This window comes from Microvirga soli (genome assembly GCF_016734765.1).
Classification (GTDB): domain Bacteria; phylum Pseudomonadota; class Alphaproteobacteria; order Rhizobiales; family Beijerinckiaceae; genus Microvirga; species Microvirga soli.
In genome coordinates this window covers 1-56751 of sequence record NZ_JAERQE010000029.1, presented here as the reverse complement: position 1 = coordinate 56751, position 56751 = coordinate 1, and the positions used below count along the sequence as shown (strand labels likewise).

The window sequence follows — 56751 nt, the reverse complement described above, 5'->3', positions numbered from 1 at the left end:
TCGAGTGGACGGCGACGCCAAACGAGAGCTGGGGAGTCCCCATTGTCGAGGCTGTCATTCCGATGCTCGAGAAGGTCGGGATCAAGGCGAAGATCAAGCCTGTGGAAGGATCCGTTCTTGCCGGCATCGTCAGCAAGGGCGAGTATCAGGCCTACATCTGGTCGAATACGTCTGGCCCCGATCCGCTTGGGTCGCTGAAGTGCTTCCACTCGGCTACTCCCCAGTCGGCCTGTAATTACACCGCGTTCAAGAACGCAGAAGTCGACAAGTTGCTGGACCAGGCGGGAGACGAGCGCGATCCAGGCAAGAGGATCGAGTACCTGAAGAAAGCAAATACGATTATTCAGGAAGAGGCTCCGATGTGGTTCTTCAACTACAACAAGGCCGTCATGGCTTATCAGCCTTGGCTCAAAGGCTTGCAGCCGAACTCAACGGAGCTTGCGTTCCAGAACTATGAGGATCTGTGGGTGGACGAAACCTCACCCGCTGCCAAATAACGGCGGCAGTCCAGCACGGTTGAACTGACTTTCGTCCCGGCATCTTCCAGAGGTGCCGGGATGATTTTCTTGGGGACAGCGCATGACTGAGCAGGTGGGCCGGTCAGTTACCATCCCACCGCATAGGAGGCTCGCCTAGGGTCCGCGGCTCCAGCATGAACTCCGGTAGATACATCTGTCAACGCAGCGCAGACTGCTCCCGCGAGCCATGTCCAGTCCGGCCAGGAATGAACATCGTGCCCCTTGCCCCGCAGATCGCTTCCGACCGTGGTGGAAAAACGCCCCTCGAGAGCCAACCGGGCCGGGAAGTAATCGTGCGGATCAAACGAGTTCGGAAAACTGTATGTGGCAAAGCGCGGTGCCTCGACGGCAACCTGGAGATCGTGCCCGAAGATTACGCGGTTGAGGAAGACCTGCAGCATGGCCTGGCACTGCACGTCACCGCCCGGTGTTCCGAACGGCATGATCCACTCACCTGCCTTGATCGCAAGAGCCGGATTGCAGGTGAGGCGCGGGCGTCGACCGGGGTTGATATACCCGGAGTGGGCCGGATCCGTGTATCCTTGAGAGCCGCGCGAGGAAGGGCACAGCCCGGTGCCGGGCACCATGACGGAATCATAGGATGTATCGCTGGGTGTCGCGGCAAATGCGTTGCCATGACGATCCACGACACAGACGAACGACGTATCACCTGGGGGTCCCGGCTGTCCGGATGCGGCAGCCAAATCAGGCAAATTTGCACCGGAGCCTGACGGGACCGGCAGGCCGGGAGCGGCGCGGTCGGGGTCGATCATCGAACGCCGAGCCATTCGGTTTTCGTCCGAGAGTAGCATCTCGAGAGGCACTTGGATCGCCTTTGGATCCCCGTAATAGCGCTCTCGGTCCGCAAAGGACAGCTTGAGCGCCTCCACCACAGTATGGATGTACTGCGGGGAATTGTGCTCAAGCCGACGAAGATCACTCGGATCAAGCAGGCCAAGTGCCTGCAAGAGCACCGGCCCCTGCGTCCACGGTCCGCAGACATGCAGATCGACGCCCGCAAAGGAGCGCATGACGGCAGGCTCGACTGGAGCAGTGAACTCCTCCAAATCGTTGGCCTGCAGCCAGCCTCCCTCCTGCCGGAAAAAACGATCTATCGCAGCCGCGATATCACCCCGGTAGAATGCTGCATGCGCGGCCTCCAATCCCGCATCGCGACCGCGCGATGAAGCTGAGCGCTCTTCATCGGCGAGATACTGAAGCGTTCTTGCGAGGTCTCGCTGGACGAAAATCTCCCCTGTCCGGGGAGGACGCCCCTGCGGCAAGAAGACGGACGCATTCGACGGCCAGCGCATGTAGTCTTTCTCATGAAGGGCAATCATATCGGCGAGCAATGGGTACATCGGGAAACCGTTGCCGGCGAACTTAATGGCCGCAGATGCAACTTCTCCGAAGCTCATGGTTCCGAAGCGCCGCAGAGCCGTGATCCAGGCTGACGGCGCTCCGGGAACGATGCTGCGGAGGATCCCGTGCGGGATTCTGCCGCCGTACTCGCGTCGAAACACCTGCACATCCGTGCGCCGAGGCCATGGCCCCAGTCCTGCTATCGTGTGAACCGATGCAGTGTTGCTGTCATACAGGATGATCGGCGCGACACCGGCAAAGTTGACCAGATCGCACTGAACCACAGCCAGAACAATGCCAGCAGCCACCCCAGCATCCACAGCATTGCCGCCGGCTTCGAGAACTGCAAACGCGGCATGTGAGGCTGCATAATGCCCGGACACGGCCATATGCCGGGTACCCAGCAACGTTGGACGGTGAGCGCCTGTGGACCCGAGACTGAGACCTGGATTGGGAGGCTGAGCATTCATGAAGGCACTCGTTGAAATGGCTGCGCGCAGAGCTTGCAGCGTAAAACTGTTTCCATTTTGATGGAAACAGCCCTCTTCTATTCCTCGTCGCTTTATTAATGGCGAACCGGATCCTCTTCGTCGCAACATGCTCCAAGATTAGTCCTGCGGCTCCGGAAGTGATCTGCCGCTCAGCCTATGGCTGTTGCCAATCCGTCCGGGATGGCAATCTCGTCGACTCTCCGGCACCGGACGTGGTGCTCCCCTCCCCGATTTTCGAGCGCTGGCGCTGGGGGCGTCCGGCAGATGTCCCGCGCTTCCGGGCATCGGGGGTGAAATCCGCAGCCTGTCGGCGGACTGAGCGGGTTCGGGATCTCGCCGGTGATCTTGGTGCCGCTGCTTCGTTTGAACGGATCGGGAATCGCCGCGATGAGCGCCCGTGTGTAGGGATGCCCGGGCTGCGTGAAAATCGTGTTCCATGGGCCGCTCTCGACGATGCGGCCGAGATACATAACGGCGACCCGGTCGCTCATGTGCTCGACCACACCGAGATCGTGGCTGATCATGATGTATGAGAGATCGAGCGTCTCCTTGAGTTCGAGAAGCAGGTTGATGATCTGGGCTCGGATGGAGACATCCAGTGCAGAAACCGGCTCATCCAGAACGACGATCTTCGGCTCGAGGATCAGGGCGCGCGCAATTCCGATCCGCTGTCGCTGTCCGCCGGAAAACTCATGCGGATAGCGCTCTGCAGCCTCTGGCCGCAGGCCGACGCGCGCCAGCATGTCGCCGATCCTCCCGTCGATCTCGCTCTTTGCTGTCATGCCGTGCAGGCGCAGAGGAGTCTCGAGCGTCTTCCGCACCGTCTGACGCGGGTTGAGCGAGGAATATGGGTCCTGGAACACCATCTGCGTGATCCGCGCCCTTGTCTTCCGGTCCCTCCCAGCCGTGCCGACCTCGTGCCCATCAATAACCACACGGCCACGTGTCGGCGCCTGCAGGCCCAGGATGGAGAGTGCCAAAGTCGACTTGCCGCAGCCCGACTCGCCGACGAGACCAAGGCATTCGCCTCGCTTCAATTCCAGGTCTACCCCGTCCACCGCATGCACGAACCGCCGCAATCCTCCGAGGAGCCCTCGCCCAATCGGAAAATGAACCGCGAGGTTTTCGACTTTCAGGATCGTGTCGCTGGAAGTATCAGTCATGATAATGGCACCGTACGAGACCGCTGTCGGGCAGCGACGTCACAACAGGATCTTCGGCTCGACAGAGGTCGGTCGCGGCATGGCAGCGGGGGTTGAACCTGCAGCCGGTTGGAAAAGCCACGACAGGGGGCACCACGCCTTCGATCTCCTTAAGCTTTTTGCGGCCAAACTTGGAGCGGGCTCCTAGGAGCGGGAGCGCGGCGAGGAGCCCCTGCGTATAGGGATGCCTCGGAGCTAGAAAGATGTTATCGGCGGCGCGCTGCTCGACCAGGCGACCGGCATACATAACTCCGACGTTCTGGCACATGTTGGCAATAAGCCCGAGATCGTGGCTGATCATGAGAACCGCGGTCCCCTGCGCTGCGGAAAGCTCCCGGATCAGGTCGAGGATCTCGGCCTGGACCGTCACGTCGAGCGCCGTCGTCGGCTCGTCAGCCAATAGAAGATCGGGCCCGCAAGCCAGCGCCATGGCGATCATGACACGCTGCCGCATGCCGCCCGAGAGCTGATGCGGGTAATCTTTCACGCGCCGCTCCGGTGCGGGCACCCGCACCCTTGCGAGGGCTTCCACCGCCTGGCGCTCTGCCTCCCTCCAGTTCGCACCCTTGTGAAGCGCGAACATCTCGGCAATCTGTCGCCCGACCGGCGACAGCGGATTGAGGGCCGTCATCGGCTCCTGAAAGATCATCGAGATCCGGCTGCCCCGCAGCTTGCGTATGCCGTCCGGCGACAGATCCCGCAGCTCCTGCCCATCGAAACGGATGCTGCCGCCTCCAATGCTGAGGGGATTTCTCAGCAGACCGATCAGGGCAAGAGCGGTGATGCTCTTCCCGCATCCGGACTCACCTACCAGACCGAACGTCTCTCCGCGCCTGATACTGAACGAGACATCCTGCACCGCCGGATACCTCCGGCCGTTGACGGACAGATCGATTCGGAGATCCTCGACCTCAAGAAGCGCTTGTCCTGTCATGCCCGTCGGCTCCGCGACTGAGGATCGAGAATGTCGCGAAGGCCGTCGCCGAGCAGGTTCAAGCCAAGAACCGTGACGAAGATTGCAACGCCGGGGAAGATCGAAATCCAGGGCGCCGTGGTGATCTGATCCCGCGCATCGGACAGCATGCTGCCCCAGCTTGGGAACGGCGGGCGGATGCCGAGACCAAGAAAGGAGAGAGCAGCCTCGGCAAGAACCGCACCGCCCATGCCGAGGGTGCCGATAACGATGATGGGGCCGAGCATATTGGGCAGAAGCTGCGTCAGCATGATGCGCACGTCGCTGTAGCCCAGGACCTTCGCCGCCTGGACGTATCCCTGGCTCTTAAGCGACAGGGTCGAGGCGCGGGCAAGGCGGCAGGTGAAAGACCAGTTGGTGAGGCCGAGCGCAATCAGCAGACTGCTCAGTCCCGGATTGAGGATCGCCATGATCGCGAGGGCAAAGACGAGAGAGGGAATGGCCAGCATCATGTTGGTCAAGCCACTCACGAAATCATCCCACCAACCGCCCCAATATCCGGCGGACACACCGAGGCAGACTCCGATCACTGTGTTGATGAGCTGCGAAATGATCCCGACGGTGAGCGAAATCCGCGCCCCGTAGAGCACCCGGCTGTAGATATCGCGTCCCTGCGCGTCCGTGCCAAACCAGAACGCGGCTCCCGGCGGCTCCTCCGCATAGAGCAGGTCCGCATCCATGACCGGATCGGTATGAGCAAGCCAGGGCGCAAGGGTTCCTGCGATCACCACGGCTGCAAAGAGAAGTCCTCCGATCAGGAGATTGGCTCCGATCTTCATATCGTCCCCTCAGGTGTACTTGATGCGCGGGTCGATAATCGCGCAGACGACATCGACGAGGGTGTTGATCAGGAGAAAGAAGAGGACGATCACCAGGATTGCCCCCTGCACGACAGGGATGTCCCTCAATGTGACGCTGTCAACGAGCAGGGATCCCAGTCCTGGCCAGGCGAAGAGTTTCTCGACGACGACGGCCTGCCCGATGACGGTGCCGAATTGCAAGCCGATGGTGGTGAGCACGATGACAAGAGCGTTCCGCGTCAGGTGCCATTGCACCACGCGAGCCTCGCTCATTCCCTTGGCTCGGGCGGTTCGTACGAAATCAGCATCCATAATTTCGAGCACCGTGGCCCGTGTCGTGCGCGCCAGAAGCGCCATTGGTGCAACGCCGAGGGCAATTGACGGCAGGATCAGGTAGCGTATGCCGCCGTCCCCGTAGCCAAAGCTTGGCAGCCAGCCGAGCACAAGGGCAAAGATGTACATTAGCATCAGGCCGAGCCAGAATTTTGGGAGCGACAGACCCGACACGGCGCTGATCATTGAAATCGTATCGATCCAGCTTCCCTGTCGCAGAGCGGCGATAAAACCGAGCGGGACACCGAAGACGATGGCAAACAGCATGGAAGCGAGGGCAAGCTGCGCGGTCGGCCACATTCGGTCCGCCAAGACCGTCGTGACCGGTTGGCGCGTCCGGAACGAGGTTCCGAGATCGAGTGTCGCAAGCTGGCCTACATACTTGCCGAATCGGATGTAAACAGGATCGTCCAGCCCAAACTCTTTGTTAATTCGAGCCGCAACTTCGGCGTCCATGACGCTGCGGCCGTCGTCGTTCATGCTCGATACGAAAGTGCCTGGAATCACGCTGAACATCAGAAAGATGACGGCGGCAATAGACAGGACAATCGGAACCATTTGCAGCAGGCGCCGCAGGACGAAAGAAATCATTCAAGACTCCAACCTGGCGCTCGCAACACAGGGTTCGCGAACATCAGGACTTGCGGTGCATCCTGAGGCTTGGCCCAGTTGCCATATAGCAATCATCTCAACCACACCCGATAGAACCGTTCTGCGAGACAATATCCACTATTGGCAACACAATAATTTCTCCGATCGAGGAGGTTGATGCGCTTGCTAAGGAAAATCCCCATTCCGCTCATATTCTTAATCAGACAATTAAATTGCATCTAGAGGCCAAATCGGGCGTCTGATCTTGCGATAAGGCCGTTCCTTGAAGTTCCTCGTTGATAGAGCTCCCGTATCGACCTCAATAACCTCTCGGGCAATCGGCTCAAACGCAGCCCGGAAGTGTTGCATCGACTTCACGATCAGAGTGGACTTTCGCGTCGGGTCGATACCTAGTGACGTGAACTGTCCGAGATCATTGGCCTGCCCGTTGTGGCTGATCACGATAATCTCGACTCCGCCAACACGCAGGAGAAGGCTCAGGCCGTAATTGCGCCGCGCTCCGCCGCCCATAGGTCCATAGGCGATGAAGCTGCCATCAGTAATGGCCGCAACATGGCCTGTGACCTCAATCGGTCCGCCACCCATAGTCGGATCGGTTTTGCCACCGAGCAACAATGTCACGCGATTGCCCACACCTGCAGCCTGTGCCTGTAGAACAGCTTCGGGATCGTGGATGGCATGAAAGCCAGCGTTCTGCAGATTGGCATCAAGTACGGCCTTGAGCAGATTGGTGGCGTCTCCATAGGCTCCCGATCCCGGATTGTCGGAATAGTCGGAAATGACGAGAGGCTCGCCCGCACCGGTGTCGGCTTTCGCCTTTGCAATGGCCTCGTCCAGCGGCGTGAAATGAATGGACGAGAACGTCCGCTGCTCCCACACATAGTCCATGAGTTGTTCGGCAATGGCCTGCGCCGCAGGCAGGTCATTGGCCGTCACGGCGATGGAAGGGCCGATGTCATGGACGTCGGCAGACGAGAAACCGGCCTGAATGCTGACCACGAGAGCCTGCCCGGCGGCTTCGATCTCATCACCGCGGCGCAGCAGCTCCATCATGGGCGGCGAGGTCGTGCGACCTCCGTCCAGGGCGTACAGGATCGGCCGCCGGGCCAGTGCCACCTTCGGTGTCACCTCTCCTGTCATTACCCTTTCCAGGAGTTCGGCAGCCTGCCACGTGCGCTCGTACTGATCAATGTGAGGATAAGTCCGGTAAGAAATAAGCGCAGTGGAATTGTCGGCCATGCGCTGCGTGACGGTCGCATGCAGGTCGAGAACCGCGACAATCGGGACGCGGGCGCCGGCCCGTGAGCGGATGCGGGCCAGCAACTCGCCCTCCCCATCATCATGGCTCTGCGTGGACATGGACCCATGGAGGTGAAGCAGGATCCCGTCGACGTCATCACAGGCATCAAGGATGAGCTTCGTGATCGTTTCGAAACAGTCATCGGTGACGCGACCGGACGGATTGGCAGAAGCGGCGATGGGATGAACGAGCTTCCATCGTAACTTTTCGGCGGCTTCGAACACGGCACCGATCGACGTACGCGTTCCTCGAAAGGCGGGGATGATGTCTTCATCCTGATAGTAGCTGCAGTTCCTAAATGCGCTCTCATCGGTTAGCTGAACACTGAACGTGTTCGTCTCGTGCATAAACTCTGCGACAAGAACGCATTTCACCATTTTCTCTATTCCCCCTCATATCTTAGGGCCGCAGGAGCGCTGGCTCGCCGACACCCGATCGATATGTCATGTCCCTCAAGCCTCTAAGGGCGCAGTTTACTGATGTTGGCAAAGGCTGGAATATTCTTCAACCCGGAACTTTAGGACGAGCCATCCTTCCGCGGGTTGTCTTAGCATCGAAGATAGATACGGTCTGTCTGCTCTCCGGGAAGGCCTTCGTGAGGCATCGGAGGTTTCCGCCGTCGTGACCGGAAGGAAAAGAGGTCATGGAGGCTCAGAGCAAGCAAACAGAATAACCATCCATTGCTAGCCTGCAAAGGCCCGACCACTGGGAGCTTTCCCGTTTCTCGCCTCATTCCCGAGGCGACCTCATGAGCAGTGCCTCTAGGGCCGCCATGGGTCCAGGCTGTGTGGAAACGCCTTTATCTGCTAAGCTGGTGCTGATCAGCGGAGGGCAGCATGAAGCGTTTCGTTGAAGGGGAAGACCGCCGGCAGGCCACCCTGCTTCCTGAGTGCCTGGACGACTATGTGGCGCCCGACAATCCTGTGCGCACTGTCGAAGCTTTTGTCGAGGAGCTCGACCTGCACGCTCTGGGGTTCGACGGCGTTCTCCCGCACGCCACAGGCCGCCCGGCCTATCATCCGGCGGCCCTGCTCAAGATCTACATCTACGGCTATCTCAATCGCCTCCCGTCGAGCCGCCGCCTCGAGCAGGAGACCGGCCGCAACCTCGAGCTGATGTGGCTCACCGGTCAGCTCCAGCCGGATCACAAGATCATCGCCCGCTTCCGCAAGGACAACGGACCGGCCATCCGGGCGGTGTGCCGGCAGTTCGTCGGGCTGTGCCGCCAGCTCAACCTGTTCACCCGGGCGGTGGTGGCCCTCGACGGCTCCAAGTTCAAGGCCGTCAACACCGGCGACAGGCTGTCATGGGCACGCCGGACTTGGAGGCTTTGGCTGACAGGGGCTACTACAAGGGCGAGGATATCCTGGCCTGCGAGAGAGCTGCGATCACGCCCTATGTGCCCAAGACCCTCAACTCGAGCGCCAAGGCTGACGGACGCTTCGGCAAGCAGGACTTTGTCTATCATCCCGAGGATGACACCTATCGCTGTCCCGCTGGAGAGCGCCTGACGCGACGATGCTCCACCATCGAGCATGGGATGCTGCTGCATCTCTACTGGACCACCTGCTGCCAAACCTGTGCGCTCAAAGATCAGTGTACGCCCGGCAAGGAGCGCCGGGTCAGACGCTGGGAGCATGAGGATGTGCTCGATGCGATGCAGGAGCGGCTCGATCGGGCACCGGAGATGCCGCGTCTGCGCCGGCAGACGGTGGAGCATCCGTTCGGGACGATCAAGGCCTGGATGGGCGCCACGCACTTCCTGACTCGAACCTTGGAGCGGGTGCGCACCGAGATGAGCCTGCACGTGCTCGCCTACAACCTGAAGCGGGTTCTGGCGATCCTCGGGCCGGGACCGCTGCTGGCAGCAATTCAATCCTGATGAAAGGCCTCAGAGGCGCCCAAGCCGCTCACGATGGCTTGGACACCAGCGAGAATAACATCCAGCCGTGTCGAAGAGCCAAACGGCCGTTGGCTCTCGTGCTCCAGCCGATCAGAGGACCACAGGGGTGATCTCACTCGGTCACGAGCCGCGTTTTGACACGACCTCCGTCAGGATCCGATGATCCGTGCCTTCACATAAACGTCCGGTTTCTCCGCTTGAGGAGATATTCGCCTTACTTCCGCGTGGTGCCAGAAGGCGGCAATTTTTGCGACGGACAGCTACATCTGAAGAAAAGGGCCGCTGTTTCCAGCGGCCCTCCCCTGGAGATTATTCTGCAAGCTGAATCGGTGAGCATGCGTGGGGCTAGCTCTCCATCTTGCGTTACTTTCCCCAATCGTTAAGCGGCTTTGACGCCTGTGAGGAAGTCCTGGACCTCGCGGGAGAGATCGTTGGAGTGGCGCGACAGCTCCTGGGCCGCCCCCAGCACCTGAGAGGCCGCCGAGGTGGTCTCCCCCGCGCCCTGCTGTACGTCCACGATGCTGCCGGTCACGGCCTCCGTGCCGCGCGCCGCCTCCTGCACGTTGCGGGCGATCTCGGCGGTCGCCGCCCCCTGCTCCTCCATGGCGGCCGCAATCGACGTGGAGATCTGGCTCATCTCGGTGATCGTGCGGGCGATCTCCTGAATGGCCGCCACCGTCTGCTGCGTGGCCTGCTGCTGCACCGAGCCGATCTGGGCTGAGATCTCCTCGGTCGCCTTGGCCGTCCGCGAGGCCAGCTCCTTCACTGGATGCGTCGCAAACGTTTTGTTTCAGAGTTTCTGCTATAGCCACCTCGGCTTCAAGGAAGAGGGCGGCATGTTCAAGGGCAGGCATTTTGATCGCTCGGTGATCCTGCTCTGCGTGCGGTGGTATCTCGCCTACAATCTCAGCCTTCGGAATTTGGAAGAGATGATGGCCGAGCGGGGCATCTCCGTCGACCATGCCACGGTACATCGCTGGGTTGTTCGTTACTCTCCCGAGCTGCTGCAGCGGTTCAATCAGCGCAAGCGACCTGTAACGGGCAAATGGCATGTCGATGAGACATACATCAAGGTCCGCGGCCAATGGCGGTTTCTGTACCGTGCCATCGACAGCCATGGCGACACGGTCGAGTTCTGGTTCAGCGAGCGGCGCAATCTGACTGCGGCCCAACGCTTCCTACACAAGGCTCTGAGACGGCATGGCCGACCTGGGCGGATTGTGATCGACGGCAGTCAGACCAATCGTGAAGCGATCCTGGCCCGCGATACGGACCACCGGCTCCAGGATCGATCAAGACTCCAGTTGAAGCCGATCCGGATCCGGCAGAGCCAATATCTCAATAATCGCATCGAACAGGATCATCGCGCCGTCAAGCGGCGCATTCGTCCCATGCTCGGGTTCAAGTCGGTGGCGTCCGCTCGGACGATCTTGAGCGGCATTGAGATGGTTCACATGATGCGGAAAGGACAGGCGAAGTATGCATGCAATCCGCACCCTTCACTGGCAGAGCAGTTCGATCTGCTTGCGGCCTGAACCTGTGACGGGGCGTCGGACGTCTTCGTGTCCCTGATCGAAATTTGCGACGCAACCCAGCGATCTCGACGAGGCCAGCCTTCTGCTCGAACCGCAGCACACCGTCGCGGTCGCGGCCATGGCGTGCCAGCACATAAGCCGTGCCGACATTGGGATGGCCGGCAAAGGGCATCTCGGCCGTGCGATGGAAGATACGCACACGAGCGTCATTGGCCGGATCCTCGGCTGGTAGAACGAACGTTGTCTCGCTGTAGTTCATCTCCGCCGCCAGCGCCTGCATCTGCGTGTCGGAAAGCCCACGCGCATCGGTGAAGATAGCCAGCGGATTGCCACCGAAGGCGCGGTCGGTAAAGACGTCTACAGTCTCGTACGGAAAGCGGGGCACAGCAGGCTCCGAAGGAGGATTGGACTCGGCCATTTCCTATCAGCGGAACCGACTGAGAACAAATGCAGTGATGGAATGCCACTGATCACCTTTGCTGATTGTCGAAGCTGGCCTGATCAGCGTCCTGTCTTCGGTGTTGCGACCCCTAGAGCCACTGGAAGTTCGCCCCGAAAGTCTGCAAAGTCGTCGGGACATGCTGCCGGATATGCCCTTCACCGATAAGCGATCGGTTCTCAGGGTCAATCCAACCCGTCAATCTAGGCAGGCTCGGGCAAGTCCCTCGATCAGGCGCTCCCGATCCTCGGCGCGGACGAAACAAGATGTTGCTCCGACCCAGTCCCGTGAGATGTCGGGGACGAGCGACTTGAGCCGTCGGAGCATTTCCGTGGCAGCCTCCTGGTTGCCCAGAAGTCCGGCACAGGTCGTGCCGATGATCAGCGGATATACGTGGCCGGACCGCAAGCGATGCGCCTCCCGTGCATACCTCAATCCAAGCTCATAATTCGCGCCCTGGAAGTACGCCATGGCGTAGTAGAACTGAAAGTCGCCGAGAAAAGCCTCGCGCGGGCTCAGTCTGAGGGCGTAGTCGATGCAAGGAATCGCATCCGCCGCACGGCCCCCGTTGGCATGCACAAGTCCCAACTGGCCGTGGGCAAACGCGGAGTTGGGGTTGATCGCGACAGCCTGGCTGACCGCCGCCATCCCCAGAGCATCGTCACGCGTCGCATAGGCCGTCATCGTCTGCGCTAGGTAAGCCCATGGTTCCTTATCGTCCGCGGCAATGGCCTGTTGGACGCCATCCCTGGCAAGTGCCAGGGCGTATCCCATGTCCTCCCACCCCTGGAACGCGCGCCACATCATGATCCAGCCTTTCATGGCGAGCGCCTGGGCATAGTCGGGAGCCAGTCCGATGGCCCGATCGAGCAGGGGGAGCATCTTTCGGCTGCTCTCCTCAGACAACTGGGAACACAGGAATACCGCCCGCACGACACATTCCCAGGCATCAAGGCCATGATGCGGCTTGGGGCTCTCACGGGCATGCTCTGCCGCCAGGAGTTCCGGCCCGATGCGGCCGACGACGCTTGTGGTGATCTCGTCCTGAATGACGAAGATGTCGCCGAGGTCGCCGTCGTACCGCTCGGCCCAGAGATGGGTTTCGGAGGCCGCATCGATGAGCTGCGCGGTCACCCTGACGCGGTTGCCGGACTTACGGACACTCCCCTCGAGAACATAGCGGATCCCGAGTTCGCGACCGATGGCGCGTACATCCACGGGCTTTCCCTTGTAGGTGACCATCGTGTTGCGGGCGATCACGAAGAAGTCCTTGAGCTTGGACAGCGCGGTGGTGATATCCTCGGTGAGCCCATCGCTGAAGAAGTCCTGCTCCGGGTCGGCGCTCATGGCGTTGAACGGCAGCACGGCAATGGATGGTCGATCCGGAAGTGCGAGCCTGAGCGATGCCGTTCGTGCGGTCGTCCCTTCCAGAAGCGGGCGGTACAGTCGCACCGGCCGCTCCATGTTCTTGAGCGCGCGTTCGCCCAAATACTCGTAATCGCAATCAAGCTTGCCCTGGAGGTGATCGTACGCCGTGCCGGAAATGCAAATGCCGCCGGGATCTGCCAAGGTCTGGAGGCGGGCCGCGATGTTGACGCCATTGCCGTAGAGGTCTCCGTCAACCTCGTGGATCACATCACCGAGATTGACGCCGATCCGGAAGATGATGCGTCGCTCTGTTGGGATATCGGTCTGGTTCTCGGCAACGCCCTTCTGGATGGCGACCGCGCACGCGACGGCATCGACGACCGAGCCGAACTCCACGAGCGCACCGTCGCCCATCAGCTTGACAATACGGCCCTGATGCTCGGCCACCAGCGGATCGATCACCTCCTGGCGCAGAACCTTCAGGGTCGACAATGTCCTAGCCTCGTCATGTTCGACGAGGCGGGAATAGCCGACGACGTCAGCGGCCAAGATCGCGGCCAGCCGCCGCTCCGCTCTTGCAGTCGCCATGGCTGTCTCTCCCTCAGGAGATCCGCCGGATGAAGCCCAGGCAATTGACGCGACATACACCATCCGGCTGCCCGACACCGCGCCCGTGCTGGTTCATGATAGCACCGGGACGGTTGGGTGGCGACGCTTCACGGGAGGGCCGCCTTCAATAGGAACAAGATCCGCGAAGCGGTCACTGCAAAGGTCTGTTGCGGTCCAATGGAAGGACGGCGTCATTCGAAGGGAGGTCCGTTTCCGGGACTTCGAACCCACGGGCGCGCTGAGAACTTGCCGAAGCGGTTTCTTCCGTCGGCGGTGGGAACAATCGCTCTGTCAGCCACGTGTCCCAACCTCAGGATGGTCCGGAGTGGGTCAAACCAAGAAATTGAGCAGACGGAATGAACGTCTGCTCACCGCGGAAAGGCAGACATTCGAGTTACTTCCGCCTCGTGCCAGGAGCGGTCGTTCGCCTTAGCCCACCAGCGGAGCGTCGACCGAGCGCCATCCAGACATGACGGTGCCACAGCGGGTGCATGATTGGCCTGGGCCATCAGCATCTCCTTACCCTGTAAAACAAATCCTCTCGGAGACTGGGAGCAGCGACTGATGGGGTGCTGCTCAACGTTCCCTGGGAGCGACCATGGCTGCGGCGACGATGGTAGCGGCATACGCTGCCAAGGCGAAGAGCGGGCCAAGCACGGTGGCTGCCAAAAGGATGCTGACCGAGGTCTTGAGGGCACGCATTACGAAGGCTCCACCCAGGTTGAGGTCGGAGCCTGGCTGGAGGAAGTTAACCGCGAGTTAACCTTGGCCTCTAGGCTCCATGGCCCAGCCTATGGATTGCCCTCGGAATACCTTCCCGTCTCCTATCTATCAAAGAACCAAGGTGGATCATCCACGCAGGTATATCCAACGGGGCACTTCGGGGTATCAGCCGTGGGCACCCAAGCGGGCCGAACGTACTCATTACGCAAGCAGAAGGCTTGGCTGCTGACGTAGCGGTCGTAGGTGTAGCGTCCTGTGCCCAGAACGATTGCGCCTCGATTGGCGACAAGGGAGCGGGCTTGGCCGCAACTCATGGCAAGGCTTAAGGGTCGAGGTTGAGCGATGACTTCCGTCGACAGTCTAGCCATCGCGATGAGGATCAGGCTCAATGTCTTCATGGCAGCCACCGCATAGAACAATGACGACGCACATCTCCACCTACAGGATTGAACTGCTAGCGGCGCAGAGATCGTCAAGGGTAGAGCTGGCTTGGAGAATTTGAACAGAGGGATAAGTGGAGTTTCTGCCTAACTGCGGCCAGAATGGCTGCCGAACAGGAGAAGCGATGAGCAAGAGACCCCGCCGGAACCACTCTCCGGCTTTCAAGGCCAAAGTGGCCTTGGCTGCCGTGAAGGGCGAGAAGAACCTGGTCGAATTGGCCCAACAGTTTGATGTCCATCCCAACCAGATCACCCAGTGGAAGGCGCAGCTCCTCGACGGGGCGGCCGACATGTTCGGATCCGAGAAGGCTGCAGCCGCCAACCCGCCGGTGGACGTGAAGACGCTACACGCCAAGATCGGTGAGCTGACGCTGGCCAACGATTTTTAGAGCACGCGCTCGGCAAAGCCAGAACGTGGCCGAGCGCGAAGCGATGATCGACCGCCTGCATGCACTGCCGCTGGCCCGGCAAGCCGAGGAACTCGGGATCAGTCGGGGGAGCCTCTATTATCAACCGCAGCCTGTCTCAGTGGCAGGCCTCGCCTTGATGTACTAACCCTCAGTGTCCGATGGCCTACCAGGCCAGAACCCTGGATGCGCCTGTTGCCATGTCGAACCGCTCCGAGTTTACCAACGCGGTGAACAGCATCCAGCAACGAGGGCCAACTGGGAATGGGCCGGACCTGGCACCTGCGCCAAATCCGGCCCATTGATTATCATTGAGCCCCTGAGACGGCCAGCACGGTAGTCAGGATCGTCTTCTTCACCGTATGGTTGCTTTCCGGATCAGTGTCGATCCACTCGTCAAGCGAGTGCGAGCGGTCAGCCTTGCCGACACGGGGGATCGTGACCGCCGGTATGCCCAAGCTCATGGGCATGTTCGAGTCGGTCGAGCCGCACTCATAGGTCGGCTTGCTTCCGTTCGCCAGGAAGGCGGCCGTTGTCAGTTGCACCAGGTCTGTCTTTTCGTCCGTCCGCCCCGCGGGTCGGTCGCCAACCAGCTTGATGTCCGCCGTGATCGATCCTTCCTTGGTCGACCGAGCAAAGTTTTCCGTCTCCAAGGACTGGTTCACGATGGCCAGGAAGCGCTTCTCGAGACGGTCGAGTTCCTTGGCGTCCTCGGAGCGCATGTCGAACTCCATCCAGACCTCATTCGGGATCGAGTTCACCGAGGTACCCCCTTGAGTCACGCTTGCCGAGTACGTGGTCTTAGGCTTGGCGGGCGTCTGGATCTTGTACATCTCGACCACGGTCTGAGCCATCGCCGCCATAGGATTGACGAGGCCGAAGGCACCGAAGCTATGCCCGCCGGGGCCCTTGTAGGTCACCCGATAGCGCTTCGACCCGACGCCGCAGTTCGTGAGGCGGGTCGTGCTGCTGCCATCGAGCGAGTAGAAGTACTTTACCTGGTCCTTGTACTTGCCCTTGGTGAAGAAGTAGCGCACGCCGCGCAGGTCGCCGAGGCCTTCCTCTCCGACGTCGCCTAGGAAGACGATGTCGCTCTTCGTCTTGATCCCGGCGGCATCCATCGCGCGGACGATGCTGAGCAGGGTGGCGAGTCCAGCGCTGTCGTCGCCGACCCCTGGGGCCGCCAAGCGGGTGCCGTCCCGCCTGACCTTGACGTCCGTTCCCTCGGGAAAGACGGTGTCGAGATGGGCGGACACCACCACCAGTGGACCGCCTCCGGTGCCCTTCCGCACGCCAATCGCGTTGCCTTCCTCGTCGAGCTCGACGTCGCTCAGGCCATGGGCCTTGAACATCTCCATGTAGGCTTTGGCCCGCTCCTGCTCCTTGAACGGCGGTGCTGGGATCTCGGTCAGCTTGATGACCTCGCTGATCCAGCGGTCATGGTCCTTCTGGAGCGCGTCGACCGCCGTTTTGAAGGATTGGCTGTCCATGATGCGCTTCACGGTTTCCGTGTGCGCTGGTGCAACGTCTTGAGCAATGGCCGGGCCTGCAATCAAAGTTCCGACCACCAGAGCGTATCTCAGTTTCCTTAGAGTCGAATGCATCGATTACTTCCTCCTGGTTGTTCAGTGCTGGGATCAGCACCAATGGAAAAGGCAGATGATCGGGAGCGTTGTTTAGCTCTCTGCAAGGGAAATCGCGAGCGATCGTCGCTGAACCACGTATGCGGGCAGAAGAGCCAAGATCCATCCTGTGGCTAGTATGCTGGCTGCGATGAGGTACTCGCTTGAGTCGAGTGTTGGGGTAAGCTCCACGCCGGTATCAGCGGCAAGCCACTGGCTAACTCCATATGAGAGCCCGTATCCGGCCACAAGACCGAGCCCCACACCGGCGAGCACCAACGTGGCGGTAAAGCCCCAGGCAATGGCAGCAATGAAGAGTCGAGGAGCGCCTAGAGCCCTCAGAGTGATGAGCTGTGGTACGAGAAATCGAAACAACAATAGCACACCCATTACGATGGCCATCAAGACCAGCGCTTGTGTGACTATGGCGAGCAGGCTCATGAGCTGGCGCAAGTCGCCCATTACAGAATAGAGACGGGTCAGCGCTTCGGCAGGAAAGAACCCCATGGACTCGTTGGTCGTATAGGCATTGCGAAGCTGATACGCGGCGGCGATCGTAGTAGGTTTAACTACTGCCGCCGGGACGCCAGGCGTTCGGGCTGGATCGAAGGGCGGACCGACCGCTTCGCTGCCTTCCTCGTGGCCATAGGGGAGTGAATGGAGCTGCCAAACGAGCTCTACCGGCACCATGATGGCGCTGTCCCACGGCGAGCCTGTCGGCTTCATCCGGCCTACGACCGTGATCATTGAACCATGCTCGTGAGGGTCAGCGTCTTCCTCCGGGTTGCCGTCGCGTGGTATGCCGTGCGTCGGTTGGAAAGTCTCCCCGACCTTCATGGGCGAGGCAGCTCCCACAACCGCCTCCTCTCGACGGGCGAAGACCCGGCCTTCCTGCAATTCGTTCGATAAATGAGTGACGAGTTGGCTTGTTGTTCCAACAATAGGCGCGCTGCGGTGGCTGTCTCCGAAGCCGATTGGAGCCACAAACGCCGCGCGTTTGTCGTTCAAGAGTCGCACTGTTACTTCCGGCGGGAGCAGTTTAGTCGTTCCAGGGCGCAGAAACACAGCGGTAAGCAAAACATCGGTTTGGCTCCCAGGAGCTGCCACGATCAGATCGAAGCGGTCAGCCGCACGGGCGCTGCCGGTGCGCAAGGCGCGTTCTTGCGAGATGAGCGCTACCGCAAGGCTGACACCTGCCGCAACGAGGAAGACGAACGCGAGGGCGGCCCAGCGATGCCGGACGAGGAACGCACGTACAATGGGCCAGGGATTCAAGCGTGGTCTCCCGCTCGGAGCCCAACGAAAGGATCCACAGCAGGCGTGCCAATCCGCCCAGCTTTCAATGAAATGACCTCGTGTGCCCGGGAAACGAGCAGGTCGTCATGAGTGACACATACGACGGCCTTCCCCTGTCCGGCGAGGCCCTCAAGGGTCTTGGCGACCGAGGCGGCATTTGCGCGATCGAGGCTGGCGGTCGGTTCGTCCGCGAGGATAATCGCAGGGTCCATCAGGAGAGCGCGGGCAAGGGCGACCCGCTGCCGCTCGCCACGGGACAGACGCGACGTCGAGACGGAACGCTCCAGCAATCCGAGATCACGAATTAGCGTGCGGGCCCGTTCGCGCAGGATCGAAGGAACCCGATAGTGACCGAACAGCGCTGGCGTTGTGACATTCTCAAGTACAGTGAGTTCGTCAATGAGGCGAAAATCCTGAAACACCATTCCGCAGTTGTGACGCCGCCAGGTGTCACGAGCACTCTCCCCTAAGGAGCTGACGATCACGCCGCCGTGACGAATTTCGCCTGAACTCGGAACGAGAATGCCCGCAATGCAATGCAGGAGGGTCGTTTTTCCAGAACCCGATGGGCCAACGATTGCGGTAACTCGACCGGGTTTGAACTGCGCAGTGATGCCGGACAGAGCATCGAACCGGTCGCCGGTCACGTCGCAGAAGGAGGCCCCAAGCTGGAAGACTGAAAGGCCTGCCTCAGCGTCATGAGGGTTCACGCACCCGCCCTCTGGAAGACTGCGTCTGTCAGCCTGACCTTACTGACGAACCCAGTTGTCGGGTCGGTCGCAGGGCCAACCTCAAGCGTTCCCTGCACCAGGATGAGTGTTCCAGGCGCAGCCATCTCCTGCTTGGCGCGCATGCGCACAAACACAATCGAGTCGATCCATTCACCCTCCGATGCACAGAAGGGGCAGGTCTCGACCGGTGTGTTCGACAAGATGAAGAAGTCGGAGTCGACCTTCAGATGGGGGGCCATGAAACCCTGCATGGCGATGCGTGTCCCCTTCAGCTCATCTGCGCGTGGCGAGAAGGACCCGTCGTGATTATAGAGTTCGCCCATGCGGATCCTGGTCGCGGCAAAACTCGCTTTTGGAAGAAGTCCGGCCGTCAAAGCGGCTGTGAGGAGAGTTCGTCTGGTCACCATTGCCAGTATGCCTCCTGACACGCTTCGCTCAGGTTGACGGCTGGGCTTGAAAACGGCCCAATCCAGCCTGCTCTATTGTGATTAGACCCACGAGTCGTCGATTGGTTCAATAAACTTGAGCCTATCCTTCGCGACCAAGGTGTCAACGGTCATAGCCTCGATCAAGGCCTTCAAAGACATGCTGCCGTGCCTTGACCGAGCGTTGCAGCAGCACCCGGTACAGCCAGCAGGAAGGACGAGCCATACCGCTGCCTGAGGTCGCACATTGATACGTTACCCCATATATCGTTGGATCCATACGCCAGTAACAGTCAGCATCAAGCTTGGATCAAATAGTTGTTTCGCTGATCCAGCAGCATGTCGGCTGTGGCGCAATCCATAGGTTGCTATTCCTTGCTCTCACGCGCACTTTGGAAGGTCCGCCGGGGGTCGAGGCCGTGTCAAAACGCGGGCGGGTCGCTCCGTCGAGGAGTTAAAATTCCTGCAAGTCTTGGTAGACCAGGAAATCCTCGGTACTGGAGCGGGAACTTGTACAAATCGTTCGGCACGGCCGAGCCGGTTCGTGTTTTGACACACTCTCGGTCATGCAGTGACGACGCCATATCCCGGGAACGTCTGCTATTCATTGCTGGAGCAGACCCCCGGCCTACTTCCGAGATGTGCCAGGAAGAGACGTTCCGCAGCCCCTGATCAGGCGCTTCCCGTCTGGCCAGCTCACGCTCGACACAGCATTGAAGGAGGAGTACCATGACTGACTAGTCAGTCATGGTCCAAGACGGGGCGATAATGGCAAAGCGGCATACCTTTAAGAAAACCCCCGCCCGAAACGAGAGCGACCGCCAAGCTAAGCTCCAGGCGATCCTCGACGCCGCGCTCGACGTCTTTTTGGAAAATGGTTTCGCAGAAGCCCGCCTCGACGACGTCGCCGCCCGGGCAGGCGTCGCCAAGGGCACGATCTATCTCTACGTGCCGTCCAAGCAGGCTCTGTTCGAGGCACTAGCACAATTCGGAATCGGTGGGGCGATCGGAACGATCGAGCAGAGGGTACTCGCCCTCGATATTCCAGCCGAGGAGCAGCTCAAGGCCCTTTTTGCCTTCTTGCGTCAAGAGGTGCTTGGTACCCGCCGGGGCGATATCGTGCGCTTGCTGCTGCGGGAAGCGTCCCGCTTCCCCGAACTCGCGGAAATCTATCATCGCGAGGTCATCAGCCGTGGTCTGGAGCTTCTGCGCACCATTGCCGAGCGCGGCGTCGCCCGCGGCGAGTTCCGCTCGGACGAGCTCGTGCGCTTTCCCCAGCTTGTTGTTGCGCCGGGGCTGGTGGCGCTTCTCTGGACGAGTTTGTTCCAGCACCTCGAGCCGATCGACGTCGGCGCGATGCTGGAGGCGCACCTCGCCCTGATGATGAAGGCGCTGAAATGCCCCTCGTCATGAAACGCAGGCTGGCCATCGCTGCTCTTGCGATCCTGCTCTTGGCGGGCGGAGCCAGTGCTTGGTTCCTGTTGCGCCCACAGGGGAGCGACGTCGGCTTTCAGGGTTACGTCGAAGGCTACTTGGTCTTCATGGGGCCGGAAGACGGCGGGCGCATCGAACGCCTTGCAGTCGACTCCGCAGACCGGGTCACACAAGGCCAACTGCTCTTCGAGCTCGAATCCTCTATGCAGACTGCCCAGCGCAACGAAGCCGAGGCGCGGCTGCATCAGGCTAGGGCCCAGCTGACCGATCTCCAGTCTGCTCTGCAGCGCCCGGAGCAGATCGCAATCCTGAGGGCCCAGGAGGAGCGGGCAAAGGCGCAGCTTAGCCTCTCACAAGCTGAGCTCGACCGGCAGCGGACCCTGTTCGAGCGCGGCATCGCTGCTAAGGCCCAGTTCGATCAGGCCCGCACCGCCTTCGAGCGCGACAGGGCCGCTGTAGAAGAGGCGCAGCGCCAAATCGAGGCCGGACAGATCACTGGCCGCTCCGCCGAGATCAGGGCCGCCGAAGCCTCCGTACAGGCCGCCGAGGCGGCTCTCCGCCAAGCCGAGACACGCCTTGCCCGTCGCCAAGTGGTTGCACCCGCCGCAGCCCAGGTCCAGGACGTCTATTTCCGCGCTGGCGAGACGGTGAGTGCCAGCCAGCCGGTCCTTGCGTTGCTGCCATCGGAGAACCGGCGCATCCGCTTCTACGTTCCGGAGCCGCGCCTCTCCACTCTTGGGCTGGGCACCCTCGTTGGTCTCTCCTGCGACAGTTGCCCAGCGGGACTCCAGGCCCGGATCCGCTTCATCGCCCGCGAGGCCGAGTTCACCCCGCCTGTCATCTTCAGCGAGGAGCAGCGCGCCAAGCTTGTCTTCCGGGTTGAGGCGCGCCCGGTCTATGGTGCCGAATTGCCGATCGGCCTGCCTGTGACTGTCAAACCCGTCGAGACGGAGGCTGGATCATGAGCGCCGACCCGGCCGCCCTGCCCGCGAGCACCTCCGATATCGTCATTGACGTGCATGGTCTCACCAAATCCTTCGGCGGCCGAACGGTAGTGCGAGATCTATCCATGCAGGTCCAGCGTGGCCTGATCTACGGCTTCCTAGGCCCCAATGGCAGCGGCAAGACCACCACGCTGCGCATGCTCTGCGGACTGTTGACGCCGGATGACGGACGCGGCACCTGCCTGGGCTATAACATCCGCACCCAGTCGGCCGAGATCAAGCGCCACGTGGGCTACATGACACAGCGCTTCTCCCTCTATGCGGATCTCTCGATCCGCGAAAACCTCGAATTCGTTGCCCGCGTCTATAACATCGCCGATCCGCACGCGGCGGCCCGCAATGCGATCCAGCGGCTCGATCTGGAGAGCCGCGCTGGGCAGCTCGCGGGTGAATTGTCGGGTGGATGGAAGCAGCGCTTGGCGCTCGGCGCCTGCATCTTGCCGGGCCCTCAACTCCTGTTGCTCGATGAGCCGACCGCCGGCGTCGACCCGAAGGCACGCCGAGACTTCTGGGATGAGATCCATGTGTTGGCCCATGATGGTATCACGGTGCTGGTCTCAACCCACTACATGGACGAAGCCGAGCGCTGCCACGAGATCGCTTACATCGCCTATGGGGACCTGATCACTCAGGGCTCGGTCGATGAGGTGATCGCCAACGCGCACCTGACCACCTACAATGTCACGGGTCCAGAGCTCACGGCTCTGGCGGAGCATCTGAAGTCTCTCCCTGGCGTTGACATGGTGGCGCCCTTTGGCACGGCGCTGCACGTGAGCGGACGCGACGCGGAGCGGCTCGACGTTGCGACGCATGACCTTCGCAAGAGCGGACCTCAGGTCTGGACTCCAGGACATGCGAGCCTTGAGGATGTGTTCATCGACCTGATGAGCCGCACGAAGGACAACTTCGCATGAGCGCCGGACCCGCCGTCCCACGGCGCACGCAGGGCCTCAAGCGTTCGATGGAGCGCATCTACGCCGCCTTCATCAAGGAGCTGCTGCAGCTTCGTCGCGATCGCATAACTTTTGCGACAATGATTTTCATCCCGCTCTTCCAGCTGTTCCTGTTCGGCTACGCCATCAATACTGACCCCAAACACCTGCCGACCGCAGTGCTGATCCAGGACGAGAGCTCTTTTGCACGCTCCTTCCTGGCGGCCATGCAGGTGAGCGAGTACTTCGACATCGGGACCAGCGCTGCGAGCGGGGACGAGCTCGATCATCTCATCCTGTCGGGCCGGGTCCAGTTCGGTGTACAGATCCCGGCCCATTTCGGCCGGGACCTGATCCGCGGCGAACGCCCCGCCGTGTTGGTGATCGCGGATGCGAGCGATCCCGTGGCGGCCGGAGGCGCGGTGGCGGCCTTACAGGGTCTATCATCGAGCGTCTTCTCTCGCGAGCTCACCGGGCCAGTGGCCAATCTCGCGCCGAAGCCCCTGCCCTACGAATTGCACGTTCACCGCCGCTACAACCCGGCCGGCGAGACGCGCCTCAACATTGTGCCCGGCCTGATGGGCACGATCCTGACGTTAACCATGCTGATCTTCACGGGGTTATCCGTGACGCGTGAGGTGGAACGCGGCACCATGGAGAGCCTGCTTGCCATGCCGATCCGCCCGGTCGAGATCATGCTTGGCAAGATCGGTCCCTATCTGGCAATCGGTGGTCTGCAGGCGGGATTGATCCTCGCGGCCGCCAAGCTCCTCTTCGGCGTGCCCATCATCGGCAGCCTCGCGGTCCTCGTAGCGCTGACGCTGCTGTTCATCCTGGCCAACCTGGCGGTCGGCTACACCTTCTCGACCATCGCCGCGAGTCAGCTCCAGGCGATGCAGATGTCGTTCTTCTTCTTCCTGCCGAACATCCTGCTCTCCGGCTTCATGTTCCCGTTCCGCGGTATGCCAGGCTGGGCGCAGGTGATTGGGGAGGTACTGCCCCTGACCCACTATTTACGGATCGTTCGCGGCATCATGCTGAAAGGGGCTGACTTTATGGATCTTGAAGCCGACGTGCTGGCGCTCGCCGCCTTTACACTGGCGGCGATGATCATTGCCGTCCTGCAGTTTCGTCAAACGCTAGATTGAGCTTCTCAACGGGATTTTGGCGTGGGTCCTGAGCTCGACTTTGGCCATTTTTCAGGGCGCCGGAGGATCAGACGTGGATCCAGAAAGCGGGCTGAGAGGCGATGTAGTCGACGGCTTGGCCGACCGGCATCGTCAGCCTGCCGAATGGGCCAGGAGCCTTCCAGCGCTCACCATTCCACCACATCACCTGAACCTTCTCGGGATCGTCGGTCGGACGCAGCCGTGCCACCGGCGCTCCGGTGCGCCGGGTCAGCAGCGAGTAGCCGCCTCCTCGCTTCTCCACCACCAGATCATGCACCTGGCAGAAGGCTTCGAGCCCCTCCAGGATGAGATCGCGTTCGGGCATGTGCAGGCCATCTCCGCGGCCGGGCGTTGATCTATCGGTCAGTACGTCCATCAGAGCGCGCCATGATACCTCCCGTACCCGCCCCTGTCCTGATCCCATGGTTCGCACCCTTTGCGAGCGCGTTCACCGCGCCGACCTTGCGGGGCGTGCTCGTGCTGATCGCCGGCGCCATCCTGGCCCCCGGCCGGCGAACCGTCACATCAGCCCTGAGCATCATGGGCCTGCGCGAGAGCGCCACCTTCCATCGCGTGCTCAACCGCAACCGGTGGTCGCCACGCGATCTCGCATGTCGGCTCCTGCATCAGCTCGTTGGAGCCTTCGTGCCCGAGGGGCCGGTGGTGATGGCCATCGACGAGACTATCGAGCGCCGTTGGGGTGCCCAGATCCGGGCCCGCGGCATCTATCGCGATCCGGTCCGCTCCAGCCATGGCCACTTCGTCAAAGCCGCGGGCCTGCGCTGGATCAGCCTCATGCTGCTGGCGCCGATCCCCTGGGCTGGTCGCGTGTGGGCGCTGCCGTTCCTGACCGTCCTGGCGCCCTCGGAACGTTATGCCCGTGAGAGGGGACAGCGGCACAAGCTGCTGACGGACTGGGCACGCCAGATGCTGCTCCAGGTTGCCCGTTGGGTGCCCGAGCGACAGATCATCATCGTGGCCGACATGAGCTATGCGGCCATCGAGTTACTCGCAACGGTGCGGCGACACCTGACGGTGATCACCCGTTTGCGGCTCGATGCGCGCCTGTTCGATCCACCCCCGGTGCGGCAGCCCGGCCAGAGAGGACGGCCGCGGGTCGCGGGCCCTCGCCAGCCCACCCTAGCGCAGCGGCTGACCAATCCTGCCACGCGCTGGCGACAGGTCACAATCAGTCACTGGTACGGGGAACAGGATCGGGGGCTGGCCATCGCCTCCGGCACGGCGCTCTGGTACCACCCGGGCAAGAGCGTGCCGATCCGCTGGGTGCTGGTGCGCGACCTTGCGGGTGAGCTCGAGCCGCAGGCTCTCCTGTGCACGGATCTGGCGGCGGATCCGGTTGACATCGTGAGTTGGTTCGTGCGGCGCTGGTCCGTGGAGGTGACGTTTGCGCAGGTGCGTCGCCATCTCGGCGTCGAGACACAACGCCAGTGGTCGGATACAGCGATTGCCCGCACCACGCCGGCCTTACTGGGCCTGTTCTCGTTAGTGGCGTTGTGGGCGGGTGAGGGTCTCAACGATGACTGGAAGCCACGCCGCGCCGCCTGGTATGCAAAATCTCGCCTGACCTTCAGTGATGCGCTGGCAGTCGTTCGGGCCAAAGTGTGGAGCGCCAGTTTTGAAACGTCCCGGCACGACTGTGATCAGGTGAAAATCCCGCGGGCTCTGCTCAACCGCTTAACAGACGCTGCATGCTTCCCCACCTGAAAGGACCAAACTCCAGCTGAGGATAGGCCGAACTTATGCACGCGGGCCTGTAAACGTTTATGCCGCGAGCCACTGAGCCGGAAGTCTCCCTGCACTTAAGCTGAGCCTTTGGGCCAGGCCGTATGAAGGTCCGCTTGCTCCCGTGAATGCGGAACTTCGGCCGTCGTCCGCCTCGTGCCGCCAACTGACGTCGCGCTCTGGAGAAACAAAGCGATGTTGCCGGTCATGAGCATGAAACCGGCAGCATCCGAACTCCTTCATTCAGTTCAGTAGGGGCTTACAGAAGATGAGTTCTACTCCCCTCCCATAAGATCTCATCGGCGGCATGTAACAGACGGTATGTCTTGCGGCTACATGGATGCCACATCCCTATTCAGCAACTCATGAGCGGTTTCATCGAGCGTGAGCTTGAAGCGCTTCACCATGTCGTGGACCTGCTCTTCATTGATGATCAGTGGCGGGCAGAACGCGATGACATCACCAATGGCTCGGATAATCAATCCATTCCCATGAGCGCGTGAAAAGACGTGCGCACCGATCTTGCCGACGGGATCGAACTTTGCCTTCGTCGCCTTGTCCGCCACCAGCTCAACAGCTGCGATCAACCCGACGCCACGCACCTCACCAACAAGGGGGTGACCTGCCAGCTTGCGAAGTTCGACCTGCATCACCTCGCCCACGCGCCGCGCATTCTCGACCAGGTTCTTCTCTTCGATGATGTCGAGATTCTCGAGTGCAACCGCCGCAGGAACCGGATGGCCGGATGCGGTGAAGCCATGACCGAACGTGCCGATCTTATGGGAATTGTCGGCGATGCCGTCATAAAGCTCCTGGCTTATCATCACAGCCGCGAGAGGCTGATAGGATGACGTGATCTGTTTCGACAATACCATAATGTCGGGATCGATTCCGTAATAGTCACACGCGAACATAGTCCCGAGGCGGCCGAAGCCGTTGATCACTTCATCAGCAACGATCAGAACGTCGTACTTGCGGCAAACAGCTTGGATCTTGTCCCAATAGGTTGCGGGAGGCGGCAGGACACCACCCGCGCCCATCAGCGGCTCACCGATGAATGCAGCCACCGTCCCGGGACCTTCCTCCAGAATGACCGCTTCCAGCTCGGCGGCAAGGCGATCGGCAAACGCTTCTTCGCTCTCGCCTGGTTCAGCAAAACGGTAGTGGTGCGGGCAGGTGACGTGTCGCACGGGGACGAATGGAAGATCGAAATCGCGTTGGTTGGCAGGAAGGCCTGTCAGACTGCCTGAGGCAAGAGTGATCCCATGGTACGCATTGGTGCGGGAGACGAACTTCTTCTTCTGGTGCAGCCCCCGTGCATTGTTGTAGTACCACACCATCTTGATGACACTATCGTTCGCTTCCGATCCCGAGTTCGTGAAGAAGGCGCGTTTGAGACGATCCGGCGTCATCCTCACCAGACGCTCCGCCAGCAGAACCGAAGGCTCGTTAGTCTTGTGGGAGAAGGTATGATAATAGGGCAGCTTCGCCATCTGCCGCGCTGCAGCTGCAACGAGGCGCTTCTCACCGAAACCGACAGCCACACTCCAGAGGCCGGCCAAAGCCTCAAGGTAACGATTTCCCTGGTCATCGTAGACGTAGATCCCCTCACCGCGATCGATCACGATAGGCCCGATCTCCTCGTGCTTCCTGGCATTGGTGACGGGATGGAGCACGTATTCCACATCACGGGCTTGAATTGAATTTGGGAGTCCACGCATGATAATCAATCCTTTCGTTTTTGAACCTCGGTTGACGGGGATGTGAACCGAAGCTTTAGTCATGTCCCTCAGCTATGAAGAGAGCTTAGTCATATTGCTGATGGCGCTGTTTTTAGAGCGCTTCGCTTCTGACGCCATCGCAGCAGAGCAGCGAGCCCGCCAAGGCATAGCGTACCGATGATGAGGAGAAGCGCTGCCGCGGCGACTGTCGGATTGATATTCTCGCGGATGCTCGAGAACATCTGCCGCGCTAACGTCCTCTGGTTCGGGCCCGCCACGAACAGGGTCAGCACGACCTCGTCGAGGGAGGTTGCGAAGGCGAAGATCGCGCCCGACACCACACCCGGAACAGCCAGCGGCAGGGTCACGCGCCGAAACACCGTGACGGGCGGAGCCCCCAGGCTGCTCGCCGCGCGCTCGATGGATGGGTCGATTCCCTGTAGGGCCGCCGAGACGCTGACGATCACGAAGGGAATGCACAAAACAGCATGTGCGATGATGACGCCGAGATAGGTACTCGCAAGCCCAAGCCGAACGAGGAAGATCTGCATGCCGACACCGAGGACAACAGCCGGCACCACCATCGGGAGCAGGAACAAGGTTCGCAGCAGGCCGACCATCGGCAGAGCCCCTTTGCGCATCCCGAGGGAGGCCAACGTGCCGAGCACGGTCGCAAACACTGTCGCGCCGCCGCCGATGATGAGGCTGTTGACGATGGAAGTTCGCCATACATCGGCTGTGGTGAGCTCGTGCAACCAGCGCATCGAGTAGGCAGGGATGGGATAGTTGAGAAACACGCTAGACGTGAACGCCAGTGGCAGGATGGCGAAGATTGGCATCAACAGGAAGATGACAATCGCGGCTCCGAAGGTGAACTGAAGCGCTCGAAACATAGCCTCAAGCTCCCGGCAATCGTGAGGACGTCGAGAAGCGCCCATAGATGGTGTAGAGCATGGTGGTTACCACGAGGAGGATCAGGCCGAGAGCGCCTGCCAGCCCCCAGTTGGCGGTGCCGGTTGCGTAGAACGCAATCACGGAACTGATCATTTGATCGTTCGCTCCACCGAGCAGCGCTGGAGTGATGTAATAGCCTATGGCAACCATGAAGACGAGCAGCGATCCCGAGAGAAGACCTGGCAGACTCAGGGGCAGCAGCACGCGCCAGAACGCTCGAACCGGTCCTGCTCCCATCGACTGCGCAGCAGACATGAGGTTACCCGGGATACCAAGGATGACGCTGTAGATCGGCAGCACCATGAAGGGTAGAAGCACATGGGTCATGGCGATTACCACGCCGAGCCGATTGAAAATCAATGGCAGTGGAGAATCAATGAGCCCGATAGCCTGCAGCGCACGGTTGATGAGGCCCTCGTTCTGCAGGAGGATAAACCAGGCGGCCGTACGCACAAGCAGCGATGTCCAGAGCGGCAGGACAACCGCAAGCAGGAGAACCGACCGCTTCCACCCTGTCAGCGAAGCCGCAAGCATCGCGTAGGGAAGCCCAATGGCAGCGCAGGCGATTGTCACCATGGCCGCGACCAGAAGAGTGCGCAGCATGATGAGGCGGTGAGCCGAGGCGTCCGCACCCTCAAGCACGATGCTGCCCGATCCATCGCGCTTCATGTCGACGGCGGCCAGGATGTTACGATCCGTATAGGGCGGCATCGCTTCCTTGAGCGCTACCCAGAAGCGTGTGTCCTTCCAGCGCGGATCGACCGTGAGAAGATCAACCTGTGCGGGTTCAGACGCGGCTTTGACTGCAGGGATGGTCCGCCCGAGCAGGGTGCGGAAGCCCGATGCCGCGCTGTTGAGCCGGCGCACGGCCTCGCCTAGAGCCTGCTCGTCCGTGGCGGCCGTGAGATCCTGCACGAATGCCTTTTGGGCTGCTTCCGAGGGAATACCCTGGCCATCCCAGGAAACAATAATGGCCGCCGTTCGCGGCAGAACCTTGCTGACTGCGTCGTCGACGAAGGCGGCGGTGACCATCGCCCAGAGGGGCCACAGGAAGAAAACGGCCATGAAGACGAGGACTGGCGAGACCAGCAGCAGGGCACCAGAGCGCTCGCGAAGTATAGCTGCTTTCATTGTGTGAGCACCGTGCAATCGCTGGGGTCGAACGAGGCGACGACTGAGGCGCCGACAGTCCAGTTTCCAGCTAGCCGCTCGCACCGCGCTACCAAGCTGAAATCGTCACGGGTGAGTTGAACCCGCATGTGATCCCCGTGATAGATGCAGTCGGCGATGGTCATGTCGAGCGCGTTGCTCCCCTCTGGCACTGCCCCGAGACGGATCCGCTCGGGACGCAGGGAGAAGGATGCCGTCTGGCCAGCCGAAAGACCATTCCCGGCATGCGCACGCGCGCTGAGGCCGGCGCCGAGGGAGATACGGGCCACGTGATCGTCGACGCTCGCGACCTTGGCCTCGATCAGGTTGGTCTCGCCGATGAACTCCGCCACAAAGCGTGTGCGCGGCGTGTCGTAAATTATCTGAGGGTCGTCGATTTGTTCGATCCGCCCCGCGTTGAACACCGCAATGCGGTCCGACATCGTGAGTGCCTCGGATTGGTCGTGGGTCACGAAGACGATGGTGAGGCCGAGGCGCTTGTGCAGTTCACGGATCTCCAGCTGCATGTGTTCCCGTAGCTGCTTGTCGAGCGCGCCGAGCGGCTCGTCCATAAGAATCACGCTCGGCTCGAACACGAGGGCCCGCGTGAGCGCGATGCGCTGCTGCTGGCCGCCAGAGAGTTGCGAAGGCCGCCGGTCCTTCAACTGCTTGAGCTTCACCATGTCCAGCGCGCGTTCGACCCGCTCGGCGATCTCGGCACGCGGCACGCGCTGCATCTCAAGCGGAAAGGCAACGTTCTCGGCAACGCTCATGTGTGGAAAAAGGGCGTAGTTCTGGAACACGACGCCCATCTGCCGGCGGTAAGGCGGCAGATGATCGATACGTCTGCCGTCAAGATAGATTGCGCCCTGTGTCGGTCGTTCGAATCCCGCCAGCATCATCAGGATCGTGGTTTTACCGGAGCCGGACGGGCCTAGAAGGCTGACGAACTCGCCCTTCTCGATGGCGAGATCGAGCGCGTTTACCACGGTGACACTGCCGAAGGCTTTCGAGACCGACTCGAACTGAATGAAAGGTCGCATTTTGCTATGCCCTTGATTGTGATTGCCGCGGATGAAGCCTTGACGGGTGCTGCATCCTGCGCCCTCAGCTCGAACATAACGGCAAGAGCCATCTTTCCGCAGAAGAGGCGCGGGCTTTCGCCCGCGCCTCAATTTAAAGGTGCATTGGCCACGCCAGGAGCAGAGTGATGGATCAGGCGCCGCATCGAGTCTCTGAAGCTCGCATACCACCCGCTCCTGTTCGCGTGGATTGCCTCGCTGCTACTTTGCGAGCCAAGCGTTAAAGCGTTTGTTGAGCTCCTCGATGTTGTCAATCCAGAAGTCGGCGTCGAGTGGCACCGCGCCTGCCAGGTTGTCAGGCGCGGTCGGAAGGTCCTTCTGCAGGTTTGCCGGCACGGCAGCTGCGGCCGCTTTGTTCGGAAGGCCGTAAGCAATGTATTCAGGCAGCTTCACTTGGTTTTCCGGAACGTTCGCGAAGGCGATGAAATCCATCGCGGCGTCCTTGTTCGGACTACCTTTCATGATCACCCAGCTGTCGATGGCGTAGAGGCTGCCGGGCCATACGACCTTGAAGTTTTTGCCTTCGGTCTTGTTGATGCCCGAGATACGGCCGTTATAAGCGGTAGTCATGACCACCTCGCCGGACGCCAGGAGCTGCAGCGGCTGAGCGCCCGATTCCCACCATACAATGTTCGGCTTCAACTCATCGAGCTTCTTGAACGCGCGATCGACGCCCTCTGACGTGCTCAGCACCTTGTAGACATCCGCGGGAGGCACGCCGTCAGCCATCAGGGCAAACTCAAGCGCGTATTTGGGGCCACGGCGGAAGCCGCGCTTGCCGGGGAACTTCTTGGTGTCCCAAAAGTCGGCCCAGGACTGCGGCGCTTCTTTCAAGCGGTTCGCGTCATAGCTGAGGGCGGTCGTCCATACGATGGCGCCTACGCCGCAATCGCTGACAGCGGCCGGAAGGTAGGCGTCCTTGCCACCGAGCTTGCTCCAATCGAGCTTCTCATAATAACCGTCCGCGCAACCGAGCGCGAGCTCCTCGGACTCGACCTGCACCACGTCCCAGTTCGGTACGCCCGCCTTGATCTTGGCAGCGATCACGCCGATGCCGCCATCCCAGGTCTCGTCGAGAACCGGCTTGCCGGTCTTCTTGGCGAAGGGCTCGAAATAGATCTTCTTCTGCGCGTCTTGGTAGTTGCCTCCCCATGACACGATGGTGAGATCGCGAGCCTGAGCAGACGTGACGGCTGCGCCCGCAACAAGGGCTGTGAGGCAGCCGACAAGCGTCAGTTTGTTGGCGAGTGTCATGATTGGATCCCTCTCTGGTTATTGGTTCCTTCTGCAGGCAAGCACATCCACGGTCGCAGGTGAAAGCGTCTTGGCTCCGAAGCGGTGAAAATATTAAACATAAATCTGGTTGAACCCGTCAGCTCTTAGTTTAGTAGGTCGGCGGCGTAACGGCGCTAAGAACGGTACTCGGCTCGTTGGCAACGTTGCGAAAGCGGTGAGGCATCCGGCTGTCGAAATAGTAACCATCCCCTGCCTTGAGAACACGGAACTCGTCGCCCACTGTGACCTCAACGGCACCGTGCAGCACTGTCCCGGCTTCCTGCGCCGAGTGGGAGAATGGCTCTCCCGTATCGGCCCCGACTGCGTAGGTCTCATGCAGCATCAGGATCTGCCGATTGGGATGATTCATTCCCAGCATGCGATATGAGATCGTCTGCGCCTTGCCGATTTCGACCCATTCGCTCGCCTCGTAGAACGGCGAGTGCGGCACGGTGGAGTTCAGGTCCGAGAAGAAGCCGGTGAGCGTGGTGCCGAGAGCATCCAGAATGGCGCTAAGAGTATCGACCGAGGGGCTCATACAGTCCCGCTCAATAAGCGAGATCGAGGAATGTGAGATGCCGGATCTCAGGGCCACTTCACGGACTCCGAGGTTCCGCCGGCGGCGAAGTTCCCTGAGCCGTGTCCCAATCTTCGGCATGCCTACCTCTTCTTGGCTTGAGAGCCTTGCCCGTCGAAACCTGATCCGGTTTGGACAAATCCCGGGCTGCCCATCGCCTTCGCCACCTTACGCATGGTTAGAATACTGAACAAGAGGGTCAGAGCCAATTGAGAAGCGCCACCACATCATCGAGAGTTGGGCCCGGCCAAAAGGAACAAACAATGTTACGATCGATGTCGACTCTGACCGAAAAGGTCACACATCTCAAAGCTCCGAAGCGTAACGCTGATACGGACAACCGCGAGATCGAAGCCACCGTTCGTGATATCATCGGCGCAGTGCGGACGCGGGGGGACGTGGCTGTGCGGGAGTACGGCAACGCGTTCGACAAGGTCGATGTGGCCGCCTTTGAAGTCACCGACGAAGAGCGCGCCAAGGCCGTGCGCAACCTTGATCCGCAGACCCGACAGGACACCGAGTTCGCCATCGAGCGCGTCCGCGTATTCGCACAGGCTCAACTCGGCACCATCTTACCCCTTGAGATCGAAGCCCTGCCGGGCCTCAACCTGGGGCACCGCGTTATCCCGATCAAATCCATCGGCGCCTACGTGCCTGGCGGTCGCTATCCCCTCCTGTCTGCTCCGATCATGACAATCGTGCCCGCGAAGGTTGCTGGTTGCGAGGAGGTAATCGCATGCCTTCCGCCGACTGCCCACCCGGCCATGATCGCCGGATGCCATCTCTCCGGGGCCGACCGAATCTTCCGCATCGGCGGCGCACAGGCGATCGCCGCGATGGCGTATGGCACGCAGACTGTGCCGGCCGTTGACAAGATCGTGGGCCCCGGCAACGCCTTCGTCAACGAGGCGAAGCGCCAGGTGTTCGGCCCTGTTGGCATCGACCAGCTTGCCGGCCCCAGTGAAATCTTCGTGGTGTCGGACGAGACGGGCGATCCGGAGATGATCGCGGTGGACCTTCTGGCACAGGCCGAGCACGACATCCGCACCCGGGTGGGCCTCATCACCACGAGCCGGAAGCTGGCTGAGGCCACTCTCACTGAAGTTGAGCGCCAGTTGCAGAACTTGTCGACGGCAAACGTCGCCGGCCCAGCCTGGCGCGACTATGGAGAGATCGCCGTCTGCGCTGACGAGGAGGCGATGATCGCGTATTCGGACTTCATCGCGGCAGAGCATCTGCAGGTGCACACGCGCGATCCGCATGCGACTGCCAAGAATTTGCGTAACTACGGCTCGCTTTTCATCGGGCCGCTCTCCAGCGTGGTTTATTCGGACAAGTGCTGCGGCACCAATCACACGCTGCCGACCATGGGAGCCGGCCGCTACACAGGTGGCTTGTGGGTCGGCTCCTACGTGAAAGTCTGCACGCACCAGTGGCTTGACGAGCGCGGTGTTGCGGCGGTTGCGCCGCCTGCCTGCCGCCAGAGCGAGAGCGAAGGTCTCGAAGGGCATCGCCGCGCGGCCGCCCTCCGCTGGAGCCGTGAGCAGTTGTTGAAGAACGGGCCGATCTAATCTCCCGACCGGCAGAAACTAAACCTTCAACGACCGGCGGCAGCGCCGGTCGCTTGCTGTTTATCGGGATGCTTAGGCCCGAGAGACGATACCAGCCAGGGTCTCGTCCATGGCAGAGAGGAAGTGGTCGGCGTTCGCCTTCGAGAAGACTAACGGCGGCCGGATCTTCAGGCCGTTCGCCGCACGTCCCGTCGCGCTGATGAGCACGCGCCGCTCGCGCAGGCCGTTCACCAGGGCCGCCGTCTCCTGCGGCGCGGGCTCCTTGGTGGCGCGGTCCCGCACCAACTCTACGGCGACGAACAGACCGGCCCCGCGCACATCGCCGATGATCTGGTAGCGGTTAGCCAAATCCTGCAGGCCTTGTCGGAGATAGATGCCCACGCTGCGGGCGTTCTCCACCAACCCTTCCCGCTCGATGACCTCCAGAACGGCGATACCGACTGCCGAGGAAACGGGATTGCCGCCGAAGGTGTTGAAATAGCGCGCGCGCTTCCCGAACTCGTCCAGAACCTCAGGCTTTGCCACCATGCCGGCTACAGGATGACCGTTGCCCATGGGCTTTCCGAGGGTCACGATATCGGGCACGATCCCATGGCGCTGGAAGCCCCACATGGCCTCACCTGTGCGGCCGAAACCGGGCTGGACCTCGTCCGCGATGAAAATCCCGCCGGCCTTGCGGATTTCCTCAACCGCTGGCTTCAGGAAACCTGCCGGATCCGAGAACACGCCGTCGCTTGAGAAGATCGTGTCGACGATCAACGCTGCGGGCCGAATGCCATGGGATCTCATATCCTCGATAGCGGAGCGAACATGCTGCGCAAAGGTTGCGCCCACGTCCTGCCCGTTCGTTCGGTACTGGTCCGGTGCCGGCACGGTGCGCACGTGATCCCCGAGCCGCATCCCAGTACCGAGCGAAGGCGACATCTCTGCGATGATGCTCGTAACGCCGTGGTAGGCGAAGTCGGTGATGATGACGCCGGTGCCACCCGTGTGCGTTTTGGCCACCCGCAAGGCCAGATCGTTCGCCTCGCTGCCCGTGCAAGTGAACATCACCTGCGGGTTCTCGATTGGGAAATAGCCGAGAAGCTTCTCGGCGTAATCGAGAGCCATGTCGTGGAGGTAGCGGGTATGAGTGTTGAGGATGGACGCCTGCTTGGACAGCGCAGCAACGACGTGCGGATGGCAATGGCCGACAGACGCCACATTGTTGTAAACGTCGAGATAAGTCCGGCCATCGGGATCATAGAGCCAAACGCCCTCCCCGCGCACCACATGGACCGGGTTGGCATAGAACAGCCGGTAGGCGGGCCCGAGCAGGCGCTGGCGACGGGCGATGATCTCTTGCTCGCGTGCACCAACTTCGGTGGCTTTGGCGGGATCATAGGCGTTGATCATGGACATCGGTCACTCCGGGCAGCTGTTTCGACGAAGGTAGGCTTGCGCTTCGGCGCGGTCCAAGGCGGCGAGTCGTTCCAACCCTGCCCAGGCTGACGGCACGTTGCGCAGGATGTATTCGCGGTTCTCCGGCTGTATTGCGGCGCGCCAGCTTGTGATCAACACCGTCAGTATCATGCGCGTCGCCACGAGGTCGAACAGGATCTCGAACTCAGCGTCGTCAAGCGGAAGAACGGCATGGTATCCGGCAATGAACTGAGAGACAGTTTCAAGGGGATGTCTGGCATCCACATTCCGATAAGCGGCAGCGACCGCGGGATCGTTCACCAGAGGAGCCAACACTGCATCGCCGAAGTCGATCACGCCGGTCACACGATCATGATCGCAGTCTGCCACGAGCACGTTGTACGGGTTCAGGTCGTTGTGGATGACCTGCGTGCGCAGGTTCGGTATGGCGGGTAGCACGAACTGCTCAAATCGGTCGACGAATTGTTCCACCAGAGCCCGCCGTTGCAGGTCCTCGATATGCACTAGCAGGGGACGCAGGCGGTGGGCATGCTTCATGTCCCACATCAGCTCGTGGTTCGAAGCCGGGTGCTGGAACTCCCGCATGGCGAGATCGATCCGGGCGAGCACTCCGCCCATGTTCCGCTGCTGGCGTGGGCTGGACGGTGTTTTGTGCAGGGGGACGCCTTGGAGAAACGTATAGAGGCGCACGACGCTTGGCGGTTGACCCGGAAGCGCGAGGATGATTTCGGGCGTGCCTTCGACGGATCCGATAATGCGCGGCACAGGCAACGAGGGGTCGGTCTGCTCGATGTGCAGCAGGAGTTTGGTCTGGAAACCCGTCACCTGTCGGTCTTCGACAGGATTGCTGATCCTCAGGAGGAAATGATTGCCGTCCTCTGTCCTGATGTGGAAGTTGCTATCCCGCTCGCCTGGCAGCCGGGTTGGGTCGCCGCGAATGCCGAAATGCTGAAGCGCAATCGCCTTCACTTCGTCGGTCGCAGCCACAGGCGCAGCGGTTTCGAGCACTGCATTGCTGCTCGCTTGCGACGTCATCGACATGATCGGGCTTACCTCGACAGAACGGCCTGTGGTCATTTAGACCTTGGAACATGTGGACGGTTCCGCATGGCAGAGGCCTCAGGTGGACAATAGCCGTCCGAAGCAATTTGTCAGCCATTTTCCGCCAAAAGATGAGCGTTCTTCCTCAGCACTCTTGACCGCAGCGTCTCGAGCACGGCGGTTCCGCCTCCATGCGGGCTGGCCGAGGTAGTTCTCGACCGACAAGGCATGCCGTGCAAGCGGAGAGCCGCTACGGCGGCTAGTGCGCCGACAACCCTCGGATCTGGGCTTTTTCCCGGGGCCTCCCCAGACCTGTACAGGCGTATGCAGCGATCCGGAACAATGGTCCCGCCCTGTTACAAGGAGCGACGCCCTTGCTCCATTGATGCACCCAAGTGCCTGAATGTTTGGCATAACAGGTGGTGACCAGAGAGTTGACGTACGAAGGACAGCTCTGGGTCATCCAGCGACGATCCTTGGTTTTCGGGAATGTCAGCTTTTTCTGCCCTAAGCCGACCTGCGGCTTACTTCCGGGAGGTGCCAGGAACAGACGTTTAGGATGGCGTCTATCAGCTGCAACTTACGCTTCGGACTGAGAATCAGCTGGTTGGCTTTCACCTCAAACTCTGGCCTACTACCATGGGTAGACTTACACTCCGCCTCTATAGTTCGGAAGATTCACCGTGAGACAGAGCCTGTGCCTGCCCGGCGGACACCTCATCAGCGGAGAGCCACAACTGTGCCGGCAGCGTTGAGCCGGCATGCCACGTGAGATCGGCGGACTTGGCGTGAACTCGCCCGGGCGTAAACAACTCTCACAGCGATGGGGGCCGTGAGCCCTCCGTCTGGTGTGCGGCTCGCCTGCCCGACACTGGCTGCATCCACCTGCACAGCCCCGTACGGAAGCGCTGCCGTCACAATGGAGGTACGGCAGGCCTGGACAATCCGGCTTGAAACACCGACCCGCCGGACGAGTGGCTCCACAAAGCTTGCAGTTTCTGAGCCTGATGTTTCAAGACGTGGCACAAGGGAGGACGGCAAGGCCAAGGCGGTACTGCTTCTGCTGACACTAAGGGATGGCGATGTTGCCGTCACAGTTGTTGAAGCTGCGACAGCTCGCGTTGCTCGTGTACTTGCCGCAGTTGGCGTCGGTTGTGAACTTACTTCGGCCGGTGCTGCGCGGGAACTCGTTGTGCTTGGCGTATCTGGTGCTGCGGATATGGATGCTGGAGCCGACGCTCCTCCCGGTTTTCCGCTGCCGTTGTTGCTGGTCTGACTGCTTGTGCCTATAGCGCTCCCAGGGCCTCTGGTACCAGTACTGCCTCCGCTTGCATTGCCCTGGCTGGCACTGCCACTGGTCCCGGCGCTCGGATTACGACCAGCTCCAGCGCTGCCACCGCTCTTGCCGCCACCTCCAGCGCTGCCAGCACTGCTGCCGTTCCCAGCCCCTTGGCCGACGCCAGCTCCAGCTCCCCCATTGCCCCTGCCACCTCCCCCGGCGTTTGCGCTGCTGCCTCCATTGCCTGGGTTGGCACTGCCACTGTTCCCAGCACCCTGACTACTGCCGCCTCCAGCGCCCCCACCGCCTTTACCCCCGCCATTTCCATTGCCCTGACCGCCGCTGGTGCCGCCGCTATTTCCACTACTCCTCTCACCGTCGCTGTTATTTCCGCTGTCTCTCCCGCCTTCACTACTTCCATTGCCCTGTGCGCCACCTCGCCCGCCACTTCCACCACCGCCGCTGTTTCCGTTGCCGTTACCCCCGCTGTTCCCGCTTCCCTGACCACCACCGCTATTCCCGTTACCGGAGCCACCGCCCCCTTTGCCGCCACCGTTGTCATTGCCCTGACCACCGCCACCGGCATTACCGCCACCGTTCCCCCCTTCACCGCCGCCCTTGGCAAAGGCTGGCTGAGTTGCCAACAATGCAATTGTGATGATGGACATGAGTGATAACCGAAGCATGGCTTTTCCCTTAATTGCGCCGGTCAGACGCGCCTGCGCTGATCTTCGTGTCTTGGTTTTAGTTTAATCTGTCCCTTGGAGGCGCCATGCTCACAGACTATGTTGCGCCTAGGGCGGAGCACGCGATCAGCTACTCATTACTGACCTGCATTGTGGCTTCGCCATGCACCCCCATCGGCAATTCAGGAGGATGATCCTTTTGAGGCCGTTCGACGCTTGAACAGAGAGCGTCGTGCGTGGTTCGGCTTGGGTCTACGTGGCCCCTCCATCTGCCCAAACATGGCCCTCCCATACGGGGGCATGGAGGCAGGGATCGTTGGTGCCCAATCGGAACTCCTTGGCTACAGCGGCTTCATCAGCAGCACCGGTGGCACAAATCCTCCACTGACACGAGAACAGCTCGACCACGCGGGCCGCTGCATTCGATAGGGACGTGACCCGGGCTTGCTAACTGCCCTTTGTTCACGAACTCACTGTCCGACCGCCTGATAAGGATCCCTTTGCATTGATGGGTTGCAGCGACCGATACCCTGCAGAGGCTACTGTCTCTTCCGCTTCGCGTATTGGCCGTTTATTGCCAAGCTTAGGGTTCGACACAATAAGTGATTTGATGGCTTTCGTTCATCTCGAATACGGTACACGCGGGGTGGTCAGTACTTTGTTTGGCGCACCTGTGAATTCGTCGGTGCGCTAACGCATGGCTGTGGCGCAGTTAGCAGGCGCCGAAGCGCCGGTCACGAGAGATGATCATGGCACGCTGGTGGCAACATATCCTTGTTACGATTGCAGGCACGGCCGCTGCCCTGCCCCTCTGCGTTCAACTGGATCTCGGCCATGGGTTCAGCCTTCCCATCCTCAACGGGTCTGCGCTTGCCAAGGGTGGTGATGGTAATGGGAATGGCGGCGGGAACGGCAATGGTAACGGTGGAGGAAACGGCAACGGTGGCGACAAAGGCAGTGACGGTGGCAGCAAAGGAAACGGCGGCAAAGGCAGCGATGGCAGTCCCGGCGGTGGCGGAGCTAGTGCCGGCAGTGGTGCAGCCGGAGGGGGTGCAGGCCCCGGCGGCAACGGCAATAGCGGGAGCAAAGGAAGCTCGAATGATGGTGGCCTCGGCGGCGGAGCTGGCCTTGGCAACAGCGGGGGCGTTGGAGGCATCGGTGGCGGAGCGCTAGGTAGCGGGACTGGCCATGGCAATAGCTCCGGCGGCAGCGTCGGCGGTGGTCTTGGCAATAGTGGGAGTGGCGGCCTCGGAGGCAGCGTTGGCAACAGCGGCGGCAGTGGTCTTGGCAACGGAGGCAGCCGCGGCAACAGCTCAGGTGGCGGTGGCATCGTCGGAGGTGGCATCGGGGCCGCGGGAGGGCTCGGAGGCACCGTTGGCAACAACAGCGGTCGCGGCAACGGCAGCAGTCCTGGCGGGGGAGTCGCAGGCGGCCTCGGCCCCAGTCAGGGCGGCTCCAAAACCGGAGGCAGCAGCCGTGGGGTTGGAGGCAAGAGCTCGAACGCTGATGCGATCAGTGGCAAGAAGAGCAACGACAGCAGCAGCGTAGTCAACGATTGGGTCATCCCAGCCGGCAAGAACGGGAAGGCCGGGGCGCAGGGCGCTGCCGCCGCGAAGGCCAGCGGCAAGGCGACCGCTGGCAGAAGCATCGGGAGCTCCGCGAAAGCCAGCAAGGCAAGTAACAGCCAACGGGCCAGCGCCAAGGCTGTGGCAGGCAGCACCCCAATCCAAAAGGGCAAGGGCACGATCCCTGCCAATCGGGCGGCACCAGTCCAAGCGCCGCTCCCCCCTCCGGCCCCAACGACAGCACAGGTGTCACCAGCGACCAAGGCCGTTCCAGCAGTAGCTCCTCCCAGCCCGCCAGCGACGCGTCAGAGCACCGTCCCAACATCTAACCCGCAAACAGCAAGCCAAGCCCCTGCGAGGCCTGCGAGTCCCTCTTCATCCTCAACGGGCCGAGGCACAAATCCCGCCTCGAACCCACAGGCGTCAAGCCAAGGCCAGGCGGCCTCTCCAGCGCCAGCAATAACACCGAACACAAGCCCGACGGCCGTGGTGCAAACTGGCACCTCTATCGTGGTCGACGATGTCGACCCCCGCCCCAAGCCGCGGCAGGCCGCGGAATCCATTGTGGCCTCAGGCCTGTCGCGCGACGCTCTGGCCCGGCTCACCGCGCAAGGTTTTCAGATCGAGACCCAGACCGCAGGCCGCATGACCGCACAGATCGTCCGACTGCGCGCGCCCCAAGGCACCTCCCCGATCCAGGCCAGGCAAGCCATCCAGTTGGTCGATGCGGGTGCCACGACCGATTTCGACCACTTCTACTATCTCGATGAACACCTGGGGACGTGCACCGGCGCCGAGTGCCAAGCCACTGCTCTGGTGAGCTGGTCGGCAGCCCGCGCCACCCAATGCGGCCCGACGCCCCTCATTGGTGTGATCGACACCGGCATCAACCTCGACAACGATGCGCTCAAGGGTCAAGCTATTGAGGTTCTGGCCCGTCCTGCGCTCCATGCTGACGCATCCCTGCCGGAGCATGGCACCGCGATTGCCGCTCTCCTGGTAGGGCGTTCGGGGAGCTCAACGCCGGGCCTACTGCCGGAGGCGAAGCTCGTTGCTGTAGATGCCTTCTACCGCGACGGCGGCACCGCCGATCGGACTGACGTGATGTCGCTTGTGTCGGCCATCGAAGCCTTGGCCGAGCGCGGCGTGCGGGTGATCAACCTGAGCCTGTCAGGCCCGGCCAACGCAGTTCTCCAAAACGCCATTGAGGCAGCCCAAGGCGAGGGCATTGTGGTCATTGCCGCTGCGGGCAACAACGGTGCCGGCGCGGAGCCGGCGTATCCGGCGGCCTTTCCCGGTGTCATCGCGGTCACGGCGGTGGATCAGGACTTGAACGTCTATCGCCGTGCCACACAGGGTGCCTACATCGACCTTGCAGGACCTGGGGTGAATGTCTGGACGGCCTCGTCCGAGGGCAGCGGCACCATAAGGACGGGAACGTCCTATGCGGTCCCCTTCGTGTCAGCCGCCGCAGGCCTGTTGCTTGCCTCCAACCCGCAATTACACGCTAAAGCGGTTCAGGCTCACTTGGAGCAGCACACCCGCGATCTCGGCAAACCCGGATGGGATCCGACCTATGGGTATGGCCTGATCCACATGGCCGGCCTGTGCGCGCCACCTTCGAGCCTGACGCCGGTGGCTGCCACCCAAACGCCCGCAGTTGCTTCATCGGTCGCGAGGCCAAGCCTGAGAACACCCTGACCTCGACGGGCCTATCGTAAACATATCATCTGGCGCTGAACCTCCAGCTTGGGGCAACGAGAGCACCCACAAGCCTTGATCGCGACTCTTCGCCTGCAGGTCCGCTGGCTCATGATGGGTCACGACTCAAGTAGTGTGGAGGGAAGGTTCTCTCGCTGCTAGCAAGGTGCATCAGGGTCGCATAGGAGCTTGGCATTTGAAGGTCGTCTTTGGATCAAACTGAGCCGTTGGGCTTGGCCTTATGAAGGTCAGCTTACCCTATAACTACCAAAGTTCGGCTTTCGTCTGCCTCGTGCCACTGGCGGACCTTCGTGTTGACCGGTTCCTATCCGGGTGGCACCTGACGTCAGGTGCTGGGCCTCCCGCAGAGCTCAGGTAGCGAAAAGGCTTCGATGGCCCGTCCCACCCCTCGGAGCTCGTGCCATCCGAGCGACTGGAGGGGGCCGCCGTAGAGCGATGCGGCGACGTCTGAGATCACAAGCGGCACACAGCAAGCGCTTTGCACTGGGCCTCCAGGCGACAGACCTCGTTGACGGCAGGGCCCGTGGCCGTGAAGTCGAGGCGCCGCGCCGAACCCACGTTGCCATACATTACGTCCCCAGCGTGGAGGGCAATGCCGCAGCGGATCTCGCCCGCCCCGGTCGCGGCGCGATGGGCGTTGACGTCTCCTAGCCGACCGAGAGCATCCCGTGCTGCCGCGAGCGCAAGCCCAGAGGCGTTCGTCCCAGCTTGCGTGCCCTCCTCGAAGGGGAACATCGCCAACACGCCGTCCCCCGTGAACTTCAGGATCTCGCCACCCTGGGCATCGATCGCGTCAACGACGCAGTCAAAGTATGCGTTGAGTGTCGCGAGGTAGGTCTCAGGCGATGCGCTGGCAGCTAAGACTGTTGAGTCCCGCATGTCGCTGTACAAGATCACGGCGTGGATGCGGCGGCCGTGGCCGCGCTGCACATGGCCGTGCAGGACGCTCCGGCCGCTAACCGCCCCGAGATACGTGCCAAGGAGGATCTCTGCCATGTCAACCGTCGCCGCAGCCTTGACCGCGACTGCAAATGGCAAAACAAGGGCTCGGAGGACCTCCAGCTCGCACTCGGTAAACCCATCGCGGCGAGCGGTGCTGAAGGAGCCTGTCACGCCGGCGCGCATGACAGTCCCAGGCGCCAAATCCGGCCAAAGAGTCGGATCCGCAGAGCTGCCGGACGGCTGGAAGAAGGCGAGATAGTCGGTAAAGCCCAAGCTGCGAAGATGACTGAGGAGCGGAAACGGGAGCGGCTCCCCACCATCATTGAGCTGGTACCGCAACTCCTCCGTGCCAGTGGTCTGCATGTGCAGGAAGGGCGAGGGCAAGCGTCGGATATCCGGTTGTGTGGCGGCCTGACGCTCTGCCCGGCCTGTCTCCCGGGTCCAGGTAAAGGTCATGCCGTCAAACTGCGGATGGAGCACAAGGTAGGCGACAACCGCTCGATCCAGATCGAGGCCCAGGGCAAGCGCCTGCCCGCATAATCCTTCGAGGATTGTCTCAGCAGTGGCTCCCGTCAGCGCCTGCTGGTGAAGCCATGCTGCGAGGGAGGCGGTCTCGCCCGAGAGAGGGGGGTGTGCCATCAGGGTACGGTGCCAGCCCCATGAGAGACCTGCAAGCGAAGCAGCGCAAGAACTGCTTTTTTCAATCTGTCAGCCTGCGGGAGCACTTTAGCTTGGTGTCGCGCTAAGCGAGCGGACCTGAAAGTCCGCGTTGGGTCAGGCATTGAAATTCGCGGACCTTGAGCGCCGTCCTATGTTCCTGTCCAAAGCGAAAGTTCGGTCCACATCTGGGACGTGCCATTGATGGACCTTCGCGAGATCAGCGGTCCTGTTTTCTTCGTGCCGCGGCCGACCTGAGGCAGAGTTATTGCCTCACACTGCTAACCATGTGCGGGATGGCAGCATCCTGGCTACAACCCTGACCGGACACTAGGGTTGACTCTCTGGACGATGTCTCTCGGCAGGAGCTCTCATGAGCATCATGTGGACCGTGACGCTCGGCTTGGCCGCCGGCGTCATCGCTAGACTGGTTATACCCGGCAGAAAGGGACCGTTCGGGCTCATGCTGACCGGCCTCCTTGGCATGATCGGCGCCATAGCAGCCTCATATCTGGGGCAAGAGGCAGGCTGGTATCAGGCGGAGGACAGCACCGGTTTGATAGTAGCTGTCCTTGGAGCGATCGTCCCCCTTTTGATCTGGGGTCTCCTGTTCAGGAGTCGACGCTCAGCCTCCTCTATCTGACATTCACCAGTTCAACGGCTTCATCCTTGTCGACGTCGAGGAGCGCTCAGTAGCGGTTCATAGGTCCTGTACTCGTCTTTCGTGACAGCCGCTCCGGCCGATGGCACCTTCCCCGCCTGATCAAGAGGATTGATACGGGACGAGCCTCCTCCGCTCCCACCCGGAAGAAATCGCGTGCTGCCCCGTCCCTTCGCGTGCCTATATCATCACTTCCTATGGCAGTAGGACCTTGCCTTATCAGTAGAACAAATCCGGTGCGATCGGGAGTACAGCATCGGGGAGCAGACATACGGTGTTCCCGTCCCTACCGCTGAGGCCTTCCTGCGCCTTGCTTTCAACGGCCGCAATGGCAGCGAACGCGATGATGTGTGAGGAGATCTGATGATCACAATGTGGTTGGATCTGGCGCGGGAGTATGCGCAAGTCCTTTCTATCTCCTGATCCAGAGTGTTGATCAGCTCTATGCTGACCTGATCTGTGTCGCCTGCCTCCTTTGAGGTTGCTCAGGCATGAGTAACCATCAACTTTGATATACCAGCGGCTTAGACCCGGCACCTTCTAGGTACTGGGTTCCTTACTCGGTTCTCTAGGGCGGGTGGGATGCGCCATCAGCCGTTACCCCGTAACGGAGCGAGGCTGATAGGCTGATGAGAAACCGCGAGGACGGTTATTTTGCCTCGGAAATAACCCCGTTGTTTTCGGAAACCATGATGTAGAAATCGCATTGGAAAGGGCGATCCCCGGCAAGGCGTCACGCGATGTCCGTCTTCTCGCTCGTCAATCCTGATCCTATCCTCAAGGCCCTGAACCTCGTAGGCGAGGAGCTCCGCGACCGGAGAATGCTTGGCGAGATCATGGTCTGCTCCGGCCACGTCTTCCTCCTGCGCTACGGATGGAACGATGACGGCAACCCCATCGAACAGGTCGACATCTCCTTCGACGGCAAGAATGGTCCCATCCGACAGGCCTGCGACCGGGTAGGACAGGTCGTATGGCTTCCGGATGGCTGGGTCGAGCGCCTCCTGCCTAGAGTGTGCCGGGATGGCACCCCGCAGTCTGGGGACTTCCCCACCGGGATGTATCCCTCATGGGAGAGGCCCGGGCTCCGGGTGCTGGCGGCTCCGCCCCGCCTCCTGATTGCGATGGTGTTCCTGGCCACCATGCGTCCAATGCCCGACACCACTGTCGAGGACCTGGAGGGAGCCTTCCGGATCGCAGCCGATGCCGGCATCAGGACGGGTAAGGGCCTAAGAAAGCTTGTCATGCCGTACATCCAGAGGAGGACGGATGAGGACAGTGACTTGCGGAAGGTTGTTGAACACAAGCTGTCAGCTTTCGAGATGGGCCTCGATCGGTTCAGTCTGGGACCGCCATTGAAGTTCAGGCCGAAGTGCTTGGCCGATGTCGCTGAACTCATTCGCGGAAACCCAGACTGGTTTCATTACGCGATGTGGCAGTTCCAGGAGGCGTTTTACCTGGAGCCCAGCAGGGATACCCAGCAGACGATGCTCGATCCGGCGCCCGCGCCGCTGGAACTCGGCTGGAACGACGCGTGGATCGGTGCCATCGGGGAGCATCTGGCCCAGCGCTGGAGCCTCAGGGTGCCTCGCTGGACACAGGAAGAGCCATTCATGGGCAATGGCATTCCCGACTTCTGGTCCGCGGAACCCATAGCACGGGACATCGAGATCGTGGAGACGCCTCCAGCATTCCGTCGAAGACTGCTTTTCACGTCCGCAGAACCGCTCATGAGCGCGAAGTTCCCGAACCACATGAAGCCGCGGATGCCATATTGGATTTGAGGGAGGTCTTTCCTCTCCCAGTTTGTTGCCTCGCAATGCTCAATCAGCGCCATTGCTCGCCCTGACTAGCCTGTCGAACCGTTTTCCTGCTCATTGAGTGCCATGTAGGCAGCACAGGGTAAGAAAACCTATTCCGGAAATTCTCTGCTGAAGATGTCCGCTTTACCCTTCAAAGCTGATGAAATCGCAATGTCTCAGATGTGCCAAGATCAGACCTTCAGAGTCTTTGAGGCAGTGAACGCCGACCAGGTTGTGACCGTCGTTGGGGCCCCCGCGGACGTGCAGACGGTGGTCACGGATATAGAGATGCCCAGCTCGATGGACAGCCTTGAACCGGCCCGCATGGTTCAAGAGCCCTGGCCAGGGATCGGGGTTGTTGTCACCTCAGGGAGGGTACGCCCTGGCCCCGACGACTTGTCGCAGAAGGTTGCTTTTCTCTCCAAACCTTATCTTCCTGACACTGTCATTAAGTCATCCGCCAGATGGCCAAGCCGCATTAAAAACTGAGTTGTTGCAGTCTCAAAGCTCGAAAACTAAGCGTCATACGATTAATACCAAAAATAAAACCACACATGTAGAAATATTCGTGATACTAATTGCTTCTGGTGAGAAGATAATTTCTTACCTGATCCGAAAGATAATCTCATAAGAGCCTCGGTATGGCTGAAACCAGGGCTGCATGGCGTGGCATTCGACGCAATTGCAGTGACTATGATCGGGTTCAACTGGAGTGGTTGGGCAACGGGCGGCACGGCCCGGCAGATGGCCGCAGAGCAATCGCGAACCGATGTGGTCGCAGCGCTGGCTTCGATCTGCGTCGACCAATCCAAGCGTGATCCGCAACTCGCGGAGCGGGTTGCACTCCTGAAAGGAGCTTCCTCCGATGAGCGCAGCGACACAGTTATGGAGAATGGCTGGGCAACTATACCCGGAACATCTGAAGGCAATCGCCTCGTCGCAGTTGCCTGTACTGACAAGGTCGGTGTCGAGGCTGCCCCCACTTGAACCACGGAGAATGGCCATGAGTTTGCGCACCACATCCAAGACGATCAGCTTCGCGCGACCCTTCTCGCTGGATGGATTAGACGAGACCCAGCTGGCCGGGAGCTACACGGTCCAGACAGACGAGGAACCTATCGAGGGTTTATCCTTCTTGGCCTACCGCCGTGTTGCAACAGTGATCTTTCTTCCCCTAACCCACGGTGGGGCAGGGTCATTCCAAGCGATCCCTGTCGCGCCGGACGCTCTCGATGCAGCACTGGCGCGGGATGCTTCCGGATCCCACGGGTCCTGATCGGACGATCGGCCTACCGAGTTGGCCTTCATGAAATGGAGGGCTGGATAATCGACATCCTGCCAGCGCTGCTTGCCTAGCCAAATACAGCTCGGGTGTGGCCTCTTCTGCTGGACCAGCGAAGCCGTGAGCGCACGGAACACACCGCGTTTGCAAGCCTTGGTAAGGAGACCGAGGGCTCAGACAGTTCCATCGGCAGCGCCGCAACCGGAGGTAAGCTTGGATATCATCGTTACTCCAACGATTGATGGCAAGGTATGGAGCCTGACCGACCTGCTCGGCCGTCCGATGGGACGGATCACAGAAGCATCCGCTAAGCAGTTCACAATCCAACCGGGTGGCCATGCTTTGGAGACCATGCTCGGCATCGAGCATGGTCCCTTCGCATCCCTCGACACCGCTTTGGCGGCCATCGAAAAGCACACCCGGGGTGTCTGCCGGCGCAATCCGGGCCAGGATCAACCATGATCAGAAGTAAGCTGAATCTCACTCTGCTCTGTAACGAAAGAGAGATCATGCAGATTCGCGTTGGCTGCGGGGTGGCATACGAGCTCGGGCAAGCCACGCCCGTCATCGCCATCCTCAACGTGCACTCGTCGAGAGTGTCCTACTTGGAGCGGCCAGACGACCTCATTACAAACTCGACTCACGACTGAGCTTATCTTTTCTCAATGAACTGACGAACAATGGAGACAAGCCATGGCCAAGGGCGAACAACGCGGCAACCGTGAGGCTAAGAAGCCGAAGAAGGAAAAGCCAAAGACTGCGGTCGCGACGGTCTCAACCTTTGCCAACCGAGGCAAAGGCAGCGCACCTGCAAAATTGTCGGGCGCCAAGCGCTAGCGTCTTCACGCATCTCCTGCTGAAGGAACTGTATTCAACGCGTCGACGTGTCGAGATCATGAGCAAGAAGATGCGTGACGCGCGGACCAGCCACGAAGATCGCGCAGAGGGATGTCTCGGGATTCATCCGCCTAACATGAACCTCTGCGCTTTCTGTCGTCACACTTTGCCGGGACCGTCCGATCCGGAGCCGCTCCTGGCGGAGGGAGCGTTCGCGGTGACGCCTCTGCTGGTGTCGCTACTGCTCGCTTCACCGTTCAGCTCACGCTCGGCTTGCTGCCAAAACTGTGCCTCATGGCCTTCGCGGCTGCCGTGTTTCTCCCAGAGCTCGTAGGCGCGCTGCCTCACGCGGTCCTGTGTCTCATCGGCATGATGTTCCATATCGCTGTCCTTCCTGCGTTTTCTTCCGGATGAATACGATCCATACAGTGGCTTATTGAGGGCATATGCGGAGCACAATAAATAACCACAAAGTATTTTGACGTATCATCCCCGCTGAAATCATGTATGATACCTAGAGAAATATTCTTAAACTATTTCAATTATTTAACCAGTTGCTTGCATCAGCGCAGCACCAGTCTTGGATCGACCGCATGATTTGCACCAACGTCGCGATGCAGCTTAGTGCTCAAGACATGTGTGACTGGCGCCAGAAGGCAGCTTTTGTCTTGCAACCTGCCTTTCCTATAGATCGGACCACCTATGAAAACGCCGACAATTCTCCTTACAATTGCTCTCCTCAGCATGCTCGGTGTCACGCAAGCGATGGCAGATTGCCAGATCGCAGACGCCAAACTCGAAGAAGCCATCCTGCAAAGGCCAGAACTTCGCGGGAAGGCCAACCGCCAAACAGTTCGTGACCTGCGCAATTTGCGCGATGCCGCGATCACCCTCTGGTCTTACGGACGTCATGACGATTGCGAGCGCCTCGTGGGCAACATTCGCGAGCTCCTCTCTGGCCCTCCAATGAACTCCTTGGGTGGCAACGACGAGGAGGATGCGGAGAAGCAGATGGGCGCACGCGAGCCCAAGATCCAGCGTGGCGCAGTGCAAGGGCGCCGTGACAGGAAGGATGCCAAGCCGCTTATCAACATTGACGAGCTTGCCCCTGGCTTGACGGCGGATCAGATAATTGGCGCAGAGGTGCGAAGCGCCGACGACAAGATCGTGGGCGAGGTCCGGAACGTCGTCTTCGGCACGAAGGATCGCCGTGACTACGCGATTGTGGCGTCAGGAGGGTTCTTCACCCCCGGCAAGGACAGCATTGTCGTGCCGATCCGCTCCCTCAAGGTCTCACAGGAGCGGGACAGCTTCTTCCTTCCCATGCCCGAGGCGCAGGTGAAGACCGTGCCGCACATGCCCGATCAGGATTACAAGTGGCTCTCGGACGAAGCATGGCGCGCCCGGAACGACGCAATCTTTGCAGATCGCCCGTAACCGAGAGTAGAGGCCGATACTGCTCCTTCAGAATCAGGAATGCTCGCCCGTGGCGCTCTCAGCCCTGGAGGAGTAGCGCCCGGATCAGCTCAAGCAGTCGGTCAGGGCTAACGGGCTTTTCTACGAAATAGGTGCCCTCCGGCAAATCACCGGGTGCGGGAGCCACGCGTCCCGAGGAGATTAGAACGCCAATGTCCTGTCGATCCTCCCGTACTCTGCGGGCCAGCTCGAAGCCATTGATGCTCCCGCGCGGCATTTCCACGTCCGTGACGACCACCTGGACGTCAGGAGCGGCCGCGAGAATATGGAGCGCCTCGTCCGCGTGAGCCGCCTCCATGACCTTGAAACCAGCATCATCCAGCACATCGACCAGCATCATACGGACAAGAGCTTCGTCCTCGACAACCAGAATGAGCGCGCGAATGTCAGGTTTCTTCTCAGGAATGTCGAATGGAATGGGGATCAATCCTCTACCTTTCTAAGGCCAAGATGATGTCCGGCCGGACTGGGGTCTGGCGCCTATTGGGACGCCTCAGGGAACGTGAGTGTCACCACAAGCCCAGCCTCATTTCGAATGCCGATGTCCCCCTGGATCTGCTGAACGAGAGACCGAACGAGGCCATAGCCGAGCGATCCTTCCCGCAGGCTCGACATCCCGATCCCATCATCCTGGACGACCAGTTCGACCCATCCTGGTTGGCTGCGGCGTGCCTGGATGAGGATCGTCCCTGACCGTGGTGCGGGAAAAGCATACTTCACGGCGTTGGTAATGAGTTCGGTGAGCACGATACCAAGCGGAACCGCCGTGTCGGCGTTGACTAGGATCCCGCCCGCCATCTTTGTCTCAAGACGGATGCGGTCATCGTTTTCCGTGATCGGCCTCAATGCCTCGCATAGGTCTCCCACATACGCGGACACGTCGATCCGTTGAGCCTTCTCCGACTTGCTGAGAAGGTCGTGTACCCGCGCCATTGCGTTGAGTCTGTCCTGGGCTTCCTCGAAGAGGGCCCTCACGGCCGGATCCGGTTGCCGTCGGCCCTGGATGGCGAGGAGAGAGGCGGCTATCGCAAGGCTGTTCTTGGCCCGGTGGTTGACCTCCACCAGCAGCATCTCCCGCTCGGTGACCAGAGCCGACAGCTTCGTGTTGGCGGCTTCCAGTTCCCGGGTTCTGGCCGCCACGCGGGTCTCCAGTTCCGAGGTCAGCGCGCGAAGGTCTTCTTCGGCGTCATAGCGTCGGGTGATATCGAGGTAGGAGAGAAAATGATTGGTGATGGTGCCCTGGCCGTCATCCACGGGACTGGCGAACAGCATAGCCCGAAACGGTCTGCCGTCCTCGCGGTACTGGAGGATCTCCAGGGTTTCGTCCCGTCTCTCCAGAATCGCTGCCTCATAACGCCGGATGGCATCAGGGTCGGTGCCTTCGCCGTTCATGAAGTGCGGGTCTTGCCCGAGCAGCTCATCCATGCTGTAGCCGGACAGATCGACGAAGGATTGGTTGGCAAAAACGATCGGATTGCCGGGCAGGGTGGCGTCAGTCACGAGCATCGGCATGCGGGTCCGCCGGACAGCCTCGACGAACATCCCGCCTTGCTGCCGAACCGCCTCGATGTGCCGTTCGGCGACGGCCCGTTCAGTGGTGTCCGCCTTGTTCTCCTCAAACTCGTTCATCGCCACTCCGGTATGGTATGGGTGAAGTGGCAGCTCTCGGCCGTGCTCAGCCAGTCGCAAAATCCTTTGTCCCGGAAGCCGCTCATGCTCTGATCTCATGCTCTCGAACAGCACGCTCCGTCGCACCTGATCGGATCCGGTACGAGACCTCGCCGGTCTCGTCAGCCGGCATGAGGCGGGTTACCTCGTAGATGCCGCTGCCACTGGCACGGCTGTCGGGAATCGGCGCACGCACGAGGCGCACCATCTGACGGATCTTGTATTTGTGAAGCATTTTGGTTTCCGTGTGAGACTGCGCAGTGGCGGCGCCACGCATGCAAACAAAAAAGCCGCTCCTCATGGGAGCGGCCTCAATAGCTCGGTGCAGGTAAGCCGGCACCGAAGTGACGACTTTATGCCATCTCGATGTTGTTAACGGCGATCTTGCCGGAGCGGCGGTCTTCAGCCGTGTCGAAGGCAACCTTCTCGCCTTCAACGAGGCCGCGCATGCCGGCGCGCTCGAGAGCGGTGGCATGGACGAACACGTCCTTGCTGCGATCATTCGGCTGTATGAAGCCGAAGCCCTTCATGTCATTGTAGAACTTTACTGTGCCCGTGTTCATGGGAGTATCCTTAGGCTATGCGTGAGTGCACGTGAGCATGAGGTCGCACAGAAGTGCGGCCCTGTGCTCGGGTTCGTCGATGTTTGGGGAGAGTGTCTGAACGTGCGCCTGGCATGCCAAGGCGAAACGGCCCGATTGTTCGGCCAAAGTCGATAAGTTCAATATGGGGTTCCCATACCGGATTACAAGGTTGGCGTCTGCGCCCATGCAGAGACGATACAGTCAGGGAGATGAGGCCGACCGCTGCTGTGAGGTGGCTCATGCAGGTGACTTCGATTGCAAAGGAAAGGAACCGCCTCTTCGCCAGCTAGCTTGGCTTGGCTTTCAGGGAAAGCCCTCCGCGGGAGCTTGGTCGGGCTTTGAAGCAGCTTTACAGGGATTGGGTGCCAAGCAGGAGGCGGTGGAAGTCGCCAGGGAGATGCTGCCGCCCGTCCGCATCGGTGATGAGGACGTCGAGCACTCCGTCAGCAATAAAGGCACGGGCCTTCTCGACCGCTGCGGCCGCTGTCTCGCAGGTGACCGCCAGCAGCCCATTCAGTCCTTGTCCCGTCACAACGAAGAACATGCAACCTCCTCTTGGTTGAGCATGTCGGCACAATATGTAATTCGTGATCCGATCACCAACCTTTTCTGGTGGGTCGGCCGATATCAAATCAGAGCCGGTCAGGCCTCGCTGTAATCTTACGGTGTCTTGTGCTTACTCGGTGTAGGCTGTTGGCGGCTTGAAGGTCCGCAACGGGTCAGGAACCGAGATTCCCTGAGCTTTCGGGAGGTCCGCTTCAGCAAGGATTGTTGCCTCGACCTTCGGTCTCAGGCGTGCCATTAAGAGACCTTCGGGATACATGTTGCCCCACGTGCCCAATCCTTGATCTCTCATTGTTGCGCTTCGCCAAAGGCATTTCCGGAATGCGCAGCCCTGGCTCGGCCGTGCCGGCTAGAGATTACTCGCTAAGTCAGGGCTGACACATGCTTAGGCAGGCATCAGCATGGCAATGCGGTGAATCCCGACCCCCTTACCGATGTTGGTGGCCTTGTCCGTCTTGCCCTTCCCGCAGGTGTAGAAATCGCCTTCCTTAACGGTGTAGGGTTCTTTTCCCGTCTTCTTGATGCTGAACTCGCCCGCAAGGATGTAGCACATCATGTCGACATCCATTACCGCTTCCTTGGGATCGGCGGCTCCGGATTGGTACACCACATCGACGACCTTGATGCTCTTGTAGGCATCCATCTCAGAGGGGATCTCGCCAATCTCCACTAGTCGGCGCCCCGGGCTGAGTTCCCTGCCGTCAGTGGGACCATAGTTTGGGATCCCCGCCGACTTGGCGGATGGTGCTGGCACGACGAGCGGCGCCACGGCGACGGCTGATAGACCGAGCGTGACCGCCGATCTGCGGCTCATGAGCTCTGTCATGGTTTCCTCCTACAGTTGGCATATCCAAAATCAGCACGAGAAGATGCTATGCGGGCAGAAAGTCGATGATGCGCATGGTCGCAACCGCGCTGCCGGTGTTTTTGCTGCGTTCCGGCAGACCTTTGGCGCACGACCACACGTCACCTTTTTTGTAGAGGTTGTCGCCCGAGCCTGTGTCGACGGTCAGTTCGCCCTCGAGCATGTGACAGACCATGTCATTCGGCATGCTGCTGGTGCTGGCGCCCAGTTGGTAGATCGTGTCCCGCATCGCGACCGTCTTATAGTTCGGGATCATCGTCTCACGTTTCGTGTAGTCCACGCGACGAACGCCGGGGGCAATCTCCCGTCCCTCCCGTGACGCTGCTCCTTGAGCGAAAGCTTTGCCGGAAGGTACGAGTGAAGATGCGGCGACGATACTGAGCAGTGCATGGCGACGGTTAAGCTGTCTCATTGCTTCCTCCCGTCCAAGAGGCCACCCCAGCCCCACAATTATGCGCCCGATCCGGTGCTAAGACCACGCAATTCAAGGACGGTAGGGAAGAACCCTAACGCTGGTGCATCCGGCCGACGTGCATGACCGTCGCGCGGCTGAAGCCGTGCTGGCGGAACTGAGGAGCCGCTACCCAGAGGTGGAATCGCATCACCGGCCAGCCGCAGCCAATGCATGCGCCGGAAGAGCCCGGCAGCAGTTGAGGGGCAACCTGGGATGGAACCAGTTCCGCCCCTGCATGGTAGGAGAGCAACGACTCAAAGGCGAAATGAGATGAACACTGCGCCCTTCGAAGTCATTCCGGCTTGGCGGATCGCACGATTGAGGATGACCTTGCGCGATGCGGAGCACCGTGGTGCAGATCCGGATGATGACGGCCGCGATCTCCTCCACCGCGCCCTCCGGCGTCGCTTCGCCCTGGCGCGTGGACGCATGAAGGATGGGCCGAGCCTGGCCTCCAGGCCGAAGACCACACGTAAGGGCCGCCGCTTTCCGCACCTGAAGCTGGTCATCATCTGGCGCGCCATCCTGAGCTGTCGCCCCTCAGCTTGGAAGCAGGGCGATGCGGCGCAGTTTGGCAGCATTCGCAAGGCGCATGATCAGGCTGTTGCTGGGTGCCGTGCTGCTGGCCTTGCGCCACCGCGCTATCGCACCATGTATGTCCTGTGGCATCGTGGCGTCCCACCAGCGAATGTGGTCGCGGCGCTGCAAAGTGGCTATAAAAACCCGACGGAGTAGCGAACTTACCAGGCAGCGGGATGAAGGCGCCCTTTCCAACGGTCCTGGCGCGGAAGTTGTGCCGCGGCAGCCATACGCTTCGTTATCCTGCGCTGAACCGCCTTCGATGACACAACTGAAGAGGTCATCACTGTCTCTGCTGTTGGTTCAGAAGTTCCCGAAATCTTCTTTCGTGGCTTCCGTGACTTGACCCTCACACCCTCACTTTGTGCGGGCTGAACGTAGAAAACACCTCCAGTGTCCTCTGAGCCGTCTCGAGCACCCTCGGTCGCCGGTTCGGCACTCGTTGGCGCTGCGGCAGGGGCATCTGCTACGTCTTCAGAGGCGCTTGCATCCAGATTAGAATCCATCTGCTCTCGGTTGGCGTCCAGTGAAGGACGCTTGCGGCGGGCAATCTCAATGCGCTCGGAACTGCCCCACACAGGCTCGACGATGCTCGGCAGAATGCGTGGGGCCGCCGATGGCTCAGGCACCACTTGAGGCCCTTCCTTCCGGAAGACTTTTGTGGCCTCAGCTGGGACGGTTGCAAACAAAGGACTTGGCGGGAGGTGGGTACGCTGGCCTTGAAGGCGGGACTTCTTGGTCTCGACCAAGAAAGGTTTCGAATTTTGCTTCATAATATATGCTGATTGTGAACATGAAAGATGATGATCTAAGAACCTGCCGAGGTAGGGTCAAGATCGAGTATACTTGGTGCTTCTCATCCAAACTCGTCATGAGTTCGCTTCAGAATATATTCTGCACCACAGCGTCTGATCCCACTCTTGCAAGACCCTCGAGCAGGTCTATGCCGCTCGTCGGGTGAACAGCCTGTGCAGCAGACGAGGTTTGTCGCTCGGAGTGACGATGACGGCCCCCTCGCCCTTCAGCCGCCGGGCCGCGTCACGGTAGGCTTGAGCCGGCGCACTGCCAGGGCCGCCCAGGGTCACCGGGGCTCCGACATTTGAGCTCAGCAACACTTCCCCACTCTCCGGGATGATGCCCAGCAGCGGAATGGACAGGATCTCGAGCACGTTCTCCACCGTCATGATCTCACCGCGCCGTGCCCGGGCTGGATCGTAACGGGTGAGGAGCAGATGCTTGTCGATGGATTGCCCGTTCTCAGCTTTTAAGGTTTTGGCATCCAGCATGCCGATGATACGGTCGGCGTCCCGGATCGAGGAGACCTCCGGGTTGACGACTACGACTGCCACATCCGCATGCCGCATCGCGAGCATCGCTCCCGTCTCAATCCCGGCCGGGCTGTCGCAGATCACCCAGTCGAACTGCGCCCGCAACTTAGCGATGACCTGCATCACCCCGTCCTCGGTCAGGCTGTCCTTGTCGCGGCTTTGCGAGGCCGGCAGGAGACACAGAGTGTCGAGGCGCTTGTCCCGGATGAGAGCCTGCGCGAGTTTGGCCTCGCCCTTGATGACGTTGATCAGATCGAAGACCACCCGCCGCTCAGCGCCCATGACCACATCCAAATTGCGCAAGCCGACGTCAAAGTCGACCACAACCACCTTCTGCCCGCTCTGCGCTAGTGCCGAGCCTAGTGCGGCTGTCGAGGTGGTCTTGCCGACCCCGCCTTTGCCGGAGGTCACCACCAGCACCCTGCCCTGTCTGAGCTTTGTCTTCGCCTTCGTGTGTTTTGGCCTTGGCTTCTTCATCGCTGGCATTTCTCCAGAGAAGCCGTGAGGAGGCACGGCACCCACGCAGACACAAGTGAGATAAGGGGCTGCAGCACGGAATGAGGCTGGAGCCAACTGGAGCAGAAACAGCCATACCCTTCGTAAGTAGCCCTATTCGGCGCTCAAGATGGTTACCAAGAGGTTAACGAGATGAGCACCCGCACCGGGTAATAGTGTGGACGCGTGTTAGCAGTCCGTTAACGATGTTGCCGCGACGATGGTCTAGGCAATCCGCTGGGTTTCGGATCAGTCTCACCTCTAAAGCAGACAGGGCGCGGATAGGTCGCCTTCGTCTGCTCTGGGGATATGAACGTCCAGTGCAGTAACTGTCTCGTAACCACAACTCCAATCCCACTTGATCGAATGTGGACGCACGGCGTTGGCCCTATGCCTGAACGAGAGAGAACTGCCCATGACCTTTCTGGATCCGATCACCGGAAACCTTGTCACCATCGATACATTGAGCCGAGCGCGCCGGCAGGTGCTCCAGAGATCTGGGAACTGATGAAATGATCCTCAGCACGCCGGGCTGTTGGGAACTAGCCCGCAGTCTCAAGCAGCTGCGCGCCATTATAGTCTGGACAGAAGAAGCCTGCGGTGGGTTAGACAAAGAGGTGTATCTTCATCGCCTGACAGCGGTGTAGGGCAACAGGCGCACGAATACGTCGTGAACCGTCTGATAGCATTCACATGAGACCTCTCTGAGGGCAGTCGGGTCCGTGATGGTAATCCCTCCCCGGCCCTGCTTGATCCAACCAGACGTATCGAACTTCTTCATGATCGCACTGATGGTCGAGCGTTGGCTGCCCAAACGATCCGCCCACAACTCATGCGTGAGGGGGATCATCCCCTGCTCAACGCGATGGCTCGTGCTCAGGATCAGGCGAGCACAACGAGTTTCCACACTGTGGATGGCGTTGCAGGCGACATTCTGCAGGATGCGCGACATCTGAGCCTCCATGAAGTGGCGCATCAGGCCCTGAATGGCGGGACGTGTGCTGATCACCTCCTGCATCTTGGCGATTTTGATGCGTGAGGCCGTGCCGGTGAGTTGCACGACATTGGTCTTGCTTCGGAACAATGGAGAGCACTTCTTATGATCCAGGAGGTGCTCCATGCCCCAGACACGCTTTACGAAA

At 60.6% G+C, this 56751-nt stretch carries 53 protein-coding genes and 4 pseudogenes (1 of these 57 only partly in view); 21 read left to right on the top strand and 36 right to left on the bottom strand.

Annotated features, from left to right (window positions below; all coding sequences use genetic code 11):
• On the top strand, positions 1–497 hold the 3' end of the coding sequence (locus JKL45_RS20455; RefSeq protein ID WP_201863426.1) for an ABC transporter substrate-binding protein. It extends 1093 nt beyond the left edge of the window; 497 of the gene's 1590 nt are visible here — the last part of the coding sequence; its start codon lies beyond the left edge, outside the window; the stop codon is at positions 495–497.
• A gap of 107 nt (positions 498–604) precedes the next feature.
• Here the strand turns inward: JKL45_RS20455 and JKL45_RS20450 are convergent, their stop codons facing one another.
• The 6 genes from JKL45_RS20450 to JKL45_RS20425 form a co-directional block, all read right to left on the bottom strand.
• On the bottom strand, positions 605–2350 hold the full coding sequence (locus tag JKL45_RS20450; RefSeq protein ID WP_201863425.1) for a gamma-glutamyltransferase family protein: 1746 nt from the start codon (positions 2348–2350) through the stop codon (positions 605–607).
• Positions 2351–2520: 170 nt separating this feature from the next.
• The gene (locus JKL45_RS20445) at positions 2521–3534 is read right to left on the bottom strand and encodes an ABC transporter ATP-binding protein (protein WP_201863424.1); all 1014 of its coding nucleotides are present in this window, start codon (positions 3532–3534) and stop codon (positions 2521–2523) included.
• Positions 3527–4507, bottom strand: a complete 981-nt coding sequence (locus tag JKL45_RS20440; RefSeq protein ID WP_201863423.1) for an ABC transporter ATP-binding protein — start codon at positions 4505–4507, stop codon at positions 3527–3529. Before JKL45_RS20440 ends, JKL45_RS20445 begins: the two co-directional genes overlap by 8 nt.
• Positions 4504–5325, bottom strand: coding sequence for an ABC transporter permease (locus tag JKL45_RS20435; protein ID WP_201863422.1), 822 nt, complete (start codon positions 5323–5325; stop codon positions 4504–4506). The genes JKL45_RS20440 and JKL45_RS20435 overlap by 4 nt, the downstream gene beginning before the upstream one ends.
• 9 nt (positions 5326–5334) lie before the next feature.
• Positions 5335–6270, bottom strand: coding sequence for an ABC transporter permease (locus JKL45_RS20430; protein ID WP_201863421.1), 936 nt, complete (start codon positions 6268–6270; stop codon positions 5335–5337).
• A 228-nt stretch (positions 6271–6498) separates the two neighbouring features.
• A complete protein-coding gene (locus tag JKL45_RS20425) occupies positions 6499–7968 on the bottom strand; it encodes a M81 family metallopeptidase (RefSeq protein ID WP_281401787.1) in 1470 nt (489 codons plus the stop codon).
• Between the two features lie 459 nt (positions 7969–8427).
• On the opposite strand from JKL45_RS20425, the pseudogene JKL45_RS20420 reads away from it, so the two are divergent.
• A pseudogene (locus JKL45_RS20420) lies at positions 8428–9473 on the top strand (transposase).
• A gap of 400 nt (positions 9474–9873) precedes the next feature.
• On the opposite strand, the pseudogene JKL45_RS20415 reads toward JKL45_RS20420, so the two are convergent.
• Positions 9874–10260 (bottom strand): annotated as a pseudogene (locus JKL45_RS20415) (methyl-accepting chemotaxis protein); the annotation flags it as partial.
• Between the two features lie 70 nt (positions 10261–10330).
• On the opposite strand from JKL45_RS20415, the gene JKL45_RS20410 reads away from it, so the two are divergent.
• Complete coding sequence (locus JKL45_RS20410) at positions 10331–11029, top strand: IS6 family transposase (protein ID WP_201863419.1); 699 nt, start codon at positions 10331–10333, stop codon at positions 11027–11029.
• 58 nt (positions 11030–11087) lie between these two features.
• Here JKL45_RS20410 and JKL45_RS20405 read toward each other — a convergent pair.
• From JKL45_RS20405 to JKL45_RS30535, 3 genes and pseudogenes are all read right to left on the bottom strand, one after another.
• Positions 11088–11414: pseudogene (locus JKL45_RS20405) on the bottom strand (PhzF family protein); the annotation flags it as partial.
• A gap of 252 nt (positions 11415–11666) precedes the next feature.
• The gene (locus tag JKL45_RS20400) at positions 11667–13424 is read right to left on the bottom strand and encodes an adenylate/guanylate cyclase domain-containing protein (protein WP_201863418.1); all 1758 of its coding nucleotides are present in this window, start codon (positions 13422–13424) and stop codon (positions 11667–11669) included.
• Positions 13425–14021: 597 nt separating this feature from the next.
• On the bottom strand, positions 14022–14147 hold the full coding sequence (locus tag JKL45_RS30535; protein ID WP_281401786.1) for a hypothetical protein: 126 nt from the start codon (positions 14145–14147) through the stop codon (positions 14022–14024).
• A 586-nt stretch (positions 14148–14733) separates the two neighbouring features.
• Between JKL45_RS30535 and JKL45_RS20395 the strand changes: the two are divergent.
• Positions 14734–15157, top strand: a pseudogene (locus tag JKL45_RS20395) (transposase); the annotation flags it as partial.
• 166 nt (positions 15158–15323) lie between these two features.
• On the opposite strand, the gene JKL45_RS20390 reads toward JKL45_RS20395, so the two are convergent.
• The 4 genes from JKL45_RS20390 to JKL45_RS20375 form a co-directional block, all read right to left on the bottom strand.
• A complete protein-coding gene (locus tag JKL45_RS20390; protein ID WP_201863417.1) occupies positions 15324–16619 on the bottom strand; it encodes a M20/M25/M40 family metallo-hydrolase in 1296 nt (431 codons plus the stop codon).
• 72 nt (positions 16620–16691) lie between these two features.
• On the bottom strand, positions 16692–17912 hold the full coding sequence (locus JKL45_RS20385) for an ABC transporter permease family protein (protein ID WP_201863416.1): 1221 nt from the start codon (positions 17910–17912) through the stop codon (positions 16692–16694).
• Positions 17909–18643 (bottom strand): ABC transporter ATP-binding protein, encoded by a 735-nt coding sequence (locus JKL45_RS20380; protein ID WP_201863415.1) that lies wholly within the window; start codon positions 18641–18643, stop codon positions 17909–17911. The genes JKL45_RS20385 and JKL45_RS20380 overlap by 4 nt, the downstream gene beginning before the upstream one ends.
• On the bottom strand, positions 18640–19071 hold the full coding sequence (locus JKL45_RS20375; protein ID WP_201863414.1) for a hypothetical protein: 432 nt from the start codon (positions 19069–19071) through the stop codon (positions 18640–18642). Before JKL45_RS20375 ends, JKL45_RS20380 begins: the two co-directional genes overlap by 4 nt.
• A gap of 786 nt (positions 19072–19857) precedes the next feature.
• On the opposite strand from JKL45_RS20375, the gene JKL45_RS20370 reads away from it, so the two are divergent.
• From JKL45_RS20370 to JKL45_RS20355, 4 genes are read left to right on the top strand one after another with little or no spacing between them, the layout of a single operon-like run.
• On the top strand, positions 19858–20502 hold the full coding sequence (locus JKL45_RS20370) for a TetR/AcrR family transcriptional regulator (RefSeq protein WP_201863413.1): 645 nt from the start codon (positions 19858–19860) through the stop codon (positions 20500–20502).
• On the top strand, positions 20499–21488 hold the full coding sequence (locus JKL45_RS20365) for an HlyD family secretion protein (RefSeq protein WP_201863412.1): 990 nt from the start codon (positions 20499–20501) through the stop codon (positions 21486–21488). Before JKL45_RS20370 ends, JKL45_RS20365 begins: the two co-directional genes overlap by 4 nt.
• Positions 21485–22441, top strand: a complete 957-nt coding sequence (locus tag JKL45_RS20360; RefSeq protein WP_201863411.1) for an ABC transporter ATP-binding protein — start codon at positions 21485–21487, stop codon at positions 22439–22441. The genes JKL45_RS20365 and JKL45_RS20360 overlap by 4 nt, the downstream gene beginning before the upstream one ends.
• The gene (locus tag JKL45_RS20355) at positions 22438–23607 is read left to right on the top strand and encodes an ABC transporter permease (protein WP_201863410.1); all 1170 of its coding nucleotides are present in this window, start codon (positions 22438–22440) and stop codon (positions 23605–23607) included. Before JKL45_RS20360 ends, JKL45_RS20355 begins: the two co-directional genes overlap by 4 nt.
• Positions 23608–23674: 67 nt before the next feature.
• On the opposite strand, the gene JKL45_RS20350 is transcribed toward JKL45_RS20355, so the two are convergent.
• Positions 23675–23953 carry a hypothetical protein gene (locus JKL45_RS20350; RefSeq protein ID WP_246498726.1) on the bottom strand — a complete coding sequence of 93 codons (279 nt, stop codon included), beginning with the start codon at positions 23951–23953 and terminating at the stop codon, positions 23675–23677.
• A gap of 62 nt (positions 23954–24015) precedes the next feature.
• Between JKL45_RS20350 and JKL45_RS20345 the strand changes: the two genes are divergently transcribed.
• On the top strand, positions 24016–25353 hold the full coding sequence (locus JKL45_RS20345) for an IS701 family transposase (protein ID WP_201863409.1): 1338 nt from the start codon (positions 24016–24018) through the stop codon (positions 25351–25353).
• Between the two features lie 350 nt (positions 25354–25703).
• On the opposite strand, the gene JKL45_RS20340 is transcribed toward JKL45_RS20345, so the two are convergent.
• The 6 genes from JKL45_RS20340 to JKL45_RS20315 all read right to left on the bottom strand — a co-directional run bounded on the left by JKL45_RS20340 (position 25704) and on the right by JKL45_RS20315 (position 32210).
• Entirely contained in the window at positions 25704–27092 is a 1389-nt protein-coding gene (locus JKL45_RS20340) for an aspartate aminotransferase family protein (RefSeq protein WP_201863443.1), read from the bottom strand.
• A gap of 89 nt (positions 27093–27181) precedes the next feature.
• Entirely contained in the window at positions 27182–27985 is an 804-nt protein-coding gene (locus tag JKL45_RS20335; protein WP_201863408.1) for an ABC transporter permease, read from the bottom strand.
• A 4-nt stretch (positions 27986–27989) separates the two neighbouring features.
• Positions 27990–29177 carry an ABC transporter permease gene (locus tag JKL45_RS20330; protein WP_201863407.1) on the bottom strand — a complete coding sequence of 396 codons (1188 nt, stop codon included), beginning with the start codon at positions 29175–29177 and terminating at the stop codon, positions 27990–27992.
• The gene (locus JKL45_RS20325) at positions 29174–30238 is read right to left on the bottom strand and encodes an ABC transporter ATP-binding protein (RefSeq protein ID WP_201863406.1); all 1065 of its coding nucleotides are present in this window, start codon (positions 30236–30238) and stop codon (positions 29174–29176) included. Before JKL45_RS20325 ends, JKL45_RS20330 begins: the two co-directional genes overlap by 4 nt.
• Positions 30239–30478: 240 nt before the next feature.
• Positions 30479–31531 (bottom strand): ABC transporter substrate-binding protein, encoded by a 1053-nt coding sequence (locus JKL45_RS20320; RefSeq protein ID WP_201863405.1) that lies wholly within the window; start codon positions 31529–31531, stop codon positions 30479–30481.
• A gap of 130 nt (positions 31532–31661) precedes the next feature.
• Positions 31662–32210, bottom strand: coding sequence for a cupin domain-containing protein (locus tag JKL45_RS20315; protein ID WP_201863404.1), 549 nt, complete (start codon positions 32208–32210; stop codon positions 31662–31664).
• A 194-nt stretch (positions 32211–32404) separates the two neighbouring features.
• On the opposite strand from JKL45_RS20315, the gene hisD reads away from it, so the two are divergent.
• A complete protein-coding gene (gene hisD, locus JKL45_RS20310) occupies positions 32405–33700 on the top strand; it encodes a histidinol dehydrogenase (RefSeq protein WP_376771054.1) in 1296 nt (431 codons plus the stop codon).
• A gap of 72 nt (positions 33701–33772) precedes the next feature.
• Here hisD and JKL45_RS20305 read toward each other — a convergent pair whose 3' ends face one another.
• The 3 genes from JKL45_RS20305 to JKL45_RS20295 form a co-directional block, all read right to left on the bottom strand.
• A complete protein-coding gene (locus JKL45_RS20305; protein ID WP_201863402.1) occupies positions 33773–35101 on the bottom strand; it encodes an aspartate aminotransferase family protein in 1329 nt (442 codons plus the stop codon).
• Between the two features lie 3 nt (positions 35102–35104).
• Positions 35105–36163, bottom strand: a complete 1059-nt coding sequence (locus JKL45_RS20300) for a phosphotransferase (RefSeq protein WP_201863401.1) — start codon at positions 36161–36163, stop codon at positions 35105–35107.
• Positions 36164–37449: 1286 nt separating this feature from the next.
• Positions 37450–38037, bottom strand: coding sequence for a hypothetical protein (locus JKL45_RS20295; protein WP_201863400.1), 588 nt, complete (start codon positions 38035–38037; stop codon positions 37450–37452).
• A gap of 925 nt (positions 38038–38962) precedes the next feature.
• Between JKL45_RS20295 and JKL45_RS20290 the strand changes: the two genes are divergently transcribed.
• Positions 38963–39301: a hypothetical protein gene (locus JKL45_RS20290; protein WP_201863399.1), complete on the top strand. Its 339-nt coding sequence runs from the start codon at positions 38963–38965 to the stop codon at positions 39299–39301.
• Between the two features lie 140 nt (positions 39302–39441).
• Here JKL45_RS20290 and JKL45_RS20285 read toward each other — a convergent pair whose 3' ends face one another.
• Complete coding sequence (locus JKL45_RS20285) at positions 39442–39903, bottom strand: hypothetical protein (RefSeq protein ID WP_201863398.1); 462 nt, start codon at positions 39901–39903, stop codon at positions 39442–39444.
• Positions 39904–40182: 279 nt separating this feature from the next.
• Here JKL45_RS20285 and JKL45_RS20280 point away from each other — a divergent pair, with 279 nt between their 5' ends.
• Complete coding sequence (locus JKL45_RS20280; protein ID WP_201863397.1) at positions 40183–41394, top strand: S8 family serine peptidase; 1212 nt, start codon at positions 40183–40185, stop codon at positions 41392–41394.
• Positions 41395–41868: 474 nt separating this feature from the next.
• Here JKL45_RS20280 and JKL45_RS20275 read toward each other — a convergent pair whose 3' ends face one another.
• Entirely contained in the window at positions 41869–42996 is a 1128-nt protein-coding gene (locus tag JKL45_RS20275) for an adenylate/guanylate cyclase domain-containing protein (RefSeq protein ID WP_201863396.1), read from the bottom strand.
• Between the two features lie 391 nt (positions 42997–43387).
• On the opposite strand from JKL45_RS20275, the gene JKL45_RS20270 reads away from it, so the two are divergent.
• From JKL45_RS20270 to JKL45_RS20240, 7 genes are all read left to right on the top strand, one after another.
• The gene (locus JKL45_RS20270; protein ID WP_201863395.1) at positions 43388–43657 is read left to right on the top strand and encodes a GlsB/YeaQ/YmgE family stress response membrane protein; all 270 of its coding nucleotides are present in this window, start codon (positions 43388–43390) and stop codon (positions 43655–43657) included.
• Positions 43658–44415: 758 nt separating this feature from the next.
• Positions 44416–45459 (top strand): hypothetical protein, encoded by a 1044-nt coding sequence (locus tag JKL45_RS20265; protein ID WP_201863394.1) that lies wholly within the window; start codon positions 44416–44418, stop codon positions 45457–45459.
• Positions 45460–46143: 684 nt separating this feature from the next.
• Positions 46144–46464: a hypothetical protein gene (locus JKL45_RS20260; RefSeq protein ID WP_201863393.1), complete on the top strand. Its 321-nt coding sequence runs from the start codon at positions 46144–46146 to the stop codon at positions 46462–46464.
• A 16-nt stretch (positions 46465–46480) separates the two neighbouring features.
• Positions 46481–46753, top strand: coding sequence for a hypothetical protein (locus JKL45_RS20255; RefSeq protein ID WP_201863392.1), 273 nt, complete (start codon positions 46481–46483; stop codon positions 46751–46753).
• A 219-nt stretch (positions 46754–46972) separates the two neighbouring features.
• The gene (locus JKL45_RS20250; protein ID WP_246498724.1) at positions 46973–47221 is read left to right on the top strand and encodes a hypothetical protein; all 249 of its coding nucleotides are present in this window, start codon (positions 46973–46975) and stop codon (positions 47219–47221) included.
• A 47-nt stretch (positions 47222–47268) separates the two neighbouring features.
• Complete coding sequence (locus tag JKL45_RS20245; RefSeq protein ID WP_201863390.1) at positions 47269–47409, top strand: hypothetical protein; 141 nt, start codon at positions 47269–47271, stop codon at positions 47407–47409.
• Positions 47410–47452: 43 nt separating this feature from the next.
• Positions 47453–47596, top strand: a complete 144-nt coding sequence (locus tag JKL45_RS20240) for a hypothetical protein (RefSeq protein WP_201863389.1) — start codon at positions 47453–47455, stop codon at positions 47594–47596.
• Positions 47597–47755: 159 nt separating this feature from the next.
• On the opposite strand, the gene JKL45_RS20235 is transcribed toward JKL45_RS20240, so the two are convergent.
• Positions 47756–47977 carry a DUF2934 domain-containing protein gene (locus JKL45_RS20235; RefSeq protein ID WP_201863388.1) on the bottom strand — a complete coding sequence of 74 codons (222 nt, stop codon included), beginning with the start codon at positions 47975–47977 and terminating at the stop codon, positions 47756–47758.
• A 321-nt stretch (positions 47978–48298) separates the two neighbouring features.
• On the opposite strand from JKL45_RS20235, the gene JKL45_RS20230 reads away from it, so the two are divergent.
• Entirely contained in the window at positions 48299–49033 is a 735-nt protein-coding gene (locus JKL45_RS20230; protein WP_201863387.1) for a PRC-barrel domain-containing protein, read from the top strand.
• A 58-nt stretch (positions 49034–49091) separates the two neighbouring features.
• On the opposite strand, the gene JKL45_RS20225 is transcribed toward JKL45_RS20230, so the two are convergent.
• The 7 genes from JKL45_RS20225 to JKL45_RS20195 all read right to left on the bottom strand — a co-directional run bounded on the left by JKL45_RS20225 (position 49092) and on the right by JKL45_RS20195 (position 53165).
• Positions 49092–49499, bottom strand: a complete 408-nt coding sequence (locus tag JKL45_RS20225) for a response regulator (protein WP_312896996.1) — start codon at positions 49497–49499, stop codon at positions 49092–49094.
• Positions 49500–49552: 53 nt separating this feature from the next.
• Positions 49553–50701, bottom strand: a complete 1149-nt coding sequence (locus tag JKL45_RS20220; RefSeq protein WP_201863386.1) for a PAS domain-containing sensor histidine kinase — start codon at positions 50699–50701, stop codon at positions 49553–49555.
• Positions 50702–50783: 82 nt separating this feature from the next.
• A complete protein-coding gene (locus JKL45_RS20215) occupies positions 50784–50975 on the bottom strand; it encodes a hypothetical protein (RefSeq protein ID WP_201863385.1) in 192 nt (63 codons plus the stop codon).
• Positions 50976–51093: 118 nt separating this feature from the next.
• Positions 51094–51303, bottom strand: coding sequence for a cold-shock protein (locus JKL45_RS20210; RefSeq protein ID WP_201863384.1), 210 nt, complete (start codon positions 51301–51303; stop codon positions 51094–51096).
• A 370-nt stretch (positions 51304–51673) separates the two neighbouring features.
• A complete protein-coding gene (locus JKL45_RS20205) occupies positions 51674–51868 on the bottom strand; it encodes a hypothetical protein (protein WP_201863383.1) in 195 nt (64 codons plus the stop codon).
• A gap of 405 nt (positions 51869–52273) precedes the next feature.
• The gene (locus JKL45_RS20200; RefSeq protein WP_201863382.1) at positions 52274–52714 is read right to left on the bottom strand and encodes a hypothetical protein; all 441 of its coding nucleotides are present in this window, start codon (positions 52712–52714) and stop codon (positions 52274–52276) included.
• A gap of 46 nt (positions 52715–52760) precedes the next feature.
• Complete coding sequence (locus JKL45_RS20195) at positions 52761–53165, bottom strand: cupin domain-containing protein (protein ID WP_201863381.1); 405 nt, start codon at positions 53163–53165, stop codon at positions 52761–52763.
• Between the two features lie 312 nt (positions 53166–53477).
• Here JKL45_RS20195 and JKL45_RS20190 point away from each other — a divergent pair, with 312 nt between their 5' ends.
• Positions 53478–53942, top strand: a complete 465-nt coding sequence (locus JKL45_RS20190; RefSeq protein WP_201863380.1) for a hypothetical protein — start codon at positions 53478–53480, stop codon at positions 53940–53942.
• A gap of 785 nt (positions 53943–54727) precedes the next feature.
• On the opposite strand, the gene minD is transcribed toward JKL45_RS20190, so the two are convergent.
• Together minD and JKL45_RS20180 are read right to left on the bottom strand one after the other, a co-directional pair.
• Positions 54728–55591 (bottom strand): septum site-determining protein MinD, encoded by an 864-nt coding sequence (minD, locus tag JKL45_RS20185; RefSeq protein ID WP_201863379.1) that lies wholly within the window; start codon positions 55589–55591, stop codon positions 54728–54730.
• Positions 55592–56234: 643 nt separating this feature from the next.
• Positions 56235–56751, bottom strand: a 517-nt coding sequence (locus JKL45_RS20180) for a Crp/Fnr family transcriptional regulator (RefSeq protein ID WP_210345848.1), incomplete at its 5' end; no start/stop codon positions are given.

Excerpts from the sequence above, each read along its gene's own strand:
- JKL45_RS20240 (WP_201863389.1), top strand. The coding sequence starts at position 47,453 with ATGGCCAAGGGCGAACAACGCGGCAACCGTGAGGCTAAGAAGCCGAAG.
- JKL45_RS20255 (WP_201863392.1), top strand. The coding sequence starts at position 46,481 with ATGAGTTTGCGCACCACATCCAAGACGATCAGCTTCGCGCGACCCTTC.
- JKL45_RS20370 (WP_201863413.1), top strand. The coding sequence starts at position 19,858 with ATGGCAAAGCGGCATACCTTTAAGAAAACCCCCGCCCGAAACGAGAGC.
- hisD (WP_376771054.1), top strand. The coding sequence starts at position 32,405 with ATGTCGACTCTGACCGAAAAGGTCACACATCTCAAAGCTCCGAAGCGT.
- JKL45_RS20290 (WP_201863399.1), top strand. The coding sequence starts at position 38,963 with ATGGGTTCAGCCTTCCCATCCTCAACGGGTCTGCGCTTGCCAAGGGTG.
- JKL45_RS20400 (WP_201863418.1), bottom strand. The coding sequence starts at position 13,424 with ATGGCGACTGCAAGAGCGGAGCGGCGGCTGGCCGCGATCTTGGCCGCT.
- JKL45_RS20190 (WP_201863380.1), top strand. The coding sequence starts at position 53,478 with ATGAACACTGCGCCCTTCGAAGTCATTCCGGCTTGGCGGATCGCACGA.
- JKL45_RS20430 (WP_201863421.1), bottom strand. The coding sequence starts at position 6,270 with ATGATTTCTTTCGTCCTGCGGCGCCTGCTGCAAATGGTTCCGATTGTC.
- JKL45_RS20390 (WP_201863417.1), bottom strand. The coding sequence starts at position 16,619 with ATGCATTCGACTCTAAGGAAACTGAGATACGCTCTGGTGGTCGGAACT.
- JKL45_RS20275 (WP_201863396.1), bottom strand. The coding sequence starts at position 42,996 with ATGGCACACCCCCCTCTCTCGGGCGAGACCGCCTCCCTCGCAGCATGG.
- JKL45_RS20435 (WP_201863422.1), bottom strand. The coding sequence starts at position 5,325 with ATGAAGATCGGAGCCAATCTCCTGATCGGAGGACTTCTCTTTGCAGCC.
- JKL45_RS20360 (WP_201863411.1), top strand. The coding sequence starts at position 21,485 with ATGAGCGCCGACCCGGCCGCCCTGCCCGCGAGCACCTCCGATATCGTC.
- JKL45_RS20320 (WP_201863405.1), bottom strand. The coding sequence starts at position 31,531 with ATGACACTCGCCAACAAACTGACGCTTGTCGGCTGCCTCACAGCCCTT.
- JKL45_RS20230 (WP_201863387.1), top strand. The coding sequence starts at position 48,299 with ATGAAAACGCCGACAATTCTCCTTACAATTGCTCTCCTCAGCATGCTC.
- JKL45_RS20335 (WP_201863408.1), bottom strand. The coding sequence starts at position 27,985 with ATGTTTCGAGCGCTTCAGTTCACCTTCGGAGCCGCGATTGTCATCTTC.
- JKL45_RS20450 (WP_201863425.1), bottom strand. The coding sequence starts at position 2,350 with ATGAATGCTCAGCCTCCCAATCCAGGTCTCAGTCTCGGGTCCACAGGC.
- JKL45_RS20215 (WP_201863385.1), bottom strand. The coding sequence starts at position 50,975 with ATGCTTCACAAATACAAGATCCGTCAGATGGTGCGCCTCGTGCGTGCG.
- JKL45_RS20235 (WP_201863388.1), bottom strand. The coding sequence starts at position 47,977 with ATGGAACATCATGCCGATGAGACACAGGACCGCGTGAGGCAGCGCGCC.
- minD (WP_201863379.1), bottom strand. The coding sequence starts at position 55,591 with ATGAAGAAGCCAAGGCCAAAACACACGAAGGCGAAGACAAAGCTCAGA.
- JKL45_RS20205 (WP_201863383.1), bottom strand. The coding sequence starts at position 51,868 with ATGTTCTTCGTTGTGACGGGACAAGGACTGAATGGGCTGCTGGCGGTC.
- JKL45_RS20365 (WP_201863412.1), top strand. The coding sequence starts at position 20,499 with ATGAAACGCAGGCTGGCCATCGCTGCTCTTGCGATCCTGCTCTTGGCG.
- JKL45_RS20315 (WP_201863404.1), bottom strand. The coding sequence starts at position 32,210 with ATGCCGAAGATTGGGACACGGCTCAGGGAACTTCGCCGCCGGCGGAAC.
- JKL45_RS20270 (WP_201863395.1), top strand. The coding sequence starts at position 43,388 with ATGAGCATCATGTGGACCGTGACGCTCGGCTTGGCCGCCGGCGTCATC.
- JKL45_RS20300 (WP_201863401.1), bottom strand. The coding sequence starts at position 36,163 with ATGTCGATGACGTCGCAAGCGAGCAGCAATGCAGTGCTCGAAACCGCT.
- JKL45_RS20345 (WP_201863409.1), top strand. The coding sequence starts at position 24,016 with ATGATACCTCCCGTACCCGCCCCTGTCCTGATCCCATGGTTCGCACCC.
- JKL45_RS20195 (WP_201863381.1), bottom strand. The coding sequence starts at position 53,165 with ATGAGACAGCTTAACCGTCGCCATGCACTGCTCAGTATCGTCGCCGCA.
- JKL45_RS20330 (WP_201863407.1), bottom strand. The coding sequence starts at position 29,177 with ATGAAAGCAGCTATACTTCGCGAGCGCTCTGGTGCCCTGCTGCTGGTC.
- JKL45_RS20210 (WP_201863384.1), bottom strand. The coding sequence starts at position 51,303 with ATGAACACGGGCACAGTAAAGTTCTACAATGACATGAAGGGCTTCGGC.
- JKL45_RS20355 (WP_201863410.1), top strand. The coding sequence starts at position 22,438 with ATGAGCGCCGGACCCGCCGTCCCACGGCGCACGCAGGGCCTCAAGCGT.
- JKL45_RS30535 (WP_281401786.1), bottom strand. The coding sequence starts at position 14,147 with ATGCGTGCCCTCAAGACCTCGGTCAGCATCCTTTTGGCAGCCACCGTG.
- JKL45_RS20220 (WP_201863386.1), bottom strand. The coding sequence starts at position 50,701 with ATGAACGAGTTTGAGGAGAACAAGGCGGACACCACTGAACGGGCCGTC.
- JKL45_RS20375 (WP_201863414.1), bottom strand. The coding sequence starts at position 19,071 with ATGGTGACCAGACGAACTCTCCTCACAGCCGCTTTGACGGCCGGACTT.
- JKL45_RS20425 (WP_281401787.1), bottom strand. The coding sequence starts at position 7,968 with ATGGTGAAATGCGTTCTTGTCGCAGAGTTTATGCACGAGACGAACACG.
- JKL45_RS20265 (WP_201863394.1), top strand. The coding sequence starts at position 44,416 with ATGTCCGTCTTCTCGCTCGTCAATCCTGATCCTATCCTCAAGGCCCTG.
- JKL45_RS20350 (WP_246498726.1), bottom strand. The coding sequence starts at position 23,953 with ATGCCCGAACGCGATCTCATCCTGGAGGGGCTCGAAGCCTTCTGCCAG.
- JKL45_RS20340 (WP_201863443.1), bottom strand. The coding sequence starts at position 27,092 with ATGCGTGGACTCCCAAATTCAATTCAAGCCCGTGATGTGGAATACGTG.
- JKL45_RS20325 (WP_201863406.1), bottom strand. The coding sequence starts at position 30,238 with ATGCGACCTTTCATTCAGTTCGAGTCGGTCTCGAAAGCCTTCGGCAGT.
- JKL45_RS20305 (WP_201863402.1), bottom strand. The coding sequence starts at position 35,101 with ATGTCCATGATCAACGCCTATGATCCCGCCAAAGCCACCGAAGTTGGT.
- JKL45_RS20200 (WP_201863382.1), bottom strand. The coding sequence starts at position 52,714 with ATGACAGAGCTCATGAGCCGCAGATCGGCGGTCACGCTCGGTCTATCA.
- JKL45_RS20410 (WP_201863419.1), top strand. The coding sequence starts at position 10,331 with ATGTTCAAGGGCAGGCATTTTGATCGCTCGGTGATCCTGCTCTGCGTG.
- JKL45_RS20445 (WP_201863424.1), bottom strand. The coding sequence starts at position 3,534 with ATGACTGATACTTCCAGCGACACGATCCTGAAAGTCGAAAACCTCGCG.
- JKL45_RS20440 (WP_201863423.1), bottom strand. The coding sequence starts at position 4,507 with ATGACAGGACAAGCGCTTCTTGAGGTCGAGGATCTCCGAATCGATCTG.
- JKL45_RS20245 (WP_201863390.1), top strand. The coding sequence starts at position 47,269 with ATGCAGATTCGCGTTGGCTGCGGGGTGGCATACGAGCTCGGGCAAGCC.